The organism is Peribacillus sp. NPDC076916 (assembly GCF_050269675.1).
GTDB lineage: Bacteria > Bacillota > Bacilli > Bacillales > DSM-1321 > Peribacillus > Peribacillus aracenensis.
In genome coordinates this window covers 1-57,671 of the sequence record NZ_JBNNIU010000014.1, presented here as the reverse complement: position 1 = coordinate 57,671, position 57,671 = coordinate 1, and the positions used below count along the sequence as shown (strand labels likewise).

The following is a 57,671-nucleotide window of genomic DNA, read 5'->3' as shown; positions in this document are numbered from 1 at the left end:
CGGCAAGCCGGAGGGAGATACATACAATAATACTGGAGGCCAAATTGATCGCAAACAAGCTGTTGGGACCGGGTCATTCTTTGGGAATATAAAGGATTTCTTCACCTCCTTGATTAAATAGGGATGGGTCTGAATCTTGCAAAAAAAGGACAAGGTTTAGGCTTGTCCTCGGATTTATATTTTTATGGGCAAAATGATTTGGACCTCGGTTCCATGGTTTAGTTCGCTGTTAAAGCGGACCTTTCCCCGATGCGCCTCAATGATTCGGCAACTGACTGTCAGTCCTAATCCGGTTCCTTTTTCTTTAGAAGAATAGAAAGGTTCGCCAAGATGCTTTATCCGTTTTTTTTCAATTCCGCTTCCATTATCTTTGATGGTAATGGAAAGGTTATTGTCGATGCGTTCAAAATCAATCCAAATGTGATCGGCAGATGCCTCCATTGAATTCTTGAGCATGTTTATGAATACTTGTTTTAATTGGTTTCCCTCACATAATAGAAGCGGTATTTCGTTTTTAACAGAAATTGATATTTGGGTGGGGTACGAGTCCGCCTCTGGTTTCAACAAGGTTTTGACATCATTCATCAGGTCGATGATTTGATGTTTGCTGAATGGAAGTTCCTGTGGTTTTGCCAGAACGAGTAACTCGCTTACAATAAGATTGATCCGGTCCAATTCACTTAACATGATCGTGTAGTATTGTTCATAGGGATGGTCGCTCTTTTTAAGCAACTGGACGAAACCTTTTAAAGAAGTCAGCGGGTTTCGTACCTCGTGGGCCACACTTGCGGCAAGTTCGCCGACTATCGATAATTTTTCAGTTCTTCTTAAGCGTGCTTCGGTTTCCCGAATTTGAGTGACTTCTTTAGCATAAGTAATGATTCCTACTAAATCCTCTCCAACCATCATCGGGACAAACGAACAAGAAAGTAAGATGGACTTCCCGTACTTCGTCAGGAATTCTATATCTTTCCCTTTTTTTATCCCCTTTTGGTTTTCCAGGACATATTGGCAAGATGTACGGATCAATTCCGCGTCTTCTGCTGAGAAGTTCAAATTAATGAATGAGGCTCCATGTATTTCTTCTTGTTGAAAGCCTGTTACCGTTTCAAACCTTGGATTAACGGTCGTGATCATTCCGTTTAAATCAAGCATCAGCATCGGATAAGGGTTGTGTTCAAACAATGATTTATAGCGTTGTTCACTATCGAATAATTGATTCTCCGCGACTACTCTTTCAGAAATATCCCTGCCGATGACGACTAGGCCTTTTCGTGAACCATCCTCATTGAACAGCGGAACTTTGATCGTATCAAAGGTCTTGTGATTGCCATCGGGAAGAGGGACGATTTCCTCACACCTTGTGATTTCCCCTTTTACCCAAGTTTCTTCATCGGATACTTCACAGTAGATCAACGACTCTTTATAAAATTCTGAGTATTCCGCGAGCTCACTGTCTCTTTTTCCCTTATAGTCTACATGCTCCAATTGAAATAATTGCAGGCCGAAGGTATTGGATTCAAGCCAACGGCCATCACCATCCTTGAAATTAACGAAATCCACCATTGAATTGATGAGTGTACGCCGACGTTGCTCCGCTTCTTTTAATTGCTTGAATTCTTCCCTTTTAGCTAAATAAAGATATAAAACCAAGCCTATTGATAAAAGGAAAACAAATCCTTCCGCTCTTTGAAGTTGAATGAAGACCTCTTTGTTTTGGATATTTGTAGTTAAAAAATAGTCGAACACGACTAGTGTAAGAATCCCGGATAGGATATATATTGCTAAGATGGAGCGTTTGGACATGGAGATTCTCCCTGATTTTAAGACATTTCTAAGGTAAAATTACATACACATTTTAACAAACTATCGGAAAAAAATATATGCAGAATCCTAAATAAAAAAACAGGGGCCAAAGTGGTCACCTGTTTTTTCTGAAAAAGGTTTGTTTCTTTTTCTTTTTTGCACGCTTATAGATAATGAAAAATAGTAAGAGGACGAGTGCAAGTGCTGCTAGTGTATATTGGTTCATTTCAACAGATAACAGTCCATATGGAATGAGTGAAAGGAAGAAAAAGTAAATAAGGTTACCAAGTGCCGTCGCTAATAAAAAATCCTTGAAAGTGACGGTGCTGACACCAGCTACCAAGTTAATTAAGCTTGTTGGGATCAAAGGGAAAATCCTGCCTGTAAAAACGTACATGAAGCCATGCTCGACAACAGTTTCTTGCCATTTTTCGCTAATTTTCTGTATGAGAAGCTCCTGAAACCAGTTTCTTGCTGCATAAAAAATGAAACCTGAGGCAACAACGCTTGTAAACCAACTCCATAGATATCCATATATGAATCCGAATATCGTGACATTGATGGTCAGGAGCAAAATTAAGGGGATGATTGTAAAAGAATTTTGTACAAACATCAATACGAATGTCACAATAAATGTAAGCAAAAGGTTTTCCTTCAAAATGCCAATAACAGAATCCAGATCACTTTTCCAAACCAAAGTGAATAACTCTGCATTATAGAAAATAAATATTGCGATTACCAATAGACCGATCATGGTCAGGATTTTTTTCAAAGGGCCACCACCATTCTTACTAGTAGTTTATCATTTTCGAGTTCATTGGTGAAAAAAAGAGCTGCCGCATCATTGCAGACAGCTCTTTCCATTATAGTGGGTTCACGACACGAAGATTCCATTAAAGCCACTTTTCAAACTGAATTCTTTTGTTCATTCCATAAATGATTGGCGCTCCAATCAAGAGGACAACGAATTCACCGACAGCCGTGGTCATCCAGCTTAACCAGAATGGGAAGCCCAGGGCAAGATTCAGCTCAATTGCAATTAAAAACATTGTGAACGTGAAAAAGATAATCGTGGCGATCATCCGTCCTTTAATGCCTTTTATGAACCGAGAAACAAAAATGACAAGCAATAAGGCGAGCAGAGATTGCCCCACCCCGAAAATCAAGTCATATGGCACCATCGGCGAAAAGAGCAGATTCGATATGAAGACTCCGCCGACGATACCGTAGATATACTTTTTATTGAATACAATCAGATGATTCAATATTTCCGGTACACGAAATTGGAACATCTGAAATGATATTGGTTGGAACACCAATGAGACCGCCACATACAAGGCAGCCAATAACCCGCTTATTACGAGTGTACGAACATTCATTTTACTCTCTCCCTAGTTTTTTATCGTGGGATGGTTACGAACCACGTTTAGGCGTTTGCCCGATGTTTAATAGTATCCCATGTAAGCTTGTTTCGTCAATTTGTAAAGAATGGTTTTAATTTATAAGTTTCCAAGCAGGGGAAGTAGCTCAATTGGATTTTGATTTATTGCAATGATGGATGATATTATTTCAATATGTACTTCAAAGGAGTGAATATAGGATGTCGATCGAGAGTGTCAAAAGCCATTTTAAACAATGGGATCGGGAAGGCGATGTAATGGAGTTCGAAACATCGAGTGCTACGGTGATTGAAGCAGCGGAAACCATCGGTGTTATCCCAGCGCGGATTGCTAAGACTCTTTCCTTTAAGGGAGAAGGTGAAAATGCCATTTTGGTTGTTGCCGCAGGGGACGCGAAAGTGGATAATAAGAAATTTCGTCAGACGTTCGGTTTCAAGGCACGTATGCTTTCACCTGAAGAAGTGCTTGCACAGACCGGCCATGCCATCGGAGGAGTTTGCCCGTTTGGTCTGGCAAATGATCTAGCTGTTTTTCTTGATGTATCGATGAAACGCTTTGATACATTGTTCCCGGCTTGCGGCAGTGCGAACTCTGCAATAGAACTTAAACCCGCTGAATTATTTGAATATTCAGGTGCGGAGGATTGGGTGGATGTATGCAAAGGTTGGGAAGAGAAGGGGAATGAGGAAACGGCAGTAGGCAATGCAGTTGATGGCCATTGATGGTTTCAAAAAATCCACATGAATGGTATTGAGTCCACTACGGTGGACTTTATTTTAGTGGCGGCTGCATACATTTTCTATGATTAAAGCGGAAAACGGGCAGAAAGTGTTCCTAAGCGGAGGTTGAAAGATGTTAAATGGAAGCGAAAGAAAAAGCAATAGTAGCTATCTTAGTCTTAAAACTCTTTATGAAGAAAATATAACGGTTAAGAGCATTGCCCAGGAGCTTGAGTTTTGCCATAAAAATGATCTGGCACTGGATATTCAGAAAGCATTGGAAAAAAAGAATTTTGATATATTGGCAGTCCAAGATCAAGGGGAAATCATCGGTTATATCGAAAGGCAAGAACTAGGTGAAGGAACTATTTCCGAATATTTGAGAAACTTTTCGCCAAGGGAAATGGTTTCGGATTCAACCCCTTTGATCCAGCTTCTCCAGATTTTTAAGAATAAAACAAGGGTGTTCGTATTAGAGAATAATTCGATTAAAAAGTTGATTACCCATGCCGACCTTCAAAAGCCTCCGATCAGGATGCTGATATTCGGATACATTACCTTATTGGAAATGAGGATGAGCGATATCATCCAGGATAGATTCGGCGATGGCAGCTGGTATCCAATGATCAGCGAAGACCGTTTAGAAAAGGCAACCGAATTATATAGAAGGAGAATCGATAAAAATGAGGATATCAATATAATAGAGTGCCTGCAAATCAGTGATAAATTCGATATCATACATAAAGATAAAGATTTGATGCGCTTCTTCCAAATCCCTTCGAAAAGTAAAGGGAAGAAGGATGCAAATGGCATACGGAAATTACGGGATAAGATTTCCCATGCTAATGAATTGGGTCTGGACATGTCATGGATGGAAATCATCGAGGTTGTCGAGTCCTGTGGCCGACTGCTCGAAATCTCTGAATCCTATCAGTATGAAACATAAGGATCCAGCTAATCATGCTGGTTCTTTTTTAGCGCATCCAAATAGAAAAAACTGCCCATATCAGGCAGTCTCCCCCTTAAAACTCCGGCAGTTGATCCAGATTATTTTCTTTTATCCCATCGGGCTCACTTCGCAATATGTCACGTCCATATTTATGAAAGACGTCAACATTGGCCAGGTTGCCTGCTTTGGCTTCCGAAAGGGCTGTGGGGTAGTCGAGTTCGCGGCCGGAGTTCGTCTTGATGGCGATAATGTTGTCCTCTTCATTTTTCCTTACAGCGATGATTTCTTCTTTTCCTGCTAAATCAGCTTGGTTTGCTTGCGGTGTTCCCTGCTGTTTATATGATTCATAAGCTTTTTCAAATTGGTCCATGTTTTAGACACCTCCTATTTATAGGGTGAGCCATTTTTTCTGCAATATACAAACCGGATTTCGTCCAACTTAAGCCGTTAATTCGTCCAAATGGGCCGATTTTTCGGCACTTTATTAAAGTGAATGCTGTCTTTTTTGCCTTTTTGCAGTGGCATGGCACTTGCATCTTGTGTAAGTAGCAGGTGTAAGTAGTAGCAAGAAATAATATCCACTGGATTAAGGGAGGAAAATGAATCATGAATGTAAAACAAGGGGCAAGCACTGTAAATGAAAAACAAAAGGTCAAGACAATGAAAGCGGCGGTCGTCAATGAATTTAACCAAAAACTTGAGATTAAAGAAGTTCCCATCCCCGAGTTGGAATATGGTGAGATATTAGTGAAAATTAAAGCCTGTGGCGTATGTCATACCGATTTGCATGCGGTACATGGTGATTGGCCGGTAAAACCCAAGCTTCCGCTTATCCCCGGACATGAGGGTGTGGGCATTATAGAAAAGGTGGCAGAAGGCGTAACTTCCTTGAAAGTAGGTGACCGTGTTGGGATCCCATGGCTTTATTCGGCCTGTGGCGATTGTGAATATTGTCTGACCGGAAGGGAAACGCTTTGCTTGGATCAATTGAATGCAGGCTATTCCGTGGACGGAGGGTATGCGGAATATTGTAAAGCACCCGCCAAATATGTGGTGAAGGTTCCTGAAGGGCTTGACTTTGCGGAGATTTCACCAATTTTCTGTGCAGGTGTAACGACTTATAAAGCGCTAAAGGTGTCAGAAGCAAAACCAGGCGATTGGGTAGCGGTTTATGGAATTGGCGGATTGGGACATGTTGCTCTGCAATACGCAAAAGCGATGGGCTTTAATGTAATTGCTGTCGATATTCAAGATGATAAGCTGGATCTGGCAACTGAACTTGGGGCGGATTATACGGTTAATGGGCTTAAGACCGATCCTGTTCGGGCTATAAAGGATAAAGTTGGCGGTGTGCAGGCATCCATTTCTGTAGCGGTCACGAAAAAAGCTTTCGAACAGGCTTACAGTTCAGTCAAGAGGGGCGGGACACTTGTCGTAGTCGGATTGCCGAATGATGAACTCCCAATCCCGATTTTTGATACAGTGCTAAATGGGGTAACTGTAAAAGGGTCAATCGTCGGTACGAGAAAAGATTTACAGGAAGCCGTTCAATTTGCGGCTGAGGGTAAAGTCAGAACGAATATAGAGACGAGGAAACTTGATGAAATAAATGATGTGTTTTCAATGATGGAAAAGGGGGAAATCAACGGACGCATCGTATTGACGCTAGAATAGGAACAGAGGAGGATGTCCCCGGAACGGGGCATCCTCCTTTTTATTATGTCTGGTTCTTCTCATTTAATATATAACGTAATTTCCGTATGGATATCTGCAAGCGTTTGGCTGCCTCATTCCGGTTGCCGTAAGTTTTTTGCAGTGCCTGCATGACGAGCTCCTTTCCAATTGTGGATTGAAGCTGTTTGATTTCCGTAAGTATTTCTTCAAGCATCAGTTCCTCCTTTTCATTAAAGTCGGCCACTAGCCTTTTTCGCCATTCTTCAAGAAGGTTTTCAGTTGACTGAGTCCCATTAGTGGACACGTTTTTGTCAGGCGTGATCTGGCTGTTAGTGAGAGAGATATCATTGGCGGATATTACCGACTTATGGTCTGCGAGAGTTAATGTTCGCATGACGGCATTAGATAGTTCGCGTATGTTGCCTGGCCAGTTGTATTGCTGTAATTTTTCAATGGCCTCATTGGAAAAAGAGATATCTCCATGACCATTCCTCTCAATCAAGTGACGGACAAGCAAGGGAATATCCTCTTTTCGGTTCCTTAAAGGCGGGATATCGAGAGTCACGACGTTCAGCCGGTAAAATAGGTCTTCCCGGAATTTATTTTTGTCCACTGCCTGCTGTAAGTTTTCGTTGGAGGCTGCCACTAACCGGGCGTTCGTCCGTAATGTCCCGCTGCTGCCAACCCGCATGAATTCCCTCGTTTCCAAAACTCGAAGCAATTTGACCTGGATGGCGGGACTCGCATCCGCAATTTCATCAAGAAAAAGCGTCCCGTTCCCGGCAATTTCGAAAAAACCCTTTCGCAGCTGGGTCGCTCCGGTGAAAGCGCCCTTTTCATGACCGAATAATTCGCTCTCAAGCAGGGATTCAGAGATCGCTCCACAATTGATGCCGATAAAAGGTTCATGGTTTCGGGGGCTGGCAATGTGAATGAAGCGTGAAAGCACTTCTTTACCGCTTCCGGTTTCTCCTTCGATTAATACATTTACGGATTTTTGGGCGACCTTGAAAGCCGTTTCAATCAAATTCTTCATTAAAGGACTTTCGCCGACAATGAGTCCTGAATCCTCAGCCAGTTTATGGATGAAATGCTGATTCAAATCTTCATTTTCATTTAAAAGGTTGTCAATCTGCCTTTCCAGTACTTCAATATCCACAAAGGGTTTTTCCATATAATCACTCGCGCCAAGTTTCATTGCATCAACAGCGGTCTTGACGGTGCTGTATCCGGTCATGATCAGTACCTTGCAACGCGGCTGCAGCTGTTTTAGATGCTGCAGGAGGGAAAGTCCATCACAATCCGGAAGTTTCAGGTCTATCATTGCGACATCAAAACGCTGCTGATTCCAATCTATTTCATGAAAATCCTTCCCACTATTCACAACTTGTACGAGATAACCTTTCATCGTAAAAAGGCGGGAAAGAAAAGTCCCAACCTCTTTCTCATCGTCTACCACAAGTAAATGGACCACATTATCATCCCCTTTCCTGTTCTGCTTGTAAGGGAAGCCTCAGGAAAAAAGTGCTTCCTTGTCCTGGTGTGCTCAAAACGTCGATATAACCACCATGGTCTTTGGCGATGCCAAGGCTTACAGACAGCCCCAAACCGGTACCTTTTTCACGGTCTTTAGTTGTATGGAAGGGATGGAATATGAAGGGCAGGCGTTCTTTTTCAATCCCGGTTCCGTTATCAGTCACCCGAACCACCATGAACTTGTTATCTGTATAGGTAGTGATCGCAATCGATTTTTCCGTTTGGGTGGACTCATCCAATGCGTCCTTGGCATTCAATAGCAAGTTGATGATGATCTGTTCTATCTGCGGCTGGCTGCCCTTTATGTAAGGAAGGTCTTCCTGAAGGGTAAGATGGAGGGATATCAGCTTCTTCCCAAGTTGGAACTTCAAAAGGTTCAAAACCTGGTTAATGGCTTCGTTAATAGAGTAATAGTGGAATCTATACTCATCTTGCCTTGAAAAGGTAAGCAGGCTTTTCACTATTTGCCTGCATCGATCTCCGCAAACCTTAATATCGTTTAACAGCATATGATCCAGATTATCCTGTGGGGTTTTACGTAATAAAATTTGCGAGTTACCAAGAATGGCCGTTAATGGGCTATTCAATTCATGGGCAATCCCAGCTGCCATTTCACCGATCGCCCCAAGTTTACCGGCGTGTAATAGCTGGACTTCCATCTGTCTTCTTTCGGTGACATTTTTATAATAAGCAATGACCCCATATACTTGATGTTCCTTATTCTGAATCGGGTAGGCATGCATTTCCAGGATGGTATCATGCTGAAGGAGAATTTCCTGAAATCCTGGCTTATTACATGAAAAGGTATCTTGAATCAGATTTTGGGATTTTTCAATTAAAGGAATCTGGTCAGAAAAGTCCCTGGCTGAATCATTGGATTGATAGACCGCTCCTTTTTGATCAAAGACGATGATCATGTCTTCGACTGCCTTGAATGTATCCTCCCACTCCTGTTTGGAATGAAGAACTTCCTTATAAAGCTGGGCATTCTCCAAAGTTAACGCAAGCTGATTGGATAGTTGCTCAAGAAATTCGAGTTCATCTTTATGCCATGTTTTCTTTTTCTTCCTGCCAAAAGTCCAAATTCCGATTTTTTTACTTTTTCCGTATAAAGGGACCAATAGAAGTGATTCGATCTCAAGGGATAATAGACGTTCCTTTTCTCGGAAGTCCGGTAACTGTTTAACTTCCACCTCAATGGGCAGTTTTTCTTTCAAGGCAGACGAGAAATCCTGAAAAGGGTGTAACAAATTTTTGGCATCCATTTCAAGTTCACAGTGACCATTAGGGCAGATATGAAGAAGGGAAGGTTCTTCCTCATACAATATGACAAAATGACTGTCATCGAAGGTAATGAGCTGCCTAAGTTTTGTGATAACATTTCGGAGAATCTCTTGGATGTCGATGTCCATATTCATATTTTTAGTGATGTCATTCATGATTTCAAGCTGCATATTCTTCTTCTTCAGTTGATCCACGGTTTTCTTAAGTTCCGTGTAATACGTTTTCTTTGAAGATTTAACACCTGTCATTAAGTCTATCAATTCAATTTTGTTCATGCTTTTCACCTCTTAAAGGGCTGTAAGAAGCAGCTGATTAATCTGTTCTAATGACATATCACGAGGATTGGTGATCATGCAGGCATCCTCAAGAGCGGTCATCCCTATGGGGTCTATCATTTCTTTCGTAATGCCGACATCACTTAAACTCTTGGGAGCCCCTATATCCTGGGATAATTCCCTTACGAAGTGTATGGCTGCCATTCCTGCTTGCTGCTCGGTCAATGTCCGTGTATCGATGCCCATGATTTCTGCAATCTCGCTGAATCGCCTTGGTGAGGCAATTCGATTGAAATCCATGACATGGGGAAGGAGTATCGCATTGATTTCACCATGCGGAAGGAGGTATTTGCCGCCTAAGGCATGTGAAATGGCATGGGCAGCTCCCAAAATGGCGTTTGAAAAAGCCAGTCCAGCCTGAAGGCTTGCCATCGCCATCGCTTTTTTTGCTTCCTCATTATGCCTGGATGCAACAGAGGGGCGTAAGTGGCGGGAAACGATGGAAAGCGCGTTTTTGGCTTGTACATCTGTCAAAGGCGTCGCTGCGATTGAAACATAGGATTCAATGGCGTGGGTTAAAACATCCATTCCTGTAGCTGCGGTCAAATCCGGTCCCAAGGTGGTTAAGGTACCAGGGTCGACTATTGCAATATCGGGGACGAGTGATTTTGAAATGATCGTCATTTTTTTCTCGCGGAATGAATCGACGATCACTGAAAACTGAGATACTTCCGAACCCGATCCTGCAGTGGTCATGATCATCACCATGGGCGGGAGGGGTGAGTGGACTTTATCAACACCTTCATAATCACTGATGATGCCGCCATTCGTTACTAAAAGTGCAACCCCTTTGGCGACATCCAAAGCACTGCCTCCTCCCAAACCAATGATGGCATCACATTCTTGTTCTTTAAATGCCAAACAGCCGGCTTCGATCTCCCTATCCTTAGGATTGGTCGTCATTTCTATGAAGGTAGCAAAAGCAAGGCCTGCATCTTGGCAGGATGTAATGACTATATCTAACCAGCCAGCATTGGCCACCCCTGAGTCGCTGACAATCAAGGCCTTTTTGGCACCCAAACGCAAGCAGGCCTCGCCAGCTTGTTCAATCGAACCTTTTCCAAAAATCACTTCCGGCATCACGAATTTAGTTATCGACATCTTTGCGCCTTCTCCCTGTGAAAATTCTATTTCTTCTGTATTATTTTCCCGAAAAAGAGCGAAAATCCTGTTTGGATTCCAGGTATTTTTATATAATCTGACAAAATATCGAATGATAAGAAACTTTTGGCACGAGTCAAACCTCCTGTTAATTTCTTAAATTTGTAAATTTGTTACTTTAGACATGTATGAATAGGGATAAACCTACCTAGTTGGTATTTTCTATATATTGTAAAATGAAGGTGAAATCTATTAAACTGGGAGGCAATCTATGAAAAAACAATTTCTATCGGTAACCTTAATCGCAGCATTGACACTCGGGACAGCCGGGACAACTACCGCTTTAGCAACGCCACATCCATCGCCGGTGCTATCTGCTCCATCCACGGACAAGCAAGTCATTAAAAAAATCGATGCCGATCGAATCTACAAGAATATTGAATACCTCTCACAAACACCTCGGGTCGCCGGTACCGATTCTGAGTATAAAGCCGTCCAATTCATCAAAAAGCAATTCAAATCTTATGGCTATAATGCCGATATCGAAGAGTTCAATTTTTTATCTTATACAGACCCAAATCTGGTCGAACTGTCCGTTGCCGGATTTGATGGGGAAATCCAAGCGAACCATTTAACCTATTCTGTTAATGGGGACCTATCCGGTGAATTGGTATATGCCGGTTTAGGAACGAAAGAAGAGCTGGAGGAAACCGACGTTTCAGGGAAGATTGCCCTTATACAAAGAGGGAGCCTCACTTTTGCAGAGAAAGTATTGAATGCAGCAGAAAAAGGGGCAGCGGGAGTCATCCTATTTAATAATGCAGATGGGGAATTAAACGGGACACTCGGAGAGGACAATGACAAGTATATTCCATCTGTCACGATAACCAAAAAGGATGGAGAAGCCCTGCTGGAAAAATTGAATGCCGGAGTTAAATTGACAGCATCATTAAAAATCGAAGGAGCCTATTCCGGAGAAAAGACCTCTTATAATGTAGTGGCAACGAAAAAAGCAACAAAGAACAATAAAGCAAAAAAGAGCGATATCATTTATATTACTGGACATCATGATTCCGTAGCAGGGGCACCCGGAGCGAATGATGATGCATCAGGAACATCCGTCACCCTTGAACTTGCACGTGTTCTGAAGAATCTTCCTACAGATACGGAAATTCGCTTCGTCACCTTTGGGGCCGAGGAAAATGGATTGCTAGGTTCACGGCATTATGTGAACAATCTCTCTGATGATGATATCAAGCGAACCATTGCCAACTTCAATCTGGATATGGTGGGAAGCAGGGATGCCGGGGATTTGGTCATTTTGACTAATGATGGAGAAATGAACCTTGTAACCGATCTGGCCCAGGCATCAAGTACAAGACTGAATGGAGAGCCGACTCCATATGGACAAGGCGGGCGAAGTGACCATGTATCGTTTGCTGAAGCCGGGATTCCCGCTGCTTTATTCATCCACAGTCCATCAGAACCTTGGTATCATACTCCTGATGATACCATTGATAAAATCTCAAAAGAAAAGCTTCAAGATGTTGCCGAAATTGTCGGCACCGCTGTCTATGACCAAGCTAAAATCGAAGCTAAAAAACCTGATCCAAATCATAAAAAAGGGAAAAAGGTGAAAGTACCGCAATTATTTGACGAAAAGGAATTCAAATAATGCAGTAAATATTTAGAGGGTGCAGCCTGCACTCTCTTTTTATATTTAAAAATGGAAAACAGGGGTAAAAGGTCTAATCTGGAAATGGTGTCCATGGGGAAGATTCTCTAAACACCTAGCATAAATAGCTTATTTATCCCTATTTAACTCTAAGACTATAATCCTTATAATGAAAAATATGAAAAATATGACAGTCTACATAATGAGAATAGTATGTTTGAGGTGATTTTTTAAGTGTATGCAAATTCATTGAGTGAAATTCACTCTGCCCTCTCCAGTAAAATGTCCGATGTGAATGAAAAAATCAATCGTTTGGAGCAGGCAAAAAGACAAATCAAAGACGAACAGAATGCTTGTCTGGGGGAAATTGCCAAAATTAAAAATCCGGACTTGGGTAAAAGCTGGACGGGAAACCGTGCAGAAGACTTTCAAGATGCCCGCAGTGATGCATACAAGGCAATGACAACGATCATTCATGATGATTATGACGACTATCAAGAGAAAATCGACGGTAAAATCATGATGCTTAATATAGAAAAAAAGGCTCTGAGTGCTGCAGGCACCATAGCCCATGAAGCCGATGTACTTTTAGGTAAAGGGGAAGCCGTCATAGATAAATTGGAAAGTAAAATATCTTATTTAAAAGGGTGGTTGTTTTAATGACGACAATCAAACTGAATCATCCTGCCGTAACGAAGCAAGTCGATCAGGTGAAGACGGCACTTGGTACAGTCACGCTCGGAAATTTGCCGGCCGGCGAGCTTGGCAGCAATAAATTGGAATTCACCTCGAAATGGATCGACCGGGAAACGAACCTGGAAAAGGTCTTCGAGCAATATATCAAAATCGTCCAGAAAAATGTGGAAGATACCCGTGCAAACATTGACTTATTAAAAGAACAGGATGAAGCCATCGCCCATGTGTCTTCACATGGGTATCCTACGCGATGAAAATATATGAAGCCAAGACATTGACGGCCGCAACCAAGTCGCGCGCCAAGCAATATGAAGAACTAAAGAAGGAAGTCGCAGCCCTGAAAAAGGAATTTCAGGGCATCGTCGGCTTGGATAACGAGTTTCAAGGAGCCGGTGCCACTGAAATCAAAAGCTTCTATGAAGCGCAAATCGAGGTGGCGGACGCCTGGATGGAGCTATTCACGACCCAGATCAGTTTTTTGGAAGGCATTCCGGCCAGCCTGGAAGAGGCGGACCTCTCCGGAAATACGGTGGTCGAGGTTCCCTTTTTAGATGGGGAAGTCTCGAACGGCATTAACCAAGCGAAGTCGCTTGTCGATGAACAAGCGAACGATCTTCAAAGAATCCTCGAAAGCATTGACGATATCCTGCCTCTTGATAGGTTCGATCAAAAGGACTTTAATGAGAAAATCACGCTGGCCGGACAGAGGATGGATGACACCGTGACAAAGGTCGAGAATGTCGACCGGCAATTGGTCGAGGAATATGATGTGTCCGTCGGGCAGGAAAACGTGGCCGTTGGCCTCTTCCGCGCCTTACTTGACGCCACCAAACAGGACGGCACCGTTTCACCGATAACCTTTAACCAATCGGCATTTAAGAATAGTGACGTCTATCAAGTGAAGGATGAAGTAGCCAGTCAGATGAAAGACTATCAGACCTTCAAAAAGCAGCAGGCCGAAGCCCGGAAAATCGAACAAGAAATGGAAGAACTCGAAAACCGCCCATGGTACGAAAAAGCCTGGGATACGACAAAGACCTTTACAGGGGAATTCACGGGATATTATGATTCTATCAGGGCCTCAACCGGAGTCGATCCAGTAACGGGCCGCAAGCTGTCTGATGCTGAACGAATCGCCGCCGGCGCCATGGCCGCCGCTGGATTCATCCCCGTCGTCGGCTGGGCCGGCCGAGCCATCAAGGGTGGCAGCGCCATCTACAAGACCGCCAAAGGACTCAACGCAGCGAACCACGCGCTCGATGCCTATAAAACGACAAAAGGCTTTAGCCTCCTCCAGAAAACCGAATACGGGATATACGGACTCCTCGCCGCCAACGGCCTCTTTGAGGCCGTCGCCGGCAAAGACATGTTCGGCAACCAGCTAACCGAGGAACAGCGCCAGAACGGGCTGTTGATGGCACTTGGAATCGGTGGCGTGGCAGGTGCGGCTAAAATCGCTGATAAAGTAGCGAGTGGTACAAAGCTCGTCCCTTACAGCAAGGAATTTGCGCAAAAGCAGGTTCAGAAGGTTCAAGCCATCATCAACGGTATCGGCAAAGCCACATATGAAAATGTGATAAAGGTGGGTAAAGCCACTGGGAATGTTGCGAAAACAACCGGCCGTTTTATTACCAATGAAACAAAAAACTTTAAGGAAATTGCTGTATCTCATGGGAAAGTGGCTGGACGGACAATTGGTGAAATCAAAATGCCTGTTCTCAGACCATCCCTTCAACCTGCTGGGCATAATATGGTTGGACTTGAAACTGATTCAGTAAAAGTGAAGGAGCTCGTACAGAAATTTAGTGTTAGAGGTGGGGCCAGTGAAGCAACCCCTACAATTAGTAATATAGCCGAAGCTCATGAATGGGGAGAAGCGTACTACGCTAAGTGGTTAGATTCTTTGACCGAAAGCGAAAAGGCAGCAATTAAACAATACACTGGAAATGATTATCAATATATTAATAAATATTTGAGAGGAATTGAAAATTCTTTATATGGAATAGATAAGCAGGTTATTGATGATATTAAAAGTGGCCTGAATAAAGCAGCAGTTCCACATGATATGCAGATTTTTAGAGGAACTGACCTCACGCCATTAGAAAGTATTTTAAAAATAGACGACCATGGTAATATAGATTTGGGTTCGTTAATAGGAAAGACTTTTAAGGATGAAGCATTTGTGAGTACTGCGATTGTAAAAGAGTCATCATTTGATTATAAACAGGTTTCTTGGACTATAAATGTTCCAAAAGGAGCGAACGCTGCTTACGTTGGGAAAATTAGTGAATTTCCTGATGAGGCCGAGTTACTTCTAAATGCTGGTCAAGAATTACTTATCAAAGATGCCAATGAGGATGCGTATGGTAAGCTGCATCTTGTATTAGACTTAAACAAAAAGTAGGTGTAAAGAATGGCAGGCAGAAGAATGGTAGACAGATGGGAAGAAGATAACAAGATTTTTATGAGTTTAGCTATTAAGAAAAGAGTATTACCGAGTATGTATGGCGGTATTATCGGAGACATGCTTGGTGTTCCAGTTGAATTTAAAAAAAGAGGGACATTCACTATTAATGATATAACGGGATATGGAACCTATAATCAGCCGCCAGGTACCTGGTCGGATGATACTTCGTTAACTTTATGTTTAATTGAAAACTTAATTGAAAAAAGCGATTCAGCGGAGCTAATGCAAAAATTCGTTCAGTATATGGAATCTGGTTATTGGACACCACATCATGAAATGTTCGATATTGGCAGAACGACCAGTGAAGCCATAACCAAGTTTAAAAATGGAACGCCAGCGCAAGAATGTGGCGGAAATGCAATGTTTGATAATGGGAATGGGGCGTTGATGAGGATTGCTCCAGTAGCATTTATCCTTATTAATAACTTTAATTTCATTGAAAAAATCCAAACCATTAAAAAGTATACGGAAGTAACCCATGCACATCCGCGTTCTGTGGTAGGTTCCATTATTTATGTCGAGTTTTTACTTAGACTTTATTATAATAATTCTCCTGAAGATGCAATAAGACAAACAAAAAAACTTTTTGATGAGAATTTTGATAAAGATCATATATACCAAAAAGAGCTGCAATCTTATTCAAGAATTTTTGAGGAAGATTTCTTTTCATTACCACAAGAAGAAATTCAGTCAGATGGTTATGTCGTGCATACGTTAGAAGCAGCCATTTGGTGTTTAGGAAATTCAGATTCATTTAGCGAAGCCGTTTTAAAAGCAGTGAATCTAGGGGATGATACGGATACAGTAGGTGCCATTACAGGCACAATGGCAGGTATGTACTATAAAATGAACGACATTCCTAAAGAATGGCTTGAGAAAATCAAAAGAAAAGAAGATATCGATGAATTAATTAATCAATTCCATAGTTTTTGTGCAGATAAAGCAATTAAAGAAGAGTATGGAGATTGATGTAAATCACCCATATAAAAGCCCCCTATAAAAGTCCTTTATAGGGGGTTTTTATGTCTAGAGTCCAGTTTATGCTATGTTAAACGGGTAGCGAAGCAGTTTGAATTTGGGTGATGGAGAATGGAGTGAGTGGAAAAAATGATAAGAAAAGGTGAGTATACGATCTATAATGGGAAAGAGTATAGATTCATAGAATCGAATACAGTGGGAGCTATTGAATTAATAACCAATGATAAAAAAGATATGGGCAATGGCTTTACTTATTATAAAAATAATATTTACACGAAAATAGTAGGTTTAAATGAAGTTAAAGAATTATATTCTATTAATCCCTATGCTGTATACAAGGGAAAGCTGTTTCCAGCATCAGAAGAAAGAACAACTGGTAAAGTATTGTTAGTTACAACAAACACTGAACTTGCTAAAAGGATGGGTTTTGAACGTACAGATAAATATATGTACTCCAAATCTGTTGAATGGGATAAAGTGGAGATAATCGAGGAGAGGAAGCCCTATTCAATAGATTAAATATTTTCGTTTCAAATGCGATTTATATTTATTGCACTATATAGGAGAATAAAATGGATAATAAGAAAAAGCAGTTAATCAATCAAATAAAAGTTGTAATAAATAATCTTGAAAATGATTATTATAATGAAATTACTAGCGGCGTTTTACAACTTATATATATAAGATATAAGAATGCATTGAAATCATTGGAGGATAATGAAGATATAAGAGAATTAAATATAATAGGTGGCATAAGGGCGTATATGGATAGTTATAGTGACTATCAAAATCCATTATTAGAAGAATTACATAAAGCTGAAAAATTATATAATGAATTATTGAATACTTGATAAAGTTTGAAAATGGAGGAACCTATGATAAGAAAAGGAAAGTATGCAATGCATATTGGTAGCGAGTATAGTTTTAATCTACTGGAAGATAAGTCTATAAGGTTAATAAGTCATAAACAAGCTGATTTATCTCAAGGTTTCAAACATTTAGATGAAAATATCTATATAAAAAATGTTTCTGTAGAAGAGGTAGAAAATTTATTTAAGATAAATTCAAAGGCAATATATAAGGGAAGGGTGTTTCCAGCATCTGAAGATAGAAAAACCGGAAAAGTATTGTTGGATACAACAAACACTGAACTTGCCAAAAAGATGGGGTTTGAACGTACAGATAAATATATGTACTCCAAATCTGTGGAATGGGATGAGGTGGAGATAATCGAGGAGAGGAAACCCTATTCATTAGATTAATTTCCTCATTTAAAGCGCCTTTAAGGTCTCCTTACATAAAGTAAAAGTGATTATTCGTTCAAAAAGTGGGTATAAAGTATTGAGCGGTCTTTCATTTAATATCTAGCACTAAGTTTTCTTTATGTTGAATAAGGAGAATTTGGTGGGAGGTGATTAAATGAGGAAAGCCTATGGTATAAAAAGTTTAATAATTTACCTTGAGTCGGTAAATTATTCAATTACCGAAGAGGAAATCAATGATCTAATATTAAATAAAAAGATACCCCATCTCAGACCCATTGATAATTTGCTGATTTTTAATTTAGATCATATTGATGGCTGGCTTAGTGATCAGCAATTCAAGCCTTAGTTAATTGAAGCCCTGCTTAAAGTGGGGTTTTGATTAATATGTTGTCCTGCTATCTAAGTGTATTGATGCAAACACGTGAATATGAAAAAGGAAAAGCTAGCCAAAGTGTTTCTTGGAAACCTTGGCTAGCTTTTTTGTTTTAAAAAAAGAGGGCCCTGCATATTAACGGCATACTAATTGTAACGAATCAGCCCCAGTTGAGTTAGTAATGACAGTATTCTCCCGTTACAATATTGGCCGAAGGTGCCAGAATTTATAACAGCTTAAGTAGCGCCTGTGCACCTGTTAGGATAATTCCTATTATAAAACCACAGACCGCTCCGTTCACACGAATCCATTGTAAGTCTTTTCCTACACCATTTTCCATCATATCAATAAGTGTTTCATTGTCTAGCTTATCTAAATTTTCCTGTACAAGATTACCGATCTGCGTATGATTTTTTTCAATGAGAACAGTAATTTGTTTCTGTATCCATTGGTCGATGTGCGTACTATTCTCTTTTATGTTGTCCAGTACGTGCTGAATCATTGGAGTCAGGTAAGTATCCATGAAATGTTCACCTTCTACAAAGTCTAACGCATCTTGTTGAATTTGCTGTAAACTTCCCGTTATTGTCGCTTCAGGTTCCCATTTTGTCAGAAGTTGTTTTTTCCATTTTTCAACTCCTTCTAACAGTTCCCGGTTATGGTTAATGCCTTGTATCTCATTTCTGATATATAAGATTAAAGCCTCTCTATTTGGTTCTTTCTCGTTTTGTAAATTATTTACGACACTTAACAAAAGGTTTTGTATGATATTCCCAAGTTTCTCTTCGTTAAGCAGACTTTGAATGGATTTGACGGCAAACTGAAGCATGCCATCCAGTTCAATCTTGCTTAGTACATCCATGGAAACAGTGCCAAGTCGACGGCTGGTTTGTTTTTTCCTTAACCAATCTTCCGCTTTTTTCAAAACATGATCCAGAGCCTTCTTATCGAATTGTTCATTAAGTAACTCTGAACTTATTAGATGAAGAATCTTGCCCATGTCTATGTTAGAAAGTGATGCTTCAATTTTTTTTGCAACGAAAGGTGTAATCTTTTCTATATCTATATAACAAATCAATTGCTTGATAAGTTTAATCAGGACTTTTCTAAAAGTATCACTTTGTACCTCTTTTACTAAAATGGGAATCAATTTTTCTGTAAAAGGAACATGTTTTACTTTGTCTTGAATACTTTCCTTAGAAAGCCAGTCATTTTTTAGCATCGAAACAAGTGCATTTGTCATTCTTTTACGATTGTTGGGCAAAAGCGCTGTATGGGGGATCGGTAATCCAAGTGGATGGCGGAATAATGCAGTGACTGCAAACCAATCTGCCAATCCGCCGACTAAACCAGCCTCAAACCCTCCATGTAATAAATCTAACGGCAATGAACCTTGAAATGGAGTGGTTGCAATATAACCCGCTCCCATGATCATTAATGAATATCTAGCTATTTTTCTTGAAGATTTTATTTTTGGTGACATTATATTCCCTCATCCTTAAAATGATAGTCATTACTATAACCCGAATCATTAGCAAATTTTATAACTTACTTTTATCTAGTAGTATAGCAGGTAGTTCAAAAAAATACTCCCAACAAGGGCAGTCAGTTCATCTATCGGGGAATGGGGAATCGCCCTTTAAGTATGAAAGCTTAAAATATGCCACATGAATCGAACTCACAATCATTGATATTTTCCTTTGAATTTCAAAGGTGGGGATGGTTGATTCACATAAAAAAAGCCGATTATTCAATCGGCTTTTTTTATTCATCCAACAATATTATGATACGTCTGTTTTTATCGTATAATTTGTCCCTGCATTTTTTTTATCTTTCATGCGACTGAAAATAAAGGCTAGAACGGAACGTGATATATTATGCCAAATACTGAAAATGGCACTAGGTACAGCGGCCAAAGGCGAGAAATGGGCCGTTGCTATAGCTACACCTAAACCTAAACCGGAATTCTGCATACCAACCTCCAACAGCTTTCTGTTTAGCTAAATCCATCCCACATAATCGAGCAAAGAAAAAGCCGAGAAGAAAGCCAAGAACATTATGAAGAACGACAACTGCAAAAATAAGCAAACCTGTTTTAGCCAGCTGAGCTTGGCTGCCAGCCACTACGGCAGATACGATCAGAACGATAGAAATGACAGATACTAGAGGAAGAGCCTTTGCCCCAGCTTCTGCCTGTTTACCGAAAAACTTTTTAACGATGAATCCAAGCAACAATGGGATGATTACCACTTGAATGATGGAAATGAATAATGATCCAATACTGATATCGACCCATTTACTTGCCAAGAGCAAAATAAGCAGTGGGGTTACGATAGGCGCTAGAATAGTGGTAACAGAAGCAATGGCAACTGCAAGCGCCACATTTCCTCTCGCAAGAAACACCATGACATTTGATGCTGTGCCACTAGGGCAGCATCCAACAAAAATAACCCCAGCAGCCACTTCTTTCGGTAAGTCGAACCCTATTGCTAATGCAAATGCCATAAATGGCATAATGATAAAATGTCCTGCTACCCCTAGTGCCACTTCTTTTGGACGCCGGAAAACTTCTTTAAAATCCGATGCTGATAGTGAAAGTCCCATGCCAAACATGACAATTCCTAATAATGGAACAATATAGGCTCCAATCCATATAAAATGATCAGGCAAGATATAAGCGATTATGGCGAATTCAGGATATTTTAAACCCCTTTAAAAAAATCCCATATGGTTATTTTCATTATGGACAGTCATATTTAAAGCGGTGATTTTTGGAACTATAATTCTCTTCCGCTAAAAATAGTGTGAATATGACATTTACTATAGAAATAGGGACAGGGTTTTTAGAGAATCTGTTCGATTTTTCACTTTATCTTTTAATAAAAAATAAGAGGGTGCTGTATATTGGTGGCAAACTAGTTAATAAGGAACTGGAGATTGAATTAGTATTTGTTGTTTTACAGGATCAATTATTGCTATTGTAAGTTTAGCTAGGGCTATAAAAGAAGTGGAGATGTGGTTTCTTTGATACATATATTAATTGCGGATGATGATCGGCATATTCGGGAGTTGCTTAAATTTCACTTGGAAAAGGAAGGATACATGGTATCGGAAGCAAAGGACGGGAATGAAGCTTCCTTGATATTGGAGAGGGAACGGATCCATCTGGCGGTTGTCGATATTATGATGCCATTTAAAAACGGACTGGATCTTTGTAAGGAAATCCGGGATCAATATGATCTGCCGGTCATTTTATTGACAGCTAAAGATCAACTTATCGATAAGGAAAAGGGGTATTTTGCGGGTACGGATGATTACCTCGTGAAGCCATTCGAGCCACGGGAACTTCTATTCCGGATAAAAGCGCTATTGCGAAGGTACCGTATGGTGAATTCTGAATCCATCTCATTGAATCAAACGGTCATTGACCGTAAAAGTTATGAAGTTCGAATAATGGGGAATACGCTGCTCCTGCCACTTAAGGAATTCGAGCTGCTGGCACAGCTTGGGAGTTTTCCAGATCAGGTCTTTACGCGTGAACAGCTTATTGAATTGGTATGGGGTGCTGATTTTGAAGGGGATGATCGGACGGTCGATGTCCATATTAAACGGTTAAGGGAACGTTTTGCCGGGCGGACCGATGATTTTGTTATAACGACTGTCCGTGGCTTAGGTTATAAACTGGAGGTCAACAAGAAGTGAAAACACTTTATTTCAGGATAGTTATTCAAACCATTTTAATCATGGTGCTTGCCAGTGTCATCGCTTTTTTAATTTCCAATGTTTATTATCATCAGGTTCAAAAACCCAACAATGGTGAGAAGATAAAGAAAGTCGCAAATGATATCGTCTCCTTATATGAGGAAAATCCTGATCAGGATATTGATGCGTATTTAACTCATATTGCAGGATTGCACTATCAAATGTATCTATTTAATGAGCAGGGTGAAGGAACTTTATACGGTGAGCCTTTTCGGGAAACGGCATTGGACACAGATACGATTTCTGCAGTTTTGAACGGGAAGACCTATCAAGGGATCGCCCATTATAATAATGGTTTATTTATTACCGGATTTTTTGAAGATGTATTGATTAATAGCATTGGGGTCCCGATGGACGTCAATGGTGAAAAACATGCATTGTTTGTAAGGCCGAATATAGAGCTGCAGTTTGGTGAATTCCGCTTTTTCCTTGCAGTTTTGCTTGTACTCACACTCCTTCTCAGCTTTTTATTTGTAATCATCAACACGCGTTTCATCGTTAAGCCGATTACGAAATTAACGGAAGCTACAAAAAGAATCGCCGATGGGGATTATAGTAATGAATTGAATGTCACCCGGAGCGATGAGATAGGGGATTTGGCACAGCATTTCTCGAAAATGACTCATAGTATCCAACGGTTGGATGATATGAGGCAGGAGTTCGTATCGAATGTATCCCATGAAATTCAATCTCCACTTGCATCCATTCAAGGTTTTTCCCAAACACTTCAATCGGAGGAATTAACAAAAGAACAAAGAAATCAGTACTTGTCCATTATTGAAAAAGAAAGCAGGCGCATGTCGTTGTTAAGCAAACAGCTGCTCATGCTTGCTTCGTTGGATAAAGCGGATGATCCGCTGCAACGGTCCCAATTCGATTTAGCGCAACAAATACGGCAAGTGTTGTTCATGCTGGAATGGAATTGGCGGGAAAAAGAGATGGTGATCGAAATGGATTTGCCTTCAACCTCCATTTCTGCAGATGAGAAACTTTTAAATCAAGTATGGACGAATTTGATAACCAATAGCATTAAATACTCGGAAAACGGCAGTTCGATCAATATTCGGATAAAAAAAGTAGGCAGTGCTGTTGAAGTGATGATTGCGGATACGGGTATGGGAATTCCGGAAGAAGACCTCCCTTATATCTTTGATCGGTTTTATAAAGTCGACAAAGTGAGGAACAGGAGTGAAACAGGAAGCGGATTAGGACTTTCGATTACGAAGAAGACGGTTGAACTTCATGGGGGAACGATCGAAGTTCAAAGCGAACTCGGTAAAGGGACCACTTTTTATATACGGTTGCCCCTTATGTAATCAGTTGTTCATCTTCCATTCATATTGATTGTTTACAATCAGGTCATACCGAATCAATTAGGACTTGATCGGTAAACAGAAGGAATGGGAGATGAAATAATGTTTTTGGCAATACGTGAACTAAAGCATTCAAAGTTACGTTATCTGCTGATTGGACTGATCATGGTATTGGTCGCTTTGCTTGTCTTTATCATTTCAGGATTAGCTAATGGACTTTCTTCGGATAATGCTTCATCCATACAAAACATGAAGGCCGACTATTTCGTAATGGAGCATGACTCCAAAAATAAATTGAACCGATCGATCATATCCATGGAGAAGCTGGATGAAATCCGGGCTTCGGCGGATGTTAAAGCAGCCGAAGGTCTGGGACAAATGATGATCACATTGAATAAAATCGGCTCATCGGAGAAAACGGATGTCACCATTTTTGCGACCGAAGCCAGTGGTATTTTAGCACCGAAGGTCATTGAAGGAACGAACTATGACAATGAGAAACAAGGTGAAGTGTTAGCAGATCGTTCTTTAAAAGAAGTGGGGTATAAATTGGGTGATTCACTTAAAGATGACCTATCAGGTAAGGTTTTCACCATTGTTGGATTTACTGAAAAGCAGTCTTACAGCCACTCACCGGTAGTTTACATGAATGTTAAGGGGTGGCAGGAGATTAATCCTGCATTGAAAAATCAAGAGAAAGATTCAATCAGCACAATAGCCGTGCAAATGGATTCGAAGGCAGAAGAAATTGTACGTGAATCACTGCCTGAAGGACTAACGCTCATTTCAAAAGAAGAATCTCTTCAGAGTATACCAGGCTACAAAGAGGAACAGGGCACGTTGACGATGATGATTGCCTTCTTGTTTGTCATCGCAGCTTTTGTTTTGGCTGTATTCTTTTATGTGATTACCTTGCAGAAGACGAATCAATTTGGAGTCCTTAAAGCACTTGGGGCCAATACGGGCTACCTGGCAAAAAGTATCGTTGGTCAAGTAATGCTGCTTGCCGTGACATGCATAGCCATCAGTGTTGCCCTGACATATGGCGTCACGTTAATCATGCCAGAAGGAATGCCATTTGAATTGAGTACCGATTTGGTCGTTAAATATTCCGTGTTACTTTTGGTTGTATCCGTATTGGGTTCACTGCTATCACTATACCGAGTAGCGAAGATAGATGCGATTGAAGCGATAGGGAGGGTATCATGATGGGGGATAAACTATTATTCGAAAACGTCAGTAAGATTTATGGGGAAGGCGACAATAAGGTGACAGCCCTTGATAATATTTCCCTGAATGTGAGGGCGGGGGAGTTCGTCGCCATCGTGGGTCCTTCAGGTTCAGGAAAAAGTACTTTTCTTTCGATAGCAGGTGCCTTACTATCTCCGAGCAAAGGCCGCTTACTGCTGAATGATGAGGATATTACAACTCTATCCCCAAAGGAATTGACTAGAGTGCGCCTTGAAAAGATCGGGTTTGTATTCCAATCATCGAATCTTGTGCCATATCTCACCGTACGGGATCAGCTTCTGCTACTTTCTGAACTGATTGGCAAGCGGGATAAAAAAACCATGAAAAAAGCGGACGAATTGCTTGGCCACCTTGGACTTGGACATCGGGCAGATCACCTGCCGGAAGCACTGTCGGGCGGTGAGCGGCAGCGTGTAGCCATCGCCCGTTCGCTGATGAATGATCCAGAAATCATTTTAGCGGATGAACCAACCGCAAGTCTTGATTCCAAAAGAGGCAGGGATGTTGTTGAAATGCTTGCACATGAGGTGAAGTCAAGAAATAAAGCGGCCATCATGGTAACGCACGATGAAAGAATGTTGGATTTATGTGATCGAGTGGTCAATATTACGGATGGCAAGGTTTTTGGATGAAGTTAAAAAACACACTCTCATGAGCTGATCATTAAATAATCGCCGCCTCTCCAAAGAAGAGGCGGCAGAAATCGCTTGGATTGGAACCTGGTCAATCGGGCCTGCAATCATGTATAATATTTTGCTTGTATCCTATAGTTATCTTCGGATTGATCATATTTTTTTATCTTAAAGAACAAACAGTGATAGGTTGCTTTCACACCTGATTCATTTCGATATTCTTTATCATATATGCTGATTAACTCTCGAAAAAAGGAAGGGCGCTGGCAGTAATTTTCTTTGTTGCTGTTAGCTGCACCAATCTTTTTAATTGAAGTGAAAAATTCACGTACTGTCTGAAAGTACTCCAGTTCAAACTCTTCCATTTTTGTTATCTTGATTGGAACTGCTGTTGAAAAAGGGATTGCTTCTTCACAAACTTGGGATAATTCTTCTAGAGAATAAAACATTTGACCTGGTGAACTATCAATGGCAAGCTCAAGCTTGTCCTTCGCCTGTTCATATGACATATGAAGCTCTTGAAAGGTATCAATTCCGAACGTTGAAAATATGAGGCTTCCATCAGCGGTTAATCGTGTAAACAGTTTTTCAAGTGTTGCAGGAAGTTCATTCAGCCATTGAAACGTTGCATTGGAAATAATCAAGTCGTAATGTTCATTAAGCGCCATTTCTTCGATATCCGTACATAAAAATGTAACACGTTCTTCATCTGTCATTCCTTTCGCCACTTCGACCATTCCTTGTGCCAAATCAACAGCCGTAATAGCGGCATTAGGGAATGTTTTGACGAGTAACCTGGTTAAGTAACCAGTGCCGCAGCCAATTTCAAGAATATTGGTTACCTGGTTGGTGTTTATTTCAGGAAGCAAATCCACTAATTGTTTTGCCATGTTTTTTTGAACATTGGCATACGCGTCATATGTTTTCGCATGTTCACTGAACCGCTTACTTAACAATCGCTTATCAATCATAAGTGTACTCCTTTTGAATAAAAGTTTTTATCTGCTGCATACATTCCTGTGGTCTTGTGAAAAACGGAGTATGGCCAGCGCCTTCGATAATATGAAACTCGGCTTTCCCACCGAGGTTTTCTTTAATGAAAGATGAGGCTTCGAGTGGACAAATGTTGTCTTCCCTCCCATGAAGCAATAAAAAGGGGGCTTCAATCCTATTGAGGCTTGCTCTAGCATCTTTCTGAAGTAAATAATTCAAGCCAATAAGAAGCGAAGACACATCATCTCCATGAAACTCGCTTTGAATGGTCTTGATGAATTGATGATATAAACCTTCTTCTTTTTCAGCTTCGGAAAACATCGCTTCATAGAAAGAAGCCAAAGTCTTCTCTTTATTGCGTTGTAGCTGTTTCTTCATGCGCTCGACCATTCGTGAATCCCAGCCAAATGAATAATTCTCTCCTGTTATAAACCGACTTGTTGCACCAAAAAGGATAAAACCTTTTATTTTTTCTTTATACGAACTTGCAAGTTCAAGTGATACTAATGATCCTAATGACCAGCTCAGTATATAAACTGGACCGTCGATGGAAGCGATTGTGTCTATGACTCTTTCTTCAAAGTCATTTAGTGCTTTCATATCTCTCCATTCTATAAATGAAAGGTGGAATACATCTGACAGCGGTTTGATTAACGGTTCAAACGCGCCTTTTTCCATTCCCCACCCAGGAAGCATGACTAAATTCGGCTGTTTCATTCAATAACACCCATTTCCTTTCCAATGACTGAAATTTTTTCAACTGCCCAATCAAGCTCTTTTTTATCGTGGAGAGCTGTTACGGTAAACCGGATCCTCGCCTCATTTTCAGGAACGGTCGGCGGCCTGACAGCAATAGCTGCAATTGCTTCTTTCTGTAAACGTGCGGCAAATTCCATCGCTTTTTCGTTTTCCCCGATGACGATAGGAACAATTTGCGATCGACTTCCGCAAATATTAAACCCGTTATATGTGAGTTCTTCTCTAAAGTGTCCTGAATGTGTTTGGAGCAGTGAGCGGCGTTCTGGTTCTTGCTGTACAAGTTCAATCGCTGTTTTTATGGCACCGAGAATGGCCGGGGGAAGTGCAGTTGAATAAATGAATCCGCGCATGCGATTTTTTAAATAGTCGATTAGCCATTTTTTTCCGACGACATAGGCACCGAATGAACCGAGCGCTTTACTGAATGTTCCCATTTGGATATCTATTTTATTTTGAAGTTGGAGATGACCGGCATAACCTTCACCTTTTTTACCGTAGATGCCGCTTCCGTGCGCTTCATCTGTCATTAACATTGCGTTATAACGTTCCTTTAACCGAACGAGGTCTTCGAGATAAGCAAAGTCACCGTCCATGCTGAAGACAGTATCCGTCACGATTAATTTACGTGCTTCAATTGGTGCTTTTTTCAAAAATGCTTCTAAATGATCTAAATCATTATGACGATAGCGTATATGCTTTGCACGGCTTAAAAGAGCTCCATCGACAATGCTTGCATGATTCAATTTATCGCTATAAATAATATCGTTTCGGGACAGCAGGGTGGATATTATTCCAAGGTTCGCGTTATATCCACTGTTGATAATGAGTCCCGCCTCGGCTTTCTTCCAATGGGCAAGAGCTTGTTCGGCTTGCTCATAAAGGGGATGATTGCCAATAATTAAACGTGAAGCCGTTGCTCCTGCACCATATGTATGTACTGCATCCACCATCGCCTTTTTCAGCCGCTCATCCCCTGCATATCCTAAATAGTTATTAGAAGCTAGATTCAGCATCCTGCACCCATTGATCGTAAGCCATGTCTGCTCGGCAAATGCCGTCGATACGAGTTCACGCTTTTGAGATATCTCTTCTAAATAAGCCAGTTCCTTCTTTATTTTCTCTTCCCAACAAGGTAATTGTTTTTCACTGTGCATGCCCATTCTCCTTTTTTATATGTTAACTAAAATAAATATAGGTTAACATATAAAATATTCTAATCATGACCCAATGAAACTGTCAAGCCTTGAAAAAGGACTGATAATAAAATGAAAATCCAATCTGGGAGTAATCAAAGTTCAAAAAAAGACACATATCAAAAGCGTGCGGTTGGTTATATGAACCAATTCGAGAAACATGAAACTAACATAAAAATAAGTTTAGGGAGAAGGAGGCTAATGATATTTGAATGGGCAGCGGCTTTGTTAAGCTAATGTATAAAAGAGCTTAGTGAAAATTAGTCCCATTTGTATGTATTAAGCCCGTTCATTGAAGATAATCTAACTTCCAAGGTAGTCTTTTTGTTAAACCTTCAAATCTTTGAAGGATTAAATGGAATTCCATGTTACTATAGAGCAGTGAAATTACCGAATTCACATTAACCATTACATAAAGGAAGGGTAATAAATATGAAAAAGATTTCTTTAGATGTTTTCTTTATATTAATAGGAGCTTTTATTTTCGCTTTGGCAATAAATCTTTTCGTCATTCCCAATGAACTTGGTGAGGGGGGAGTAACGGGGATAACCATCATTTTATTTTATCTTTTTGAATGGTCACCAGGGCTGTTAAGTTTGATCATTAACGCTTTCCTGCTCATCGTCGGTTATAAATATTTATCGAAAATGACAACGGTATATACAATCATAGCCGTTGCATTTAATTCACTTTTCCTTCATTTAACCGAAAGTTGGACGATTTCTTCAGATGAATTGGTTATCAATGCGATATTTGGCGGAGTTTTTGCCGGTGCAGGAATTGGCATGATCATTCGTGTCGGAGGCACTACTGCCGGTACGACGATCCTGGCACGAATTACGAATAAGTATTTGGGATGGAGCTTAAGCTATGGACTTCTGTTTTTCGATTTGATCGTTGCGTTCTCATCTTATTTCATCATTGGTGCAGAAGGCCTGATGCTCACTATTCTTATGCTTTATATTGGAACAAAAACGATGGAGTTCATCATTGAGGGATTAAACCCGAAAAAAGCGATTACCATCATTTCAAATGAAGCGGACCAGATTGCAAAACAAGTAACCGAATTGATGGACCGGGGGGTCACTGTTTTTAGCGGTCATGGATACTACACAAAGGCATCCAAGGATATTTTATATATCGTTATAAGTAAGCAAGAGGTACTAAAGTTAAAGAGAATAGTGCAGTCGACAGATAGCAATGCTTTTATAGCCATACATGATGTTAGGGACGTATTTGGTGAAGGATTCCTGGATATCTCGAAGTCCTGATGCGATTTGTGAGGCGGATATGGTATATGCGAATGAAAAGGCCTAATAGGCTTTTTTATTTTGCAATGCAAAAAATCTGTAAATTCCTAATATTTTGTTATATTATGTAAGTAAGAAACCACACACCCTGAGGAGTGCAGCCATTAAATGTGGAGGTGTCCAAGATGATCCTTTTAAAAGTGGATGACAGAAAGTTCGGGAAAAGCAAGATCAAGTACAGTGTCGTTGATAAGGAAACGAATGAATTGATCATTAGCGGTGTGTTTAAAGAGTTTGGACAAGCAAGCGATAAATATTATGAATTGAAGGATGAATACGGTTCATCCAATGTGAAGATGATATTGAAGTGAAAAGAGGGGGACCGACGGGTTTCCCTTTTTTCGTAGGCAATGCCATGAATGAAAATGCCCGTACAATAAATAACCGGATAAAGGAATAATCATAGATCTCTGAATCATATAATTAGGTTAAGAGAGTTCTTGATATCCTTTTTTTACAATATACTACAATTTTATTGTAAAGTATGGAATTTGATGGTAATATAAAGCACATAAATGTAAACGTTTGCAAAGATTTTTGTGAGGAGGTGATGTAAAAGAACTACGATAGACCATGATTTTTATAGAATGAAAGGCTTTTATTTTACTATTTTATGCAAACGTTTTCTTAAAATTGCATGAATCTTATGAAAAAGGGAGAGTCGGTAGGCATGAAGCGTAAAAAATGGTACGGGGGAATACTTACTGTTTTATTAGTTTTTAGTGTGATTTTGGCTGGATGCTCCTCTTCAACTGGTGGAAATAGCGACTCAAAGGATGTCGTGACGCTGGATATATTTCAATTCAAGGTAGAATTCAAGTCGCAATTCGAGGCATTGGCAAAACAATATGAAAAAGAGAATCCAGATGTAAAGATCAAGGTATCGACGGTTGGCGGCGGAAATGATTATAAATCAGCCATTACGGCAAAGTTCGCTTCAGGTGAGGAGCCGGCGGTCTTTAACATTGGCGGACCGGTGGATGTCGAACAATATAAAGATAGATTAACGGATTTAAAGGATACGAAGGCTGCTGCCGCAGCACTTGATGGCACTTTGGATGGCGTGGAAGAGGACGGGCAAGTCCTTGGACTTCCATTTAACCAGGAAGGATACGGCTTGATTTATAACAAGCGGATATTTAAAGAAGCCGGAATTAATCCTGATGAAATTACAAGTTATGAATCCTTAGAGGCGGCAGTCAAGAAAATGGATTCGCAAAAAGACAAATTGAAAATCGATGCAGTTTTCGCTTATCCGGTCAAAGAGAAGTGGGTGACAGGAAACCATTTATCCAATGTTTTCTTAGCACCGGAGTTTGATGGGAATGTGTTAGAGGCAAGTAAGGCTCCAACGGTTAAATTCACGGATGGTGACAAATTTAAACAACTGGTCGATATCCAAAATAAATATTCCGTCCAGCCGACAGCAAGCCTCGATTACTCCCAACAAGTGGAAGAGCTGTTCTCACTTGAAAAGGTTGCGATCATTCAGCAAGGTAACTGGGTGTATAACACAGTATATGATATGGACCCTGAGTTAGCTGAAAAGGGAATTGGCATCATCCCGATTCCAAATGGAGACTCTGCAGGCATGCCGGTCGGCGTACCGAACTATTGGGCGGTGAACAAGAAATCGGATGAAAAAGTACAAGAAGCAGCGAAGAAGTTCCTCGACTGGATGTATACATCCGAGGAAGGGAAAAAGGCCGTTTTGGAAGACTTTAAATTCATTCCTGCATATGAAGGATATGATGTCGAAAAAATTGCCGATCCAATTTCAAAAGAAATTTATAAATACTCCCAAGAAGGAAACACGATTGGCTGGGTGTTTAATGGATATCCGGTTGGTTGGAACGATGATCTTGGGGCAAGTGTCCAAAAATACGTAACCGGTAAATTGACTTGGGAGGAACTTGTCCAACAGAACATTGAAAATTGGGAGAAGATTCATAGCAAATAAGTATTGGGAAATGCAAGTGACCGATCGGCATGAAAACTGTGCCGATTGGTTGTTCCTTGTTATAGAAAAGTCACTTAGGGGAATTGCCTCGACAAGGGATTCATCAAATAACCCAGTCATGATCTAAAACCATTAACTATTAAATCATTTCAAGGAGGTCGGTTTCGTTGAGAAATCGGGATGCCGCATATTGGCTGTTTTTGACACCTGTTCTTGCTGCACTCATTTTGGTTGTGATCGTGCCACTCATCTACGGATTTTATTATTCCTTTACGAATTGGAACGGTTTAGGGACGCCGGATTTCATCGGTCTTAAGAATTATATGGACTTGTTTACGGATAAAGGGTTCCTTGATACATTTTGGTTCACCATTAAATTTTCCGTAGCGGCAATTGTGGTAATCAATATCATCGGATTAAGTTTGGCTCTCATCGTGACTTCGAAAATTAAATCAAGCAACATACTGCGGACGGTTTTCTTTATGCCAAATTTAATAGGCGGTTTGATTCTCGGCTTTATTTGGCAGTTCATTTTTATTAAGGTCTTCGGTGCGATTGGTGATTTGACTGGGATCGAAGCATTTAATGGATGGTTATCAACGACTGATACAGGTTTTTGGGGATTGATCATTTTAACATCATGGCAAATGGCCGGATATATCATGATCATTTATATTGCCTATTTGCAGGCTGTTCCTGAAGACTTGATCGAAGCGGCAAAAATTGATGGAGCTAACAGCTTCCAGCGTTTTCGCCATATAACTTTTCCACTAGTGGCACCCGCTTTTACCGTCAGTTTGTTTTTGACGCTTTCCCACTCGTTCAAGATCTATGATCAAAATCTTTCTTTGACGAATGGAGCTCCCTATAATTCAACTGAAATGGTTGCGATGAACATTGTAAAATCGGCCTTCACCGAAAATGATATGGCATATGCACAGGCAAAAGCGGTTATCTTTTTCGTGATCGTGGCGGTCGTTTCGCTGACACAGGTCTATTTCAATAAAAAACGGGAGGTTGAGCTGTGATGAGGGGAAAATGGAAATTGTGGCTGATTGGATTCATCGGATTCATTTTGGCCGTATTATGGCTCACTCCGTTTTATTTAATGCTTGTAAATGCCTTCAAAATGAAACGGGATATATTTGCCGATACACTGGGACTGCCTGAAACCTGGACATTCGAAAACTTCATTCAAGCTTTCGAGCAATTGGATTTCCTCCGGACTTTATTCAATTCTTTATTGATATCGGGCGTCAGTGTCGTCATCATCATCATTTTTTCTGCAATGGCAGCATACGCCCTTTCCCGAAACAAAAGTAAAATAAGTTCCCTGCTTTTCTTCGTGTTTGTAGCAGCCATGCTAATTCCGTTTCAGTCTGTGATGATACCGCTCGTTGCCCAATTCGGACAGCTAGGGATGTTGAACAAGGCCGGATTGATTTTCATGTATTTAGGTTTTGGCTGCAGTCTTTCCATATTCTTATATCACGGTACCTTAAAAGGCATTCCCATCTCACTTGATGAGGCAGCAAAGATTGATGGTGCTAACCGGTTTCAGGTATTTTGGTATATCATCTTTCCATTATTAAAGCCGATGTCGATTACAGTTGGCATCTTAAATGTCATTTGGATATGGAATGACTATTTGCTGCCATCCCTTGTTATTGGCGGAGCGGGATCGGAGACCATTCCGCTTAAATTATTCTTCTTTTTCGGTCAATATACGAAGCAATGGCATCTTGCCTTGGCTGGACTTACTTTATCCATCATTCCAGTCATCATTGCGTACTTTTTTGCTCAGAGGCAAATTATCAAAGGAATTGCAGATGGAGCCGTTAAATAACTATTTAAATATAGGGAATATTAAACCATGTGCGGTGAACGGGGAGTGTTGATGAATTTGTCTGTTACTATAAAAGACGTTGCCAAAAAAGCGAATGTCGCTCCATCAACGGTATCGCGTGTAATCCATAACAGCCCGACAATCAGTGAAAAGACAAAGCGTAAAGTACGCAAGGTATTAAAGGAAATGGGCTATCATATGAATGAAAATGCCCGGAACTTAGTCACGAAGTCAACTAAGGCCATTGGGATCGTCATGAAAAGTTCGGCAAGGGAATCACTTTATAATCCCTTTTTTCCAGAAGTGATCAGAGGCATCGGGGATTTTTGTAATAAAGAAGGGTACAGTCTTTCTCTGACAACCGGGGAGACGGAGGATGCCATCTTTGAGGATGTCGTGAAGATGGTTCAGGGCAGAAGAGTGGATGGCATGATTGTTTTGTATTCTAAAAAGGACGATAAAGTGGTGCCATACTTATTAAAGCAGGGCTTCCCGTTCGTTTTGATAGGGAAGCCAGGCACGACCATGAGCGGTATCACATTCATTGATAACGATAATGTTCAAGCGGCCAGGGAAGTATCGGAGTTTGTAATCAATCTTGGACATGAGCGAATTGCCTTTTTAGGAGGCAGTCCCGAGTTTGAGGTGATCCAGGACCGCCTGACAGGCTTTCAACAAGCGATGGAACAGGCCGGGGTGGATGTACGTCAGGAATATATCAAATTGATTCCTTTAAATCGAACGGATGGAATAAAGGCGATTGACGAATTGCTGGAATTGAAAGAGGCGCCAACCGCTTTTTTGGTTATGGATCTTTTATTGGGTGTTCTCTTGCTTGGAGTGTTGGCTGAAAAGAACTTGAAAGTGCCACAGCAAATAAGCGTCGTCTGTTTTAACCACTCGGAATTCATAGAATTTCTAAGTACGCCGCTGACAACGGTTGATATCCATACGTATCAGTTAGGGTATGAGGCGGCAAAATGCGTGTTCGATTTAATTGCAAATCCGGAAATGATGGAAAAGAGTATCAGCATTCCTACCAAAATCATAAAGCGGGAGTCACATTTTGTTGCCGAAAAGGAAATTAAAAGAAAAATGTAGAAATGTTTTACCAATTAAAGCTTGATTTTTGCTAACATAAATTTACAATATAGATTATCACTATTATTTTTGAAAATTCATACTTTAAAGGGATAAATTATGTTCTTATATTTTGATCTACTCTAACGCAAACGTTTGCGTTATGAATAAAGAGGTAATAGTTAAACATGCAAAGCAAGTTGCCATGAAATGAATCTTGAATGGAGGAGGTTGTTCATGAGAGTCCTGGTATGGAATGAGTTTCGCCACGAGAAAACAAAGCCTGAAGTAGCAAAAGTATATCCGGATGGTATCCATGGTGCAATTGCCGGCTTTTTACAAAGCGGGCAGGTCGAGGTGAGAACCGCCACTCTTGATGAAGAAGAGCATGGATTAACCGAAGAAGCACTGAAACAAACCGATGTACTTCTTTGGTGGGGGCATGTTGCACATGATGAAGTTCAGGATGAAATCGTTGCAAGGGTTCACAAGCGAGTACTCGAAGGAATGGGTCTCATCGTCCTCCATTCCGGTCATTTTTCAAAGATCTTCAAACGATTAATGGGCACGACTTGCGATTTGAAATGGCGGGTTGCGGATGAACGGGAACGGCTCTGGGTTGTCGATCCAAGTCATCCTATCGTTGATGGAATCGGAGAATATATAGAGCTTGAGAAGGAAGAGATGTACGGGGAACATTTTGATATTCCTGCACCAGATCAATTGATATTCGTCAGTTGGTTTGAAGGCGGGGAGGTATTTAGAAGCGGTTGCACGTATCAGCGGGGAAAAGGGAGGATTTTCTATTTCCGTCCAGGTCATGAAACATATCCTACCTACCATAATCCCGAGATTCAACGAGTGATTAAGAATGCCGTTAATTGGGTCAAGCCGGAATTTGGAATCGTAACGAACTACGGGAAAGCCGAACCGTTGGAATCCATCTCAGGCAAAGAGCTGAAGTGAAGGAGCGAACAAAATGGGCAAAGTGAAGGTAGGAGTCATTGGATGCGGGAGTATTGCAAAAAACAGGCATTTTCCGGAGTATGATGCACATCAGGAAACGGAGATCATTGCCGTTTGTGATATTGTGCCTGACCGGGCGAATGCAGCAGCACAAAGGTATGGCGCGCAAGCATATACTGATTATATAGAACTTTTGAAGAATGAGGAGATTGAAGCGATCAGTGTATGTACCCCGAATTACCTGCATGCACGCATCACAGTTGCGGCCTTGGAAGCTGGTAAGCATGTCCTTTGTGAGAAACCAATGGCTACTTCTTTAGTAGACGCTGAAAAAATGAATGCAGCAGCAGCGAAAAGCGGCAAAATACTAATGATTGGTCATAATCAGCGTTTTGTTCCCTCTCATCAAAAAGCGAAGCAGCTTATTGAGAGCGGGGAGGTAGGGAAGGTCTATAGCTTCCGGACGGCTTTTGGACATTCCGGGCCTGAAACTTGGAGCGTGGATGGACTGGAAAGCTGGTTTTTTAAAAAGGATCAGGCAGTCATTGGTGCAATGGGCGATTTAGGTGTTCATAAAGCTGATTTATTACGGTATATCCTTGGAGAAGAATTTGTTGAAGTGGGAGCCTTTGTGGAAACGACTGCCAAGAAAAATACAGACGTTGATGACAGTGCGGCCTGTATCCTCCGGACGGAGAGCGGTATCATCGGAACGCTTACCGCCAGCTGGTCTTATGCAAAAGAAGACAATGCTACGGTCATTTATGCGGAAAAAGCGGTATTGCGTCTTGAAGACGATCCGAAATACTCACTGATCATCCATCATGATAATGGAAAGACAGAAACCATCCAATTAGGAAGCATCCAGACTAATGACTCAGAAGGACAGCATGATTCCGAAGTGATCAGCCACTTTGTAAAATGTGTGGTGGACAATGAGGAGCCACTTGTCTCAGGAGTTGAAGGATTAAAATCACTAAAAGTCATTCTTGGCGCGATGGAATCAAATGCATCCCGAAAAATCATCCGCTTATAAAGGGGTTAAAAGTCATCATGTACAAATTAAAAATGGGTATTATCGGTGCTGGCGGAATTGCCCAAAAAAGGCATATCCCAGCTTTTCAAAAATTTCAAGATAAAGTGGTTTTATACGCCATTCAGGATATAGATGAAATGAAGGCGCGAGAAGTGGCGCGTGAATTTCATATCGAGAAGGTTTTCACCAATTATGAAGAAATGTTTGCCGAAGTGGATGCTGTTACGATTGCAACGCCAAACAAGTTCCATGCGGAGATTTCCATTGCTGCTCTGCAAGCAGGTGTACATGTGTTATGCGAAAAGCCAATGGCCATTACAACTGAGGAATGTTTAGCAATAACCGAGGCTGCTAATATATCGGGTAAAGTTTTATCGACCGCTTATCATTACCGCTTCATGAAGGAAGCCCAGGCTGCAAAGAAAATGATTCAGGCGGGTGAAATCGGTGAGCCGTATGTAGCGCGTGTACAGGCAATCAGGCGACGAAAAGTCCCTGGCTGGGGAGTGTTTACAAGCAAGGAATTGCAAGGCGGGGGAAGTGTGATCGATTACGGCTGCCATTTGCTTGATTTGGCTTTATGGCTGATGGATGACCCAGAACCGATTGAAATCGTAGGTTCGACATATAATTATGTCAGTAAGGGTGTCGATCAAGTCAATTTGTGGGGGAATTTCGATGCCTCTGTATTTGAAGTGGATGACCATGCCACGGCATATATCAAATTTGCCAACGGAGCATCTTTATTATTCGAAACATCTTGGGCCGCTAATATACGTGAAGAAGCAACTGTTTTAAGTTTATCCGGAACGCAAGGCGGTCTTGATGTGTTCCCGCTGGTCTTGAACCAGGCTAAGCACGGCATGCTTTTAAATAGTGAGGCCGTATGGATGCCAGGGGAGGATACACCAGACCTGCAGCAGGCAGAGAACTTTATTAATAGCTGTCTGGGGCTGGCAGAACCATTGGTAAAACCATCAGAAGCCATGAAAGTTTCGAAAATAATCGAAGCCATTTATCAAAGCTCGGCAAGTGGGAAGGTCATGAGCATAAATTAATGAAAAGGTGAGGTGGGGCTTGTGAAATTAGGGATTTTTACAGTGCTATTTGCTCAAAAATCATTCGAGGAGATGCTTGATTATGTCGCAGATTCCGGATTAAAAACAGTTGAAATCGGTACAGGCGGGTATCCAGGCAATATCCACTGTCCGCTCGATGAACTGCTGGAAAGTGAAGAAAAACGCCAAAAATACCTCGAAGCTGTTCAAACAAGAGGATTAACGATCAGTGCATTCAGCTGCCACGGCAATCCAATCTCTCCAGATGAAGCATTCGCTAAAGAAAGTGATGAAACACTTATTAAAACAATCAAGCTTGCATCCTTACTGAACGTCCCGGTAGTCAATACCTTTTCTGGTACAGCCGGTGATCACGAAGGAGCCAAATATCCAAACTGGCCTGTCGCCCCATGGCCGAATGAGTATACAGATGTGCTGAAATGGCAATGGGAAGAAAAATTGATCCCCTATTGGAAAAAAGCAGCTGCCATTGCCGATGAGCACAATATAAAAATCGGACTTGAACTGCATGGGGGCTTTCTCGTTCACACACCCTACACCTTGTTAAAACTGCGGGAAGCTACATCTGATGCAATAGGCGCCAACCTGGATCCAAGCCACCTTTGGTGGCAGGGCATCGAACCAGTCGGGGCCATCAAAATCCTAGGGAAAGCGGGAGCCATCTACCACTTCCACGCAAAAGACACATACTTGGATCAGGATAACATCAATATGTATGGATTAACTGACATGCAGCCATATGGGAATATCCAGAGCCGTGCCTGGAACTTTCGCTCTGTAGGATGCGGCCATAGCCTGCAAGAATGGTCCGACATCATGAGCGCCCTTCGCACATACGGTTACGATTACGTCGTCAGCATCGAACATGAAGATCCGCTGATGTCAGTTGAAGAAGGATTCCAACGGGCTGTTACCAATCTGAAAACTGTACTCATCAACGAAAGCCCAACTGATTTATGGTGGGTATAATTTGTAGCCATAACGAGCAGCCTATTGCAGGTTGCTTTTTATTTTGGCCCTTACTCGAAAAAGTGGAATTCACGAGTAAAAGTGCGGAATTCACGAGTAAAGTGGAATTCACGAGTAAAAGCGTGAAATTCACGAGTAAAAGTGCGAAACTCACAAGTAAAAGTGTGAAATTCACGAGTAAAAGTGCGAAACTCACGAGTAAAAGTGCGGAATTCACGAGTAAAAGCGTGAAACTCACGAGTAAAAGTGCAAAATTCACGAGTAAAAGCGTGAAACTCACGAGTAAAAGTGCGAAACTCACGAGTAAAAGTGCGGAATTCACGAGTAAAAGTGTGAAATTCACGAGTAAAAGTGCGAAACTCACGAGTAAAAGTGCGGAATTCACGAGTAAAAGTGCAAAATTCACGAGTAAAAGCGTGAAACTCACGAGTAAAAGTGCGAAACTCACGAGTAAAAGCGTGAAACTCACGAGTAAAGCGGAATTCACGAGTAAAAGCGTGAAACTCACGAGTAAAAGTACGAAATTCACGAGTAAAGTGGAATTCACGAGTAAAAGTGCTAAATTCACGAGTAAAAGTGCAAAATTCACGATGGCTGTATCCAAGGAGATAACTGGTTTAAAAAAAAATCAATTTGACAGTCACTATACTAAGTGTTACAGCATACCATGTAGTAAGTAACACTGGATACCAACAGCACTGAATAGTGAAGTGGCAAAAATATTTTTAAGAAAAAGTTGACACCTCTACTACTCGGTGTTACTGTTTAGGTGTAATAAGTAATACTAAATAGCGTGGTTTCCCAAAAGCTATTCCGTAAAAATTCCCCTCAGAACTAAGTTTTACTTAATATAAGTCGCAAAATAGAGGAGGCTCTGAACATGGAAAATTTAACTGAAATGCTGAAGGGTTCACTGGAAGGCTGCGTGCTGGAAATCATCAGCCGCCATGAAACCTATGGTTACGAGATTACCCGCCGCCTGAACGAGCTTGGGTTTACTGAAGTCGTGGAAGGGACGGTCTACACCATCCTCGTGCGATTAGAAAAGAAAAAGCTGGTGAACATAGAGAAGAAACCGTCAGATATGGGGCCGCCCCGCAAGTTTTACTCACTTAATGAAGCTGGCAGCCAGGAACTTGAACTGTTTTGGAAAAAATGGGATTTTGTATCATCGAAAATCAACGTCTTAAAGTCAATCTAGCTTCATAAGATATTCCGTACGATATTTTTGGAGTGTCTTGTTCAGCTTTAGAAAAGAGGAGGAAAAATAACATGATGGAATTGTTCAAAAAAATGATTGGTGATAAAAAAGAGTATAAAATGATGATGGCACGGGTTGAAGCCCTGCCAGAGGACTACCAGTTTGTATTTAAGAAAATTCAAAACTACATGTGGAATTTCTCGGCGGGCAACGGGATGGATATGCTGCACATGCAGTATGAATTAATCGATTTGTTCGAAGCCGGTGCGGCGGAAGGCAGACAAGTGCTGGAAATCACCGGGGACGACGTGGCGTCCTTTGCCGACGAACTAGTGGCAAATGCTAAAACCTATTTCGCCAAGTATCGTGAAGATTTGAATGAAAGTATCGTGAAGCGATTGGGAAAAAATAAATTCAATAAATAATTCCGACTGAATAGCTGGTTACAAATGTGAAATGCCACCTACGCTATTCAGTTATATTTTAACCTGGTAATAAGTTATACTGATTATCAGTCAGACTAAATAGAGGGGTATAGGCAATATAGTTCCGCAGGGCGCTCGGAAGGATAATTAGGGTTCTTACAAGCGGTTTTGCTGCACTATTAAAAGGAGGAAAAAAGTATGAGCAATGCAGCGATTTCTGTAAAAGGGTTAATAAAAAACTTTAAAGACAATGAAGTCTTAAAGGGGGTGGATTTTGAGGTACGGCGTGGCGAAATTTTCGCACTGCTGGGCTCAAATGGAGCGGGCAAGACGACGACGGTCAACATCCTCTCGACTTTGATGAAGGCCGATGGCGGCGAAGTCGGTATTTGCGGCTTTGACGTCCAGTGTCAACCGGAACATGTTCGCCAGAGCATCAGCCTGACAGGGCAGTTTGCAGCTTTAGACGGCATGCTTACCGGGCGCGAAAACCTGCTGATGATCGCCAAGTTGCGGGGAGTTTCCAATCCCGCTCAAGTCGCCGACAATCTGCTTGCGAGATTCAGCCTGACCGATGCGGCCAACCGCCGGGCGGATAAATATTCCGGCGGGATGAAGCGCCGGCTTGACATTGCCATGAGCCTGATTGGGACGCCAGCCGTCATTTTTCTCGACGAACCGACGACAGGGCTTGACCCCGAAGCGCGGATTGAAGTCTGGGATACCGTCAAGGAGCTTGCCGGCGGCGGCACGACAATCTTGCTGACGACCCAGTACCTGGAGGAAGCCGAACAACTGGCGGATCGTATCGCCATCCTGCATGGCGGAAAAATCATCTCGACCGGGACCCTTACCGAACTCAAGGAGATGTTCCCGCCAGCGAAAGTGGAGTACATTGAGAAGCAGCCGACATTGGAGGAAATTTTCCTCGCGATCATCGGCAAAAAGGAGGAGATGTAAATGAATAGCAAAACAGGGGTATTACTAGGGCGTTTAATGCGCAATATCATGCGCAGCCCTGATACAATTATCACGGTTGCGATAACGCCGATTATGATGATGCTGCTGTTTGTCTACGTGTTTGGTGGCGCCATAGAGGCAGGCACGGACAGCTACGTCAATTATTTATTGCCGGGAATATTGCTGATGGCTATCGCATCCGGCGTCGCTTACACCTCCGTGCGGCTGTTTACGGATGTAAAGAGCGGGCTGATGGCGCGTTTCATTACCATGCCCATCAAGCGCTCGTCGGTATTGTGGGCTCATGTGTTGACCTCGCTTGTATCCAATGCGCTTACTGTCGTCGTGGTGATCCTCGTCGCGTTCTTGATGGGCTTCCGTTCCAGCGCTGATATCCTGGATTGGCTCGCGGTGGCTGGGATACTCGGGCTGTTTACGTTAGCGCTGACATGGCTGGCAGTCATTCCGGGATTGACAGCGGGGTCCATGGAAGGGGCTACAGCCTACTCGTACCCGCTGATTTTCCTTCCGTTTATCAGTTCGGCCTTTGTCCCCACCGAAACCATGCCTAAAATTGTCCGTGCGTTCGCTGAGAACCAGCCAGTGACTTCAATCGTGAATGCAATTCGTGCCTTCTTGTATGAAGGGTCAGTTGGCAACGATATCTGGATCGCGCTTGCCTGGTGCGTCGGCATCATGGTAATCGCTTACTTCTTCGCCAGTAAAGTATTTAAGCGCCAGTTAGGGTAAGTACACCATTATCGGATTAGCCATTACAATAGTCAGCCATTGCGATGAATGCATTTGCTATCACATGGAAGAAATGCTTAAATGCCGGGGCAACCATCCTATGTTAACCCTCAAAATTGTTGTGATTGGTGGTGGCTCGATCATTTTCCTAACGCGAGGTTTGCCATGCATGCTCCGAGTAAAACTGCAAAACTCACGAGTAAAAGCGTAGAATTCACGAGTAAAACTGCAAAACTCACGAGTAAAAGTGCGGATTTCACGAGTAAAAGCGTGAAGCTCACGAGTATATCCGCAAAACTTAAAGCAAATGATTGCTGAAAATTCTTCTGAAATTAAAAAAGCGATGCCCCCGAAAATCTGGAGGCATCTTCATTATCATCTTTGCCTTGGGGTGTAATCCAATTCCTTAAATAGCTCTGTCAATTCATCTTCGGTCAGGTCGCGCCATTGTCCGTTCGCCAGTCCGTCCAGATGGATGTTCATGATCCGGATTCGATGTAAATCACGGACTTCATACCCCAGTGCGGAGCACATACGGCGGATTTGTCTGTTCAGTCCTTGCATCAAAGTGATGTTAAATGTATATTGGGTCAACTGCTCAACCTTGCAAGGAAGTGTTTTCGTATCCAAAATCTCCACTCCTGAGGACATATCTTTTATGAAGGACGCGGTAATTGGCTTATCCACGGTTACGATGTATTCTTTTTCATGCTTGTTTTCTGCCCGAAGGATTTCATTTACGATGTCTCCGTCATTTGTAAGAAGGATCAGACCGCTTGAGTCTTTGTCCAGCCGTCCGATATGAAAAATGCGAAGCGGATGATTTACAAAATCAACGATATTCCCTTTAATGTGTTTTTCGGTCGTACTTGTAATCCCTATCGGTTTATTCAATGCAATATAGACATTTTGCTGTTCGACTTTTATCGGCTTGCCGTCTACACGGACATCATCGCCGGGTTCAGCTTGGCTCCCGAGCTCAGCTACAGTGCCATTAATCGTCACACGGCCCTCGGCTATCCATTTGTCTGCGCCTCGTCGCGAGGTAATTCCGGATTCACTGATAAATTTATTGATCCTCAACTAAAGCACACCTTTACATTCAGATTTTCTTCTTTAAAGAATAACGTAAATCATGGTGCATAGACAAGGGGAAAAGACAGAAAGCGTTTGTTGGTGAGAATTACTGGATGTTCTTTACATGTTCTTCGTGACAGCTGCCGGATATGCCTTTTTCTTTTTGCTTGTCAGGTAGACGCCAATAAAGACAAGGATGCCGCCGAGGATTTGGATGATCGTAATCGCATGACCTAAAACTAGGCTAAGGATGGCGGTAAATACAGCAATCAGATTCAGGTAAATTCCAGCCTGGCCGGCATTAATCTGGCGAAGGGAGATATTCCAGAAAATAAATGAGCCGACAGACGGGAAGATTCCAATATAGAAGAGCCCGGTAATGGCTTTACTGCTTAAATCAAGGTTCATTCCCGAGCCAATGGCAAATGGAGCGACGAGAATCAATCCGAGAAATACAGAAACGGCAGTAGCAGAGATGATTGGAATGCTTTTCAGTTTTTTACTGATTATTGAATAGAAGGTCCAAACGAGAATCGCCAGGATCATCAATAGGTCGCCTTTATTGTAAGTGAGCTGGAAAATATCTAGAAGGTGTCCTTTTGTCAAGACCAATAAAACGCCGAATAAAGATATGATAAGTCCGAGTGCATGAAGGAATGAAATTTTCTCCTTTAACAGCAAAGCGGAAAAAAGAACAATTAAGGCAGGATTCATGGAATTGACAAGAGCGGCATTCATGGAAGTTGTATAGGTCAAAGCCCAATAAAGGAAAAAATTATAACTGATGATTCCGAGCACACCCAAGACCAATAGTAATTTCCAGGCTTTCCATACACTCTTCCAGTCTGGCCTTTCAATCCATTGGGCTAAGGGAAACAATAAGAAAATGGCAATTAGCCATCGCATGAATGTTAGCTGGATCGGGGAAAGTTCGGTCACAACGTACTTTCCGAATATGTAATTACCGGCCCAGAACAAATTTGCCAAGATAAGAAATAAAATAACAATAGATTTTTTCATCAGACGGCCTCTTCCTTAATTTATGGAATATTCACTAAATATAACAAAGTAGAGGTACCTAAGCAATACAGAGAGCCTGGCCGTCAATTTTTGTGCAAGGATGAGCCACAGAGCAGGATAAAAAGGCCGTTCAGCAAAAGCTGAACAGCCTTTTCACATCTCTAATTAAGCGAAAATGGCACTGATTTCGGCGATTTCATCCATGGTTAGATCGACATCCAATGCTTGTAAGTTGCGTGTGACCTGTTCTGGCTTTTTCGCTCCGGGAATCAGTACATCGATCGAGTGCCGAGTTAAATACCAAGCTAGTACGACATCGGCGACTTCGGTATGCTTCCTGTTGGCAATCGCCCGCACTTCTTCCACTTTTTGCAGGTTGCTTACAAAGGCTTGTCCTTGGAAAAGCGGACTTTTGGCCCGGCCGTCCTCGAATGTTGATTCCTGATTATACTTGCCGCCGAGCAGACCGGAAGCAAGGGGGAAATAAGGAATGAAGGAAATATCATTTTCGGCTGTATATGGCAGCAGGTCTTGTTCTGCCTCCCGTTTGAATAGATTGTACTCGGATTGCAGGACATCGACATAGCCGTCTTTATTCGCTTCCTTCAATTGTTCGTACGAAAAGTTCGAGACGCCGATTGACTTGATTTTGCCTGCATCTTTCAATTCCTTTAAGGCACCTACTGCTTCATCTTTAGGGGTATCCTCATCGGGGAAATGGATATAAAATAAGTCAATGTAGTCCGTTTGGAGCCTTTTTAGACTCGATTCCACAGCATTTTTCAGAAAAGCCGGAGAGTTATCAAAGACTATGCTGCCATCGACAAATTTATGTGCCCCTTTAGTGGCAAGGACTATGTCATTGCGTCTGCGGCTCTCTTTAAGGATTTCACCAATAAGTTCTTCTGAACGCTCAGGACCGTAAATGTATGCTGTATCCCAAAAGTTGATTCCCTTTTCCAATGCCGTTCGCAAAACATCCCTTCCTGTATCCTCGCTTAAATTAGGGAAGAGGTTATGTCCGCCAATTGCATTCGTGCCAAGGCCAATCGGATTTACATACAGATCTGTTTTACCAATACGGGTTTGCTTAGACATATTACTTATCATCTCCTTTGACCCCATCATAACAAAAAGTGGATGCTGATTTCCAAAATAAAGCAATGCAGGCGTGCACAAAATAAGCAGATGATTTGTAAAATCACCTGCTTACTTCATTATTATAGTGTTTCGATTTCCAACTCCTCAGCTGGAGCTGTTTGTCCGATTTGACTGAGCAGAACGCCAAGGGCTGTACCGACGAGAGCAGGGATGATCCACTCCATGCCGTAGGCGGAAAGGGGAAGGATATCACTTAAGGTTTGCACGGGTCCTAATTGTAAGCCGAAAGCATTCAGTCCATCCATCAAGGCGAAAACTCCTGTGAAAGTCATTGCACTGCGATAAACCTTCTTCGGGTTTTTGAAATGACGGCTGAAGAATGTCAGGACAATCAAGACGATCGTTAACGGATAAGCCATTACAAGGAATGGTACCGATACTTTCAGAATTTGATTCAGACCCATATTTGAAAGGATGAAACCGACGATTGTTACGATCAGAATGACGGTTTTATAGTTTAGCTTCGGGAAAAGTTTCGAGAAATACTGTCCGCAAGCAGTAGTCAATCCGACGACGGTGGTGAAGCATGCTAAAGTGAAAATGATGCCAAGAAGGACCTTTCCGCCAGTTCCAAGCAATAGGGTCGATGCGACAGTGAGGATATCCGTTCCGTTTTCGAATGAACCATCGGCTGCCATGCGTGCCCCGATTACTCCTAAGGAGATATAAACTAAAGAAAGCAAAACGCCAGCGATGAGACCCGCTTTTACTGTATATCTCGTCAATTGCTTTCGTTCGGAAATCCCCCTTTGCTGGATTGAAGTAAGGATGACGATCCCAAAAGCCAGAGAAGCTAGAGCATCCATCGTGTTGTAGCCTTCAATGAACCCTTTTGAAAATGCTCCTGCAGCATATGCTTCGGTTGGAGCTTGGAAAGGAGCATCAAGCTTTACGAACCCAACGACACAGAGAATGACCATCGACAAGAGAAGAACGGGTGTAATCCAGCGTCCCATGAAGGTTTCCATTTTTTCCGGATTCAATGAAATGGCATAAACGATGATGAAAAATATGGTTGTGAAAATGAATAGGAATAGTGATTGATTCATTGAGTCGCCAAAATACGGCTTGAAGCCCATTTCATAGGCAACATTCGCATTTCTTGGAATGGCCAGAAAAGGCCCGATGCTTAAATAGATGACTACCATGAACAACGTACTGAATAGTGGATGTACACGGGCCCCGATGGTTTGTGCCCCGCCTTTAACAAGTGAGACTGCAAGAAGCACCAAAATTGGCAGGCCGACTCCGGTTACAACAAAACCGGCAATGGCTGGCCAGAAGGAGGTTCCAGAAGATGCACCCAAAAATGGAGGGAATATGAGGTTTCCCGCTCCGAAGAACATTGAGAAAAGCATAAGGCCGATAAATAATGTGTCTGTTTTTTTCATGGTGATTTCTCCTTTTTTTAAAATGATAACTCTCGCCGACTGGCCTAAAAAAGGCTAATGAAAGTGTTTTGTGCAAATAAAAAACTCGCCCCTGAAAATCAGGGACGAGTTTGTGCTCGCGATACCACCCATATTCCGCACTACAAAGAAGCTGCGGCACTCAGTCAACGTACGAATTCATACGTGATCCATTGTAACGGCGGAAACCCGTCAAAGCCTACTGCATTTTCAGCTTTGCATCTCAGAGATGATTTTCGGATAGGCCTTGGACATCGACTTCCACCACATGTCGACTCTCTGTGGAACAGGGTTCTCATCTTACTCTTTCTCTTCATAGATTTTATAATATAATGACAATTTAGCAAATTCTGATTATGAAGTCAACATATTTTATCATTAATCCTTTAAAAGGAGCAGGAAATTAGTCCCTCGTTGGCGAAATTTCCTTTATCCAGAGGATTTTTTAAAGAAGAATGGGCTATTACTCCCTATTATCTTTCTAATCGCAACTATATTATAATAGAAGGCAGAACACTAAAGGAGACAACAGTATGTCTGAAAATAAAAAATTAAGCCTGGCCGATGCAGTCAAACAAAAACTGGCTCAAAAGCAAGCAGGATCAAGTAAAGATAAACTGGAAACAGGTGTTGTGAAGAAAACGAAACAGCTTAAAAGCCAGTTGACCAAAAAGCCGAATAACCAACGTAAGCGTACAGGGGTATAATCCTAATTTGTCAAAGGACAACGACTGTTCAGAGCTTATCAGAGAGCAGTTACCTTTTATGAATGAGGGTACTGCTTTTTTATATGAATGGAAAAATGGGGATTTAGTAATGGACGGGGCAGGGGGATTTTGCTTTAGTGCCAGGCTTCTGGTAATTTGGAGGTATAAAGAATGATTCGCCCACCTCTATCTGGTATGTGGTAAAACGAGAAAAAACATTTTTTCTCGAATATGGAAATGACATTTCTATATCGTTTTATTAAAAACATTACAGTTCCATTTGTTTCTGTTTTAAAATTGTAAGAGTGGTGACATGTTGTTACCATATTGTTTTGCTAAAATAATATTTTAAGGTTTTGTAAATGATTTTTTAACTAAAGGAACCTATAGATTGAAGTTAGGTCTACTAGAAGGCTTATGGAATCAGTGATTTTCCTTTAATTGAAAATATGAAATATATCGGGGGAATAAAGATGGACGAACGGCTGATCGGAAAAAAATACTATGAAACGATGGTTGAGGATACAAGGAAGCACCCGATTCAAGCTTTGGGTGAAATGTTTCTCGTGGAACAAAAAAAGGAAATAGCGGATTTAACCGCCATTCGATTTGCTCAAGGAGAAGTATATTTTCAGCATCATGACTATGAAGCAGCCATTTTTAAATGGGAGAACATAGAAGGTGAACTTGGTCCATGGGCGAAGAAAAACATCGCTGATGCTTATTTTGAATTGGAAATGTACTCAACCGCAGAGGATATCTATAAATCCGTCGATACGGATGAAGCGGTCTTGAAAACAGAGGTTCTTTTGCAACTTTTTTCCCTGTACATAGTGGAATCGAGAAATGACCTAGCTTCCAAAGTCGTGAAAGAAGCAGTCGAGTTTCAACCGGATTACCCGAATGTCACGGAAATCGCACGTGCCTTTTTTGAAGAACAAAAGGATTGGAACAGTGCGGTGGTATTAGCGGCTAATGAAAGTATCCGTACAGAATCAATGGGCTGGTTCGATGTGCTGAAGACGTATATCCAGCAGGGGGTTGCCCAATCGATGGATCCGGATTATTTTTCAACTGTCCTTGGTTCGCTATACACACTTGACCAGGAACGTTTCGAAAAAGTGACGGTTGCCCTTTGGAAAAATTATAAATATACGGATTCTTATTTCGAATGGCTAAGAGTGATTAATAATTTGATAGATACCATCGAATTGAACCATGCTGATGTATGGGATGAGCTTTCCGTCTATTACAGGGATGCATATGCAGGTCTTTTAGAAGGAACGCACCTAATCAAAGATTTAAGTCCTGTCGTGCCAAGGTTACTGGAAAACTGGCTTAAAATCGCAGATGGGGAGCTCTCGTTGTTTGCGGCGGCATCCGCGTTGTCCTGGAATGAAATCTTCCCGGATACGATCAATGCGCTGGTCATTCAGGATGCAGAAAGCCTGTTGGTGAAATCGCCTAAATTAGGAGGCGGACTTGAAGCGGGAGAGAAACTGTTCAATTCCATTATCCAGTGGGCTGAAGATAATGATCTAAAGGTTGGCAATAAGCTTAAATGGATGGTCGAGGGGCTTAAGGATACCGAAAATTTCAATCTTCTTCTTGTAGGAAGTACAGGAAATGGCAAGACATCCTTCATTCAGTCAATTGTTGGCGAGAGCATTGCTGCTGAAGATCATTCATCCTTAGTCAGTGTCAAAGACGGGGATGATTTGGAAATCCTTGAAATTACCGATACAGATAGAAAGGTTGTCATGGAGCTAGCTGAATTGGATGAAACACGCCGCCAGCGCGGGACTATTGTTGATGTGACAATCATAAGTGACTACCTAAGAAATAATGGTCTGCGATTATTGGATACACCGGGGTTCAATGGGGAAAAAAGCGTGGAATCCGATTTCCAAGGGTATTTACATGGCAGTGATGGACTGATGTTCGTCCTGGACGCCCGGGCGCCTTTCACCGGCAGCGAACGGGATCTGTTATTGGAAATTCAAATGATGGCTCCGAAACTGCCGATTCATTTCTTATTAAATAAAATGGATACGATATACAGTGATCAGGTCGCAGTCCGGATGGAAGACGAAACATGGGATAAAGTGAATGCATATTTCCCGAATGCGAAAGTATTCGCTTTCTCCAAACTTTATGATAGCAAGCAACAATTGAAGGACCTTTCAGCCTTCCTTCAATCGAATTACCAAGATGAGAATTGGAAGGAAAGAAGATCTGAGAAAATCCTTGCATTCATTCGTAAAACTTTATCTTATCTGTTAGAAAAACGGGCAGCCAATGAGCGGAAATGCGAGCATTCCATCTCTTGGAATGAACAGATGGAAGTCAAACTGAATGGGGCGGTCAATCAACTGGCTGATTTGGAAAAAGAAAAAAGTGAAAATATCATAAGGTCGTATCGTCTGCTTAAGGATGAAGTGAAAAATCAGCTTTCTACTAAAATTCCTGAATTACTGAAGGATTGTTCTAAATCATTAACGGAAAGCAGTGATTTCAGCCAAGTCCATGTACAGTTAAACGAAGAAATGAATGAGCGGATTCAAAACTTCATTTCTGATAAGATCATGCCTCAATATTATCGTTCTCTACAAGACTGGATTGCCAGTTCCCAAATGGAGTTCTCACAAAGCCAGCAGTTTATGGATGAGATGAGTGCCGGATTCAATGAATTATACAAAGAAGAACGGATTACGCTTGCAGGTGACTTCAGAGTATTGGATGACTGGCGCCGTGATGCCGATCGGATGACAAGCAGTATCCGCATCGAAAACGTTAATATACTTTTGCGCAGGACTCCATCACAATTGCTGCTTAAAGGAGCAGGGAAGCTGTTTGGGGCGATACCGCAAAATAAAGCCAATATGTACAATCGTTATAAGAAATATCTGGAAAGTGAAGACTACCTGGATGTTGCAGAAATGATCACGGAACGTTTCCTTACCCAATTTGGATTGTTTGAAAAATCTTTGGATCGGGACATCTCACTTTTCTATCGCAGTTCATTTGCCTTACTTCAAAAAACGATTGAACAAACGCAGACCGAGATAAAAGACTACCAGGCTGCATTGGAACATATGAAAGAAAATCCGGAAGTTTACCGTGACCCGATCACTTTGTTCGAAGTGAAATTAAGGCAGTTGGAGAGGCTTGAAAAAATCGAGAAAAAGCGTCTAGCCCAACTTCAAAGAAAATAAAAAATATCAGGGAACATTTCAAATATTCAAAAATCTATTGACTTTATGACTATATCCCTATAAAGTGATAATTACGAAAACGTAACACAATATATCTCTTATCAAGAGTGGCGGAGGGACTGGCCCTAAGATGCCCAGCAACCGTTCCATTAGGAATTGGTGCTAAATCCTGCAAAACAGAAATGTTTTGACAGATAAGAGAGGGACAAGTCTGCAAAACAGCTGATTAAACCTCTCTATATTAGAGAGGTTTTTATTTTGGGATTTACACCAACTAAACTGATAAGACTAAATTGAAAATATGGAGGGAAAACAAGATGAGAAGGTCTATTAAAGGAATATTCATTTCAGCCATCGCTTCGGCTTTGCTTTTAACGGGGTGCTCCACTGGGCAGAGTTCCACAGAATCGAAGAAAGAAGAAAAAGTATCATTTGAAAATGTACCGGAAAGATTTGCAGATGGGGATGGAGCCAAGATCAAAGTGATCCGTAAAATTGGCGGTGATGATCATACGGCCCAATACCTGGCGGGGGCGAAGGAAGAAGGAGAAGCACTGGGATTTCAAGTGGATACATATACAGCCAATGGTGATACGGCTAAATTTCATGATGCGATAGCGCAGGCTTTGGAGGAAGATTACGATGGGTATATCATTTCCCATGGTGATGATGCAGCAACTGTGAATGACGTTCAAAAGTTGGTTGATGCAGGTAAAAGCGTTGTCACGTTCGATTCAATAGGCGAACTATCTAAAATTGATGGCGTGACATTAACCTCACAGGATGATGAAGCGTTGGCAACACTGGCTTTTGATAAACTGTTAAAAGAGCAGAAAGGTGAAGCGGCAATTGCCTATCTTTGGGTGGATGGTTTCCCACCAATGGTAAGAAGAAATGCAGTCTATCAGGAAAAACTAAAAGAAAATCCTGGGATTAAAGAAGTCGAAAGATTCGGGGTGGCATCTGCTGATACTTCGGTTCAAACACAAAATGCTGTAGCCGCAATGCTGAATAAATACCCTAAAGGTAAATTGGATGCCATTTTCGCAACATGGGATGCCTTTGCCATCGGTGCAGCCCGGGCGATTAAAGAAGCGGGCCGCGATGAAGTGAAGATATATGGTATTGATGTATCTAACGCAGATCTCCAGGAAATCCAATCGGCTGATAGCTCATGGTCCTACACGGCAGCGGTCGATCCCAAGCTGATCGGTGCAGTGAATATGAGGATATTGGCTAAAAAATTAGCGGGCGAAGATACTCCGCAAACCTATGACTTAGAGGCTTCACTTATTTCACAAAAGCAAGTCCAAGCTTCAAAAGAAGCGGTAAACATGGCAAATCTGTCTGGTATTGTCGATGGCTGGGGTGAATCTACGGAATTTGAAGAAGATTGGATGAAAGTTTTGAAAGATCATTATAAAAAGTAAAAAGAGACACTCTCTTTCCAGTGAAGGGAGTGTCTGTTCAATAAGGGGGAATGGACATGGGCACGCAACTAGAAATGAAGAGGATTTCGATTGAATTTCCAGGGGTGAAGGCGCTGAGTGAAGTTGATTTTTCCGTACAATCAGGGACAGCCCACGCATTGGTCGGTGCAAACGGAGCAGGAAAATCGACTTTAATGAAAGTTTTATCGGGAGCCCATGTTCATTATTCAGGTGACATTTTCATTGATGGGATGAGGCGGGATATCCGCTCGCCAAAAGCGGCTCAGGAACAAGGCATTCAAATTGTTTATCAGGAAGTGGATACAGCCCTCATCCCTTACTTAACGGTTGGCGAAAATGTAATGTTGAACGATATGGTCCAAAACATGGGAAAAAAACAGAGGATCCAATGGAAAGAGCTGCACAAACGAGCCTCTTATATTCTTGAAGATATGAAAATTCGTGTCCCTTCGAAAAAGCTGGTAAGAGATCTTACCTTGGCTGAAAAACAGATGGTCCTGATAGCAAGGGCCGTTTCGACAGATTGCAAATTCCTGATTCTCGATGAGCCAACTGCTCCGTTAAGTCATACGGAGACGACAGAACTTTTTCGAATTGTAAATGAATTAAAGCAAAAAGGCGTGGGAATCATTTTCATTTCACATCGTCTGCCTGAGATTTTTGAAATCTGTGAGGAAATTACGATCATGAGAAATGGGGAGCGTGTCACTTGTCGAAAGAAGGAAGACATGACCCGTAACGAAGTGGTAGAGAATATGCTCGGTAAAACCATGGATGACCAATTTCCAGAAGTGAATGCTTCGATCGGAGACGTCATTCTGGAAGTGAGCGGATTGTCAGATGCCGAGAAAGTCAAGAATGTCAATCTGAATGTTAAAGCAGGCGAGATAATCGGCTTGGCAGGGTTAGTCGGAGCGGGAAAAACGGAGCTCTGTAAAACCCTTTTCGGTCATACTTCGATTACAGCGGGGGAAGTGGTCCTGAATGGTCGTAAGCTTTCTTTGAAATCACCGCACGAAGCAGTAAAAAGCGGTCTGGCACTTGTACCTGAGGAACGCAGGAAAGAAGGGGTCCTCGTTCAGGAATCAGTCTCGGCGAACTTGACTGCAGCCAGCCTCGGCAAATTCTGCAAGACGTTCAGTTTCGTGGATCGTAAGGCGGAAAAGGAAAAGGCGAAGGAAATGATCGCAAGTCTCGGCATTAAAACTCCTTCAGGGGAAGCGAATGTCGAAAACCTTTCAGGTGGTAACCAGCAAAAAGTTGCCATCGGAAAATGGCTTATGGCCGATGCGGATGTATACATATTCGATGAACCAACGAAAGGGGTCGATGTTGGAGCCAAGAAGGATATATTCGAATTGATTGCAAAGCTTGCAAGGAATGGGAAAGCGGTCATTTATGCATCATCCGAGCTTTCCGAAATCATGGGCATTACCAACCGGACATATGTGTTATATGACGGGAGCACTGTCATCGAATTAGAAACTAGCAAAACGAATGAAGAAGAACTACTATTCTATTCAACAGGAGGAAAATAGGATGAGCATACCCATTCCTGTTACACAGACAGCGAAAGCGAAAAAAAGGCCGGAACTTTTCGACTTTTTCTATAAATACGGCACAATATTGACGATTATCATTCTGATTGGAATTTTTGCCGTGTCCAATCCAGCTTTCATTCAAACGAATAATTTGATCAACATCCTGCGTTCCATTTCAATCGTGACCATCATTGCGATCGGCATTACGATATCGCTGACCGTGGATGGCTTCGACCTTTCCGTAGGATCCGTTGCATCATTGGCCAATGCCATCGTCATATCAATGTTCGTCTGGTTTTCGCAGGATACATTAATCGCCATATTAGCTGCGATCGGCGCCTCACTTGTCGTAGGGGCCTTGAATTCATTCATGATCGTTAAATTGAGAATTCCCGACATGCTGATGACATTGGCTACCATGTTCATTATCCAGGGAATTGCCCTTACTTATACAAAAGGGGCAACGGTTTCGCAAAATATGGTCATGCCCGACGGGACATTCGCAACAGGTCTGATCAGCCCATTTTTCGCCAAAATTGGCCAGGTACCATGGATAATCTTGATCATGGCAGTCATTGTGATTGCGACCCATATCTTTTTGACTTATACGAAGCATGGTCGTTATATGTACATTATTGGGGGGAATAAGGAAGCGGCGAGACTTTCCGGGATATCGGTCAATAAATACAAAATCCTTGCCTATCTGCTTTCAGCCCTATTAGCTGCAGTCGGAGGGATTGTCCTAGCTTCAAGAGTCATGACCTCGGAAATCAATTCAGGTTCTCCCTATTTAATGGATGCCGTTGCGGCAGCCTTCATTGGTTCCTCCGTTTTAGGAGCGGGAAAACCGAATGCATTTGGAACCTTTGTCGGTGCAGTCTTGATTGGAATCCTTCAAAACGGTTTGATCATGATGTCCGTTCCGTATTATGCGATGGATATCGTCAAAGGAACAGTGCTGGCCCTTGCGCTCGCGGTAACCTATTACAAACAAAAACACTAAAATGGTTTCGTCCCGTTAATCTACAGAAATCCTATAATTGTGAATTTTGAAGATTGATAAAAATCCTGTTGGAATGCAACAGGATTTTTTCCTTTTTAAGAAGGGGCGGTTCATGGAATTTTCGCATCTTCATCATTTTACTTAATAATAATGAACTCTTTTTTACGCTAAAATGGGGACAGGAGGACTTTTTGATCCCTCATTGTTGGAGTATAAACATTGACCACAGTTGTAAATTTTTACAGGGCCCTTATTTACCTTTTAATAACATTATAAATAATTACATAATGGGTGGATTATGGAATTTACTTTATTTAATTTATTGGGATATTTGGTATATTATTTATTCGGAAAAGGATATGAATATTAATAAACTTCAATTGTTACCGTTACGGTTAGGAAATTAAAAGTGGTAATACCGGATTTCTCTTTAGATAACTGAGTTTGTAGACAAAAGGGGTTCACCCGTCACTTCCGCGCGACAGGATGTTCTGGCTACGATATACCTTACTAATTTTGGAGCAGAATCTTCTTAATTATCAGTAGCGATCGTTCTTTGTCGTTCAGCTCTTTTTCTCTTATGGATTTAAAGTGACCGGTAGTTGCATAAGATTTTTTTTACTTTATAATTAGTACCAGGTATTAATATCAGTTATAAAATTGATGCAATTCATAACACGAGGTGGCTATTTTATGTTCAAATCCAAAGCACGTATTACTGCGATAGGTTCTTATGTTCCAGAAAAAAGGTTAACAAATAAGGACTTAGAAAGAATGGTTGAAACCAATGATGAATGGATTGTTAAACGTACTGGTATTAAAGAGCGAAGAATTGCACATGAAGAAGAGTTTACTAGTGATATAAGTTATAAAGCTGTAAAGGATTTAATGGAACGGTATGATAAATCTGTCGAAGATGTCGATATGATTATTGTCTGTACATTTACACCTGATTTCAACACACCTAGTGTAGCTTCTTTAGTCCAAGCTAAGCTAGGTATTAAGAATACTGGAGCTATTGATTTAAACGCTGCTTGTGCAGGATTTACTTATGGGCTGCATGTAGCTAATGGATTAGTAACATCTGGTTTAAACAAGAAAGTTCTTGTTATTGGAGCTGATACTTTATCTAAAATTATGGACTATGAAGATCGAGCCACTTGTATTTTATTTGGAGATGGTGGAGGAGCAGTTCTTGTAGAATATGATGAAAAACAGCCAAGTTTTATTTCGTCACATTTATATTCGGAAGGAGAAGGCGGAAAATATTTATATAGTACAAACCTATCGACACGTATAAATGGTGAAGACTTGAATAATAGTGGTAACCTTGTCCAAAATGGACGTGAGGTTTATAAATGGGCTGTTACTACTGTTCCAAAAGGAATGCAAACTGTGATGAAAAATACAGATTTTCATTTGAATGATGTTGATTGGTTTGTTCCGCATAGTGCAAATTTAAGAATGATTGAGTCAATATGTAATAGAAGCGGTTTTCCAATTGAGCGTACATTATATAGCTTAGTGGAGTATGGAAATACTTCCTCAGCAACAATACCATTAGCTTTAGATCAAGGAGTAAGCGAAGGAAAGCTCAATCATGGTGAGAAAATCTTATTATATGGTTTCGGTGGTGGGTTAGCACAAGCAGGATTGCTTATCAATTGGACCCTATAACATTTTTCTCTGCTACTGGTCAGCAGCTTTGTTCTTATTGATATAAAGGTTCAGTTTAAGTTAACAAGGATACTAAAAAACAAAAGACACCGTACTAATAGGTATGGTGTCTTTGAATTATCTTAAGGGATTCCAAATCTCCAAATGGCGGAAGTAACAGTGATAAGTGAACAGTGCCAAAATATCATGGTTACTCCAATATTTAGTAGGAATGCTATTTACAGTAAATACCCCTGGGATTTGAGGAGGGAATTTTAACATGCTTGATGCTAAGACCATAGAAATCGTTCAGTAAACAGCACATGTTCTCAAGGAACATAGTAAACCAATAGGAAAGAGATTTTATGAATTACTATTTTCAAAAGCTCCTGATTTGTATAATCTTTTTAACCAAACGAACCAAAAAAGAGGAAATAAACAAGAGGCCTTGGGATATGCTGTCTATGCTGCAGGAGAACATATTACGAACCTTGAAGAGATAAAGCCGGTAATTAAAAGAGTCACTGAGAAACATCGCGCCATAGGAGTCAAGCCTGAACAGTATCCGGTTGTAGGTGAAACGTTGCTTCAAGCAGTTAAAGATGTGTTGGGTGACGCAGCCACAGCTGAAATCATAGAGGCATGGGGAAAGGCCTATGGCTATATTGCAGATGCCTTTATTGATATTGAAAAAAACCTTTATGAGGAGATAGAACATCAGCCTGGTGGTTGGGAAGGATATCGAAGCTTCAATATCGATAAAAAGATAAAAGAAAGTGATGTGGTAACCTCCTTTTATCTAAAGCCTACAGACGGAAAACCCATTGCCTCCTATCATGCTGGGCAATATTTTTAACACTAAAGGCTGAAATTCCTGGCGAGAAATATACGCACATACGCCATTACAGTCTTTCGGATTCACCTGGTAAGGATTACTACCGAATTAGTGTTAAACGTGAAGATGCCCATGGGGTTGCTCCATCAGGAATTGTATCTAACTATTTACATAAACAGATGCAAGTTGGAGATATGCTGCAATTTTCTGCTCCTGCAGGTGACTTCGAACTGGATAACACCGATTTACCCGTTGTTCTGATTAGTGGGGGGATTGGAATTACACCTTTGCTTAGCATGTTAAATACCATTATAGAAAAGCAACCACACCGTCAGGTTACGTTTATCCATGCAACAAGTAATAGTCAAACACATGCTTTTAAAGATCATCTGCAACGAATAGTGAATGAATACCAACATATAAAATCATATCTAGTCTATGGTGAACCAACAGAAGCCGATCGAACCTCAGGACATTTTGATAAAGAAGGATACGTGGGTTAGACTTCCTGCAATCTATCGTTCCATCAAAAGAAGCTAATTTTTATTTCTGCGGACCTATTCCTTTAATCAACGACGCCCTGAATAAATGGAGTGTATCGAAAGACCATGTTCATTATGAAGTATTTAGTCCACTCGCTATTTTAGGAGAAAAATAAGTAAACTAAATAAAAAGGTTCTTTCATTGAAGTGAACAAAAAGTTAGGCACTTTATTTAATTATGCAGCCTTGAGGGCATGAACCCGGTAATCTACCGTGCTCATGCCTTTCTTACGATTAGTCAATGTCTTTGTTTGAATTAATTTATTAGTATTTAGAATGTACAGAGTGTTCAGGTTTACTAATAATAATT

The 57,671-nt window shown here is 41.4% G+C and carries 54 protein-coding genes, 2 pseudogenes, 2 riboswitches and 1 other annotated feature (1 of these 59 running past the window's edge); of the genes and pseudogenes, 40 read left to right on the top strand and 16 right to left on the bottom strand.

Features of this window, described 5'->3' with window-relative positions:
• Positions 1-121 carry the 3' end of a cadherin-like beta sandwich domain-containing protein gene (locus tag ACQKFG_RS24365; RefSeq protein WP_427563597.1) on the top strand. It extends 836 nt beyond the left edge of the window, so the window shows 121 of its 957 coding nt (coding positions 837-957); the start codon falls outside the window, past its left edge; the stop codon is at positions 119-121.
• A gap of 53 nt (positions 122-174) precedes the next feature.
• On the opposite strand, the gene ACQKFG_RS24360 is transcribed toward ACQKFG_RS24365, so the two are convergent.
• The 3 genes from ACQKFG_RS24360 to ACQKFG_RS24350 form a co-directional block, all read right to left on the bottom strand.
• Positions 175-1,806 (bottom strand): PAS domain S-box protein, encoded by a 1,632-nt coding sequence (locus ACQKFG_RS24360; RefSeq protein ID WP_349730489.1) that lies wholly within the window; start codon positions 1,804-1,806, stop codon positions 175-177.
• Positions 1,807-1,921: 115 nt separating this feature from the next.
• Positions 1,922-2,578, bottom strand: coding sequence for a TVP38/TMEM64 family protein (locus tag ACQKFG_RS24355; RefSeq protein WP_427563594.1), 657 nt, complete (start codon positions 2,576-2,578; stop codon positions 1,922-1,924).
• Between the two features lie 121 nt (positions 2,579-2,699).
• A complete protein-coding gene (locus tag ACQKFG_RS24350) occupies positions 2,700-3,185 on the bottom strand; it encodes a QueT transporter family protein (RefSeq protein ID WP_076372803.1) in 486 nt (161 codons plus the stop codon).
• A gap of 6 nt (positions 3,186-3,191) precedes the next feature.
• Positions 3,192-3,236, bottom strand: a riboswitch (PreQ1 riboswitch).
• A 170-nt stretch (positions 3,237-3,406) separates the two neighbouring features.
• Here ACQKFG_RS24350 and ACQKFG_RS24345 point away from each other — a divergent pair.
• Together ACQKFG_RS24345 and ACQKFG_RS24340 are read left to right on the top strand one after the other, a co-directional pair.
• Positions 3,407-3,928, top strand: a complete 522-nt coding sequence (locus tag ACQKFG_RS24345; RefSeq protein WP_427563592.1) for a YbaK/EbsC family protein — start codon at positions 3,407-3,409, stop codon at positions 3,926-3,928.
• 130 nt (positions 3,929-4,058) lie between these two features.
• Entirely contained in the window at positions 4,059-4,871 is an 813-nt protein-coding gene (locus tag ACQKFG_RS24340; protein WP_349730486.1) for a hypothetical protein, read from the top strand.
• Positions 4,872-4,947: 76 nt separating this feature from the next.
• On the opposite strand, the gene ACQKFG_RS24335 is transcribed toward ACQKFG_RS24340, so the two are convergent.
• Positions 4,948-5,244, bottom strand: coding sequence for a DUF3892 domain-containing protein (locus ACQKFG_RS24335; RefSeq protein WP_349730485.1), 297 nt, complete (start codon positions 5,242-5,244; stop codon positions 4,948-4,950).
• A 290-nt stretch (positions 5,245-5,534) separates the two neighbouring features.
• Between ACQKFG_RS24335 and adhP the strand changes: the two genes are divergently transcribed.
• A complete protein-coding gene (adhP, locus tag ACQKFG_RS24330; protein WP_427563647.1) occupies positions 5,535-6,548 on the top strand; it encodes an alcohol dehydrogenase AdhP in 1,014 nt (337 codons plus the stop codon).
• Positions 6,549-6,591: 43 nt separating this feature from the next.
• Here adhP and ACQKFG_RS24325 read toward each other — a convergent pair whose 3' ends face one another.
• The 3 genes from ACQKFG_RS24325 to ACQKFG_RS24315 are packed head-to-tail and all read right to left on the bottom strand — an operon-like array spanning position 6,592 to position 10,804.
• On the bottom strand, positions 6,592-8,022 hold the full coding sequence (locus tag ACQKFG_RS24325; RefSeq protein ID WP_427563589.1) for a sigma-54-dependent transcriptional regulator: 1,431 nt from the start codon (positions 8,020-8,022) through the stop codon (positions 6,592-6,594).
• A 4-nt stretch (positions 8,023-8,026) separates the two neighbouring features.
• The gene (locus tag ACQKFG_RS24320; protein WP_427563587.1) at positions 8,027-9,643 is read right to left on the bottom strand and encodes a GAF domain-containing sensor histidine kinase; all 1,617 of its coding nucleotides are present in this window, start codon (positions 9,641-9,643) and stop codon (positions 8,027-8,029) included.
• A gap of 12 nt (positions 9,644-9,655) precedes the next feature.
• The gene (locus ACQKFG_RS24315; protein WP_192207668.1) at positions 9,656-10,804 is read right to left on the bottom strand and encodes an iron-containing alcohol dehydrogenase; all 1,149 of its coding nucleotides are present in this window, start codon (positions 10,802-10,804) and stop codon (positions 9,656-9,658) included.
• Positions 10,805-11,075: 271 nt separating this feature from the next.
• Here ACQKFG_RS24315 and ACQKFG_RS24310 point away from each other — a divergent pair, with 271 nt between their 5' ends.
• The 9 genes from ACQKFG_RS24310 to ACQKFG_RS24270 all read left to right on the top strand — a co-directional run bounded on the left by ACQKFG_RS24310 (position 11,076) and on the right by ACQKFG_RS24270 (position 18,231).
• A complete protein-coding gene (locus ACQKFG_RS24310; RefSeq protein WP_192207669.1) occupies positions 11,076-12,479 on the top strand; it encodes a M28 family peptidase in 1,404 nt (467 codons plus the stop codon).
• A 234-nt stretch (positions 12,480-12,713) separates the two neighbouring features.
• Complete coding sequence (locus ACQKFG_RS24305; RefSeq protein ID WP_342614974.1) at positions 12,714-13,139, top strand: YwqH-like family protein; 426 nt, start codon at positions 12,714-12,716, stop codon at positions 13,137-13,139.
• On the top strand, positions 13,139-13,429 hold the full coding sequence (locus tag ACQKFG_RS24300) for a YwqI/YxiC family protein (RefSeq protein ID WP_192207671.1): 291 nt from the start codon (positions 13,139-13,141) through the stop codon (positions 13,427-13,429). The genes ACQKFG_RS24305 and ACQKFG_RS24300 overlap by 1 nt, the downstream gene beginning before the upstream one ends.
• Positions 13,426-15,579 carry an ADP-ribosyltransferase gene (locus ACQKFG_RS24295; protein WP_427563584.1) on the top strand — a complete coding sequence of 718 codons (2,154 nt, stop codon included), beginning with the start codon at positions 13,426-13,428 and terminating at the stop codon, positions 15,577-15,579. The genes ACQKFG_RS24300 and ACQKFG_RS24295 overlap by 4 nt, the downstream gene beginning before the upstream one ends.
• 9 nt (positions 15,580-15,588) lie before the next feature.
• A complete protein-coding gene (locus tag ACQKFG_RS24290; RefSeq protein ID WP_192207673.1) occupies positions 15,589-16,611 on the top strand; it encodes an ADP-ribosylglycohydrolase family protein in 1,023 nt (340 codons plus the stop codon).
• Positions 16,612-16,740: 129 nt separating this feature from the next.
• A complete protein-coding gene (locus ACQKFG_RS24285) occupies positions 16,741-17,139 on the top strand; it encodes a hypothetical protein (protein ID WP_342614976.1) in 399 nt (132 codons plus the stop codon).
• A 53-nt stretch (positions 17,140-17,192) separates the two neighbouring features.
• Positions 17,193-17,471, top strand: coding sequence for a hypothetical protein (locus ACQKFG_RS24280; RefSeq protein WP_427563582.1), 279 nt, complete (start codon positions 17,193-17,195; stop codon positions 17,469-17,471).
• Between the two features lie 24 nt (positions 17,472-17,495).
• Positions 17,496-17,882: a hypothetical protein gene (locus tag ACQKFG_RS24275; protein ID WP_192207676.1), complete on the top strand. Its 387-nt coding sequence runs from the start codon at positions 17,496-17,498 to the stop codon at positions 17,880-17,882.
• Between the two features lie 157 nt (positions 17,883-18,039).
• Entirely contained in the window at positions 18,040-18,231 is a 192-nt protein-coding gene (locus tag ACQKFG_RS24270) for a hypothetical protein (protein ID WP_427563580.1), read from the top strand.
• 253 nt (positions 18,232-18,484) lie between these two features.
• On the opposite strand, the gene ACQKFG_RS24265 is transcribed toward ACQKFG_RS24270, so the two are convergent.
• Together ACQKFG_RS24265 and ACQKFG_RS24260 are read right to left on the bottom strand one after the other, a co-directional pair.
• The gene (locus ACQKFG_RS24265; RefSeq protein ID WP_427563578.1) at positions 18,485-19,741 is read right to left on the bottom strand and encodes a DUF445 domain-containing protein; all 1,257 of its coding nucleotides are present in this window, start codon (positions 19,739-19,741) and stop codon (positions 18,485-18,487) included.
• A gap of 298 nt (positions 19,742-20,039) precedes the next feature.
• Positions 20,040-20,949, bottom strand: a pseudogene (locus ACQKFG_RS24260) (bile acid:sodium symporter family protein); the annotation flags it as partial.
• A 333-nt stretch (positions 20,950-21,282) separates the two neighbouring features.
• Here ACQKFG_RS24260 and ACQKFG_RS24255 point away from each other — a divergent pair.
• From ACQKFG_RS24255 to ACQKFG_RS24240, 4 genes are all read left to right on the top strand, one after another.
• A complete protein-coding gene (locus tag ACQKFG_RS24255) occupies positions 21,283-21,960 on the top strand; it encodes a response regulator transcription factor (RefSeq protein ID WP_427563576.1) in 678 nt (225 codons plus the stop codon).
• Positions 21,957-23,336 (top strand): sensor histidine kinase, encoded by a 1,380-nt coding sequence (locus tag ACQKFG_RS24250; RefSeq protein WP_427563574.1) that lies wholly within the window; start codon positions 21,957-21,959, stop codon positions 23,334-23,336. The genes ACQKFG_RS24255 and ACQKFG_RS24250 overlap by 4 nt, the downstream gene beginning before the upstream one ends.
• Positions 23,337-23,435: 99 nt before the next feature.
• Complete coding sequence (locus ACQKFG_RS24245; protein WP_342614981.1) at positions 23,436-24,542, top strand: ABC transporter permease; 1,107 nt, start codon at positions 23,436-23,438, stop codon at positions 24,540-24,542.
• Complete coding sequence (locus ACQKFG_RS24240) at positions 24,539-25,216, top strand: ABC transporter ATP-binding protein (protein ID WP_349729805.1); 678 nt, start codon at positions 24,539-24,541, stop codon at positions 25,214-25,216. The genes ACQKFG_RS24245 and ACQKFG_RS24240 overlap by 4 nt, the downstream gene beginning before the upstream one ends.
• A gap of 107 nt (positions 25,217-25,323) precedes the next feature.
• Here the strand turns inward: ACQKFG_RS24240 and bioC are convergent, their stop codons facing one another.
• From bioC to bioF, 3 genes are read right to left on the bottom strand one after another with little or no spacing between them, the layout of a single operon-like run.
• Positions 25,324-26,187: a malonyl-ACP O-methyltransferase BioC gene (gene bioC / locus ACQKFG_RS24235; protein WP_427563571.1), complete on the bottom strand. Its 864-nt coding sequence runs from the start codon at positions 26,185-26,187 to the stop codon at positions 25,324-25,326.
• Positions 26,180-26,926, bottom strand: coding sequence for an alpha/beta fold hydrolase (locus ACQKFG_RS24230; RefSeq protein WP_427563569.1), 747 nt, complete (start codon positions 26,924-26,926; stop codon positions 26,180-26,182). Before ACQKFG_RS24230 ends, bioC begins: the two co-directional genes overlap by 8 nt.
• Positions 26,923-28,122 (bottom strand): 8-amino-7-oxononanoate synthase, encoded by a 1,200-nt coding sequence (gene bioF, locus ACQKFG_RS24225; protein ID WP_427563568.1) that lies wholly within the window; start codon positions 28,120-28,122, stop codon positions 26,923-26,925. The genes ACQKFG_RS24230 and bioF overlap by 4 nt, the downstream gene beginning before the upstream one ends.
• Before the next feature lie 471 nt (positions 28,123-28,593).
• Here bioF and ACQKFG_RS24220 point away from each other — a divergent pair, with 471 nt between their 5' ends.
• The 16 genes from ACQKFG_RS24220 to ACQKFG_RS24145 all read left to right on the top strand — a co-directional run bounded on the left by ACQKFG_RS24220 (position 28,594) and on the right by ACQKFG_RS24145 (position 42,062).
• Entirely contained in the window at positions 28,594-29,433 is an 840-nt protein-coding gene (locus ACQKFG_RS24220) for a YitT family protein (RefSeq protein WP_192207686.1), read from the top strand.
• A gap of 164 nt (positions 29,434-29,597) precedes the next feature.
• Positions 29,598-29,783 carry a hypothetical protein gene (locus ACQKFG_RS24215; protein ID WP_192207687.1) on the top strand — a complete coding sequence of 62 codons (186 nt, stop codon included), beginning with the start codon at positions 29,598-29,600 and terminating at the stop codon, positions 29,781-29,783.
• A gap of 359 nt (positions 29,784-30,142) precedes the next feature.
• The gene (locus tag ACQKFG_RS24210) at positions 30,143-31,432 is read left to right on the top strand and encodes an ABC transporter substrate-binding protein (RefSeq protein ID WP_349729802.1); all 1,290 of its coding nucleotides are present in this window, start codon (positions 30,143-30,145) and stop codon (positions 31,430-31,432) included.
• Positions 31,433-31,599: 167 nt separating this feature from the next.
• On the top strand, positions 31,600-32,460 hold the full coding sequence (locus ACQKFG_RS24205; protein WP_076370709.1) for a carbohydrate ABC transporter permease: 861 nt from the start codon (positions 31,600-31,602) through the stop codon (positions 32,458-32,460).
• Positions 32,460-33,278 (top strand): carbohydrate ABC transporter permease, encoded by an 819-nt coding sequence (locus tag ACQKFG_RS24200; RefSeq protein WP_192207690.1) that lies wholly within the window; start codon positions 32,460-32,462, stop codon positions 33,276-33,278. Before ACQKFG_RS24205 ends, ACQKFG_RS24200 begins: the two co-directional genes overlap by 1 nt.
• Before the next feature lie 57 nt (positions 33,279-33,335).
• The gene (locus ACQKFG_RS24195) at positions 33,336-34,379 is read left to right on the top strand and encodes a LacI family DNA-binding transcriptional regulator (protein WP_427563645.1); all 1,044 of its coding nucleotides are present in this window, start codon (positions 33,336-33,338) and stop codon (positions 34,377-34,379) included.
• 216 nt (positions 34,380-34,595) lie between these two features.
• Positions 34,596-35,324: a ThuA domain-containing protein gene (locus ACQKFG_RS24190; RefSeq protein WP_427563567.1), complete on the top strand. Its 729-nt coding sequence runs from the start codon at positions 34,596-34,598 to the stop codon at positions 35,322-35,324.
• A gap of 13 nt (positions 35,325-35,337) precedes the next feature.
• Entirely contained in the window at positions 35,338-36,360 is a 1,023-nt protein-coding gene (locus ACQKFG_RS24185; RefSeq protein WP_076370715.1) for a Gfo/Idh/MocA family protein, read from the top strand.
• Between the two features lie 17 nt (positions 36,361-36,377).
• Positions 36,378-37,418, top strand: a complete 1,041-nt coding sequence (locus ACQKFG_RS24180; protein WP_034305944.1) for a Gfo/Idh/MocA family protein — start codon at positions 36,378-36,380, stop codon at positions 37,416-37,418.
• A gap of 21 nt (positions 37,419-37,439) precedes the next feature.
• Entirely contained in the window at positions 37,440-38,408 is a 969-nt protein-coding gene (locus ACQKFG_RS24175) for a sugar phosphate isomerase/epimerase family protein (protein ID WP_192207693.1), read from the top strand.
• Positions 38,399-39,088: a hypothetical protein gene (locus ACQKFG_RS24170; RefSeq protein WP_427563566.1), complete on the top strand. Its 690-nt coding sequence runs from the start codon at positions 38,399-38,401 to the stop codon at positions 39,086-39,088. The genes ACQKFG_RS24175 and ACQKFG_RS24170 overlap by 10 nt, the downstream gene beginning before the upstream one ends.
• A 200-nt stretch (positions 39,089-39,288) precedes the next feature.
• The gene (locus tag ACQKFG_RS24165) at positions 39,289-39,609 is read left to right on the top strand and encodes a PadR family transcriptional regulator (protein ID WP_192207695.1); all 321 of its coding nucleotides are present in this window, start codon (positions 39,289-39,291) and stop codon (positions 39,607-39,609) included.
• A gap of 71 nt (positions 39,610-39,680) precedes the next feature.
• The gene (locus ACQKFG_RS24160) at positions 39,681-40,034 is read left to right on the top strand and encodes a DUF1048 domain-containing protein (RefSeq protein WP_349729798.1); all 354 of its coding nucleotides are present in this window, start codon (positions 39,681-39,683) and stop codon (positions 40,032-40,034) included.
• A 198-nt stretch (positions 40,035-40,232) separates the two neighbouring features.
• Positions 40,233-40,994: an ABC transporter ATP-binding protein gene (locus tag ACQKFG_RS24155; protein ID WP_192207697.1), complete on the top strand. Its 762-nt coding sequence runs from the start codon at positions 40,233-40,235 to the stop codon at positions 40,992-40,994.
• A complete protein-coding gene (locus ACQKFG_RS24150; protein ID WP_349729797.1) occupies positions 40,995-41,744 on the top strand; it encodes an ABC transporter permease in 750 nt (249 codons plus the stop codon). It begins immediately after the preceding gene.
• 81 nt (positions 41,745-41,825) lie between these two features.
• Positions 41,826-42,062, top strand: a complete 237-nt coding sequence (locus ACQKFG_RS24145; RefSeq protein WP_427563559.1) for a hypothetical protein — start codon at positions 41,826-41,828, stop codon at positions 42,060-42,062.
• Positions 42,063-42,119: 57 nt separating this feature from the next.
• On the opposite strand, the gene rluF is transcribed toward ACQKFG_RS24145, so the two are convergent.
• The 4 genes from rluF to brnQ form a co-directional block, all read right to left on the bottom strand.
• A complete protein-coding gene (gene rluF, locus ACQKFG_RS24140; RefSeq protein ID WP_352925132.1) occupies positions 42,120-42,827 on the bottom strand; it encodes a 23S rRNA pseudouridine(2604) synthase RluF in 708 nt (235 codons plus the stop codon).
• 114 nt (positions 42,828-42,941) lie between these two features.
• Positions 42,942-43,841 (bottom strand): DMT family transporter, encoded by a 900-nt coding sequence (locus ACQKFG_RS24135; RefSeq protein WP_427563556.1) that lies wholly within the window; start codon positions 43,839-43,841, stop codon positions 42,942-42,944.
• 165 nt (positions 43,842-44,006) lie between these two features.
• Positions 44,007-44,939, bottom strand: coding sequence for an aldo/keto reductase (locus ACQKFG_RS24130; RefSeq protein ID WP_427563554.1), 933 nt, complete (start codon positions 44,937-44,939; stop codon positions 44,007-44,009).
• 122 nt (positions 44,940-45,061) lie between these two features.
• Positions 45,062-46,393 carry a branched-chain amino acid transport system II carrier protein gene (brnQ, locus tag ACQKFG_RS24125; protein ID WP_427563552.1) on the bottom strand — a complete coding sequence of 444 codons (1,332 nt, stop codon included), beginning with the start codon at positions 46,391-46,393 and terminating at the stop codon, positions 45,062-45,064.
• A gap of 97 nt (positions 46,394-46,490) precedes the next feature.
• Positions 46,491-46,737, bottom strand: a binding site (T-box leader).
• A 207-nt stretch (positions 46,738-46,944) separates the two neighbouring features.
• Between brnQ and ACQKFG_RS24120 the strand changes: the two genes are divergently transcribed.
• The 7 genes and pseudogenes from ACQKFG_RS24120 (at position 46,945) to hmpA (ending at position 57,477) form a co-directional block, all read left to right on the top strand.
• Complete coding sequence (locus ACQKFG_RS24120; RefSeq protein WP_164468807.1) at positions 46,945-47,118, top strand: hypothetical protein; 174 nt, start codon at positions 46,945-46,947, stop codon at positions 47,116-47,118.
• Between the two features lie 473 nt (positions 47,119-47,591).
• Positions 47,592-50,333 carry a GTPase domain-containing protein gene (locus ACQKFG_RS24115; RefSeq protein WP_427563550.1) on the top strand — a complete coding sequence of 914 codons (2,742 nt, stop codon included), beginning with the start codon at positions 47,592-47,594 and terminating at the stop codon, positions 50,331-50,333.
• 95 nt (positions 50,334-50,428) lie between these two features.
• Positions 50,429-50,534, top strand: a riboswitch (SAM riboswitch).
• A gap of 116 nt (positions 50,535-50,650) precedes the next feature.
• Positions 50,651-51,763, top strand: a complete 1,113-nt coding sequence (locus ACQKFG_RS24110) for a sugar ABC transporter substrate-binding protein (protein WP_427563548.1) — start codon at positions 50,651-50,653, stop codon at positions 51,761-51,763.
• Positions 51,764-51,819: 56 nt separating this feature from the next.
• Positions 51,820-53,322 carry a sugar ABC transporter ATP-binding protein gene (locus tag ACQKFG_RS24105; RefSeq protein ID WP_349729791.1) on the top strand — a complete coding sequence of 501 codons (1,503 nt, stop codon included), beginning with the start codon at positions 51,820-51,822 and terminating at the stop codon, positions 53,320-53,322.
• 1 nt (position 53,323) lies between these two features.
• Entirely contained in the window at positions 53,324-54,328 is a 1,005-nt protein-coding gene (locus ACQKFG_RS24100) for an ABC transporter permease (protein WP_192207704.1), read from the top strand.
• A 693-nt stretch (positions 54,329-55,021) separates the two neighbouring features.
• Positions 55,022-56,005: a ketoacyl-ACP synthase III gene (locus tag ACQKFG_RS24095; RefSeq protein ID WP_427563545.1), complete on the top strand. Its 984-nt coding sequence runs from the start codon at positions 55,022-55,024 to the stop codon at positions 56,003-56,005.
• Between the two features lie 259 nt (positions 56,006-56,264).
• Positions 56,265-57,477 (top strand): annotated as a pseudogene (gene hmpA, locus ACQKFG_RS24090) (NO-inducible flavohemoprotein).
• Positions 57,478-57,671 lie beyond the last annotated feature (194 nt).

Bases quoted from the DNA above. Each gene is read 5' to 3' on its own strand.
- ACQKFG_RS24360 (WP_349730489.1), bottom strand. From the start codon at position 1,806: ATGTCCAAACGCTCCATCTTAGCAATATATATCCTATCCGGGATTCTT.
- ACQKFG_RS24350 (WP_076372803.1), bottom strand. From the start codon at position 3,185: ATGAATGTTCGTACACTCGTAATAAGCGGGTTATTGGCTGCCTTGTAT.
- ACQKFG_RS24345 (WP_427563592.1), top strand. From the start codon at position 3,407: ATGTCGATCGAGAGTGTCAAAAGCCATTTTAAACAATGGGATCGGGAA.
- ACQKFG_RS24340 (WP_349730486.1), top strand. From the start codon at position 4,059: ATGTTAAATGGAAGCGAAAGAAAAAGCAATAGTAGCTATCTTAGTCTT.
- ACQKFG_RS24335 (WP_349730485.1), bottom strand. From the start codon at position 5,244: ATGGACCAATTTGAAAAAGCTTATGAATCATATAAACAGCAGGGAACA.
- adhP (WP_427563647.1), top strand. From the start codon at position 5,535: ATGAAAGCGGCGGTCGTCAATGAATTTAACCAAAAACTTGAGATTAAA.
- ACQKFG_RS24320 (WP_427563587.1), bottom strand. From the start codon at position 9,643: ATGAACAAAATTGAATTGATAGACTTAATGACAGGTGTTAAATCTTCA.
- ACQKFG_RS24315 (WP_192207668.1), bottom strand. From the start codon at position 10,804: ATGTCGATAACTAAATTCGTGATGCCGGAAGTGATTTTTGGAAAAGGT.
- ACQKFG_RS24310 (WP_192207669.1), top strand. From the start codon at position 11,076: ATGAAAAAACAATTTCTATCGGTAACCTTAATCGCAGCATTGACACTC.
- ACQKFG_RS24300 (WP_192207671.1), top strand. From the start codon at position 13,139: ATGACGACAATCAAACTGAATCATCCTGCCGTAACGAAGCAAGTCGAT.
- ACQKFG_RS24295 (WP_427563584.1), top strand. From the start codon at position 13,426: ATGAAAATATATGAAGCCAAGACATTGACGGCCGCAACCAAGTCGCGC.
- ACQKFG_RS24290 (WP_192207673.1), top strand. From the start codon at position 15,589: ATGGCAGGCAGAAGAATGGTAGACAGATGGGAAGAAGATAACAAGATT.
- ACQKFG_RS24280 (WP_427563582.1), top strand. From the start codon at position 17,193: ATGGATAATAAGAAAAAGCAGTTAATCAATCAAATAAAAGTTGTAATA.
- ACQKFG_RS24275 (WP_192207676.1), top strand. From the start codon at position 17,496: ATGATAAGAAAAGGAAAGTATGCAATGCATATTGGTAGCGAGTATAGT.
- ACQKFG_RS24270 (WP_427563580.1), top strand. From the start codon at position 18,040: ATGAGGAAAGCCTATGGTATAAAAAGTTTAATAATTTACCTTGAGTCG.
- ACQKFG_RS24265 (WP_427563578.1), bottom strand. From the start codon at position 19,741: ATGTCACCAAAAATAAAATCTTCAAGAAAAATAGCTAGATATTCATTA.
- ACQKFG_RS24245 (WP_342614981.1), top strand. From the start codon at position 23,436: ATGTTTTTGGCAATACGTGAACTAAAGCATTCAAAGTTACGTTATCTG.
- ACQKFG_RS24240 (WP_349729805.1), top strand. From the start codon at position 24,539: ATGATGGGGGATAAACTATTATTCGAAAACGTCAGTAAGATTTATGGG.
- bioC (WP_427563571.1), bottom strand. From the start codon at position 26,187: ATGATTGATAAGCGATTGTTAAGTAAGCGGTTCAGTGAACATGCGAAA.
- ACQKFG_RS24230 (WP_427563569.1), bottom strand. From the start codon at position 26,926: ATGAAACAGCCGAATTTAGTCATGCTTCCTGGGTGGGGAATGGAAAAA.
- bioF (WP_427563568.1), bottom strand. From the start codon at position 28,122: ATGCACAGTGAAAAACAATTACCTTGTTGGGAAGAGAAAATAAAGAAG.
- ACQKFG_RS24220 (WP_192207686.1), top strand. From the start codon at position 28,594: ATGAAAAAGATTTCTTTAGATGTTTTCTTTATATTAATAGGAGCTTTT.
- ACQKFG_RS24215 (WP_192207687.1), top strand. From the start codon at position 29,598: ATGATCCTTTTAAAAGTGGATGACAGAAAGTTCGGGAAAAGCAAGATC.
- ACQKFG_RS24210 (WP_349729802.1), top strand. From the start codon at position 30,143: ATGAAGCGTAAAAAATGGTACGGGGGAATACTTACTGTTTTATTAGTT.
- ACQKFG_RS24200 (WP_192207690.1), top strand. From the start codon at position 32,460: ATGAGGGGAAAATGGAAATTGTGGCTGATTGGATTCATCGGATTCATT.
- ACQKFG_RS24190 (WP_427563567.1), top strand. From the start codon at position 34,596: ATGAGAGTCCTGGTATGGAATGAGTTTCGCCACGAGAAAACAAAGCCT.
- ACQKFG_RS24185 (WP_076370715.1), top strand. From the start codon at position 35,338: ATGGGCAAAGTGAAGGTAGGAGTCATTGGATGCGGGAGTATTGCAAAA.
- ACQKFG_RS24180 (WP_034305944.1), top strand. From the start codon at position 36,378: ATGTACAAATTAAAAATGGGTATTATCGGTGCTGGCGGAATTGCCCAA.
- ACQKFG_RS24165 (WP_192207695.1), top strand. From the start codon at position 39,289: ATGGAAAATTTAACTGAAATGCTGAAGGGTTCACTGGAAGGCTGCGTG.
- ACQKFG_RS24160 (WP_349729798.1), top strand. From the start codon at position 39,681: ATGATGGAATTGTTCAAAAAAATGATTGGTGATAAAAAAGAGTATAAA.
- ACQKFG_RS24155 (WP_192207697.1), top strand. From the start codon at position 40,233: ATGAGCAATGCAGCGATTTCTGTAAAAGGGTTAATAAAAAACTTTAAA.
- ACQKFG_RS24150 (WP_349729797.1), top strand. From the start codon at position 40,995: ATGAATAGCAAAACAGGGGTATTACTAGGGCGTTTAATGCGCAATATC.
- ACQKFG_RS24145 (WP_427563559.1), top strand. From the start codon at position 41,826: ATGCCGGGGCAACCATCCTATGTTAACCCTCAAAATTGTTGTGATTGG.
- ACQKFG_RS24135 (WP_427563556.1), bottom strand. From the start codon at position 43,841: ATGAAAAAATCTATTGTTATTTTATTTCTTATCTTGGCAAATTTGTTC.
- ACQKFG_RS24130 (WP_427563554.1), bottom strand. From the start codon at position 44,939: ATGTCTAAGCAAACCCGTATTGGTAAAACAGATCTGTATGTAAATCCG.
- brnQ (WP_427563552.1), bottom strand. From the start codon at position 46,393: ATGAAAAAAACAGACACATTATTTATCGGCCTTATGCTTTTCTCAATG.
- ACQKFG_RS24120 (WP_164468807.1), top strand. From the start codon at position 46,945: ATGTCTGAAAATAAAAAATTAAGCCTGGCCGATGCAGTCAAACAAAAA.
- ACQKFG_RS24115 (WP_427563550.1), top strand. From the start codon at position 47,592: ATGGACGAACGGCTGATCGGAAAAAAATACTATGAAACGATGGTTGAG.
- ACQKFG_RS24110 (WP_427563548.1), top strand. From the start codon at position 50,651: ATGAGAAGGTCTATTAAAGGAATATTCATTTCAGCCATCGCTTCGGCT.
- ACQKFG_RS24105 (WP_349729791.1), top strand. From the start codon at position 51,820: ATGGGCACGCAACTAGAAATGAAGAGGATTTCGATTGAATTTCCAGGG.
- ACQKFG_RS24100 (WP_192207704.1), top strand. From the start codon at position 53,324: ATGAGCATACCCATTCCTGTTACACAGACAGCGAAAGCGAAAAAAAGG.
- ACQKFG_RS24095 (WP_427563545.1), top strand. From the start codon at position 55,022: ATGTTCAAATCCAAAGCACGTATTACTGCGATAGGTTCTTATGTTCCA.